This window comes from Nocardioides sp., from assembly GCF_035697785.1.
Taxonomy (GTDB): domain Bacteria; phylum Actinomycetota; class Actinomycetes; order Propionibacteriales; family Nocardioidaceae; genus Nocardioides_B.
Genome location: NZ_DASSCL010000106.1, coordinates 1 through 43,452, shown reverse-complemented (window position 1 = coordinate 43,452; position 43,452 = coordinate 1). Strand labels below are relative to the sequence as shown.

At 71.6% G+C, this 43,452-nt stretch carries 40 protein-coding genes; 29 read left to right on the top strand and 11 right to left on the bottom strand.

Annotated elements, in window-relative coordinates:
- Both VFH10_RS10815 and VFH10_RS10810 read right to left on the bottom strand, forming a co-directional pair.
- The coding region (locus tag VFH10_RS10815) for an NADPH-dependent 2,4-dienoyl-CoA reductase (protein WP_325128357.1) at nt 1-1,849 on the bottom strand (1,849 nt) is incomplete at its 3' end.
- Nucleotides 1,846-2,397, bottom strand: coding sequence for a PadR family transcriptional regulator (locus tag VFH10_RS10810; RefSeq protein ID WP_325128355.1), 552 nt, complete (start codon nt 2,395-2,397; stop codon nt 1,846-1,848). The genes VFH10_RS10815 and VFH10_RS10810, both read right to left, overlap by 4 nt.
- A 112-nt stretch (nt 2,398-2,509) precedes the next feature.
- Here VFH10_RS10810 and VFH10_RS10805 point away from each other — a divergent pair, with 112 nt between their 5' ends.
- From VFH10_RS10805 to VFH10_RS10785, 5 genes are all read left to right on the top strand, one after another.
- Nucleotides 2,510-3,394: an ABC transporter substrate-binding protein gene (locus tag VFH10_RS10805; RefSeq protein WP_325128352.1), complete on the top strand. Its 885-nt coding sequence runs from the start codon at nt 2,510-2,512 to the stop codon at nt 3,392-3,394.
- Nucleotides 3,391-4,251: an amino acid ABC transporter permease gene (locus tag VFH10_RS10800; protein WP_325128350.1), complete on the top strand. Its 861-nt coding sequence runs from the start codon at nt 3,391-3,393 to the stop codon at nt 4,249-4,251. The genes VFH10_RS10805 and VFH10_RS10800 overlap by 4 nt, the downstream gene beginning before the upstream one ends.
- Entirely contained in the window at nt 4,248-5,009 is a 762-nt protein-coding gene (locus VFH10_RS10795) for an amino acid ABC transporter ATP-binding protein (RefSeq protein ID WP_325128348.1), read from the top strand. The genes VFH10_RS10800 and VFH10_RS10795 overlap by 4 nt, the downstream gene beginning before the upstream one ends.
- A gap of 30 nt (nt 5,010-5,039) precedes the next feature.
- The gene (locus VFH10_RS10790) at nt 5,040-5,552 is read left to right on the top strand and encodes a DUF4396 domain-containing protein (protein ID WP_325128346.1); all 513 of its coding nucleotides are present in this window, start codon (nt 5,040-5,042) and stop codon (nt 5,550-5,552) included.
- Nucleotides 5,553-5,653: 101 nt separating this feature from the next.
- Nucleotides 5,654-7,543, top strand: a complete 1,890-nt coding sequence (locus VFH10_RS10785) for a multicopper oxidase family protein (protein ID WP_325128344.1) — start codon at nt 5,654-5,656, stop codon at nt 7,541-7,543.
- Between the two features lie 64 nt (nt 7,544-7,607).
- On the opposite strand, the gene VFH10_RS10780 is transcribed toward VFH10_RS10785, so the two are convergent.
- Together VFH10_RS10780 and VFH10_RS10775 are read right to left on the bottom strand one after the other, a co-directional pair.
- Entirely contained in the window at nt 7,608-8,771 is a 1,164-nt protein-coding gene (locus VFH10_RS10780; RefSeq protein ID WP_325128342.1) for a CaiB/BaiF CoA-transferase family protein, read from the bottom strand.
- Entirely contained in the window at nt 8,768-9,511 is a 744-nt protein-coding gene (locus VFH10_RS10775; RefSeq protein ID WP_325128340.1) for a MerR family transcriptional regulator, read from the bottom strand. Before VFH10_RS10775 ends, VFH10_RS10780 begins: the two co-directional genes overlap by 4 nt.
- A gap of 112 nt (nt 9,512-9,623) precedes the next feature.
- On the opposite strand from VFH10_RS10775, the gene VFH10_RS10770 reads away from it, so the two are divergent.
- From VFH10_RS10770 to VFH10_RS10755, 4 genes are all read left to right on the top strand, one after another.
- A complete protein-coding gene (locus tag VFH10_RS10770) occupies nt 9,624-10,844 on the top strand; it encodes an acetyl-CoA C-acetyltransferase (protein ID WP_325128338.1) in 1,221 nt (406 codons plus the stop codon).
- A gap of 74 nt (nt 10,845-10,918) precedes the next feature.
- Entirely contained in the window at nt 10,919-13,153 is a 2,235-nt protein-coding gene (locus tag VFH10_RS10765) for a 3-hydroxyacyl-CoA dehydrogenase NAD-binding domain-containing protein (protein ID WP_325128336.1), read from the top strand.
- A gap of 102 nt (nt 13,154-13,255) precedes the next feature.
- Nucleotides 13,256-13,966: an ABC transporter ATP-binding protein gene (locus tag VFH10_RS10760; protein ID WP_325128334.1), complete on the top strand. Its 711-nt coding sequence runs from the start codon at nt 13,256-13,258 to the stop codon at nt 13,964-13,966.
- On the top strand, nt 13,941-15,530 hold the full coding sequence (locus tag VFH10_RS10755; RefSeq protein ID WP_325128333.1) for a hypothetical protein: 1,590 nt from the start codon (nt 13,941-13,943) through the stop codon (nt 15,528-15,530). The genes VFH10_RS10760 and VFH10_RS10755 overlap by 26 nt, the downstream gene beginning before the upstream one ends.
- Before the next feature lie 15 nt (nt 15,531-15,545).
- Here the strand turns inward: VFH10_RS10755 and VFH10_RS10750 are convergent, their stop codons facing one another.
- Complete coding sequence (locus VFH10_RS10750) at nt 15,546-16,067, bottom strand: hypothetical protein (protein WP_325128332.1); 522 nt, start codon at nt 16,065-16,067, stop codon at nt 15,546-15,548.
- Nucleotides 16,068-16,112: 45 nt separating this feature from the next.
- Between VFH10_RS10750 and VFH10_RS10745 the strand changes: the two genes are divergently transcribed.
- From VFH10_RS10745 to VFH10_RS10720, 6 genes are read left to right on the top strand one after another with little or no spacing between them, the layout of a single operon-like run.
- Complete coding sequence (locus VFH10_RS10745; protein ID WP_325128330.1) at nt 16,113-17,372, top strand: acyl-CoA dehydrogenase family protein; 1,260 nt, start codon at nt 16,113-16,115, stop codon at nt 17,370-17,372.
- Complete coding sequence (locus tag VFH10_RS10740) at nt 17,369-18,187, top strand: SDR family NAD(P)-dependent oxidoreductase (protein WP_325128328.1); 819 nt, start codon at nt 17,369-17,371, stop codon at nt 18,185-18,187. The genes VFH10_RS10745 and VFH10_RS10740 overlap by 4 nt, the downstream gene beginning before the upstream one ends.
- Nucleotides 18,184-19,269, top strand: coding sequence for a phosphotransferase family protein (locus VFH10_RS10735; protein ID WP_325128326.1), 1,086 nt, complete (start codon nt 18,184-18,186; stop codon nt 19,267-19,269). Before VFH10_RS10740 ends, VFH10_RS10735 begins: the two co-directional genes overlap by 4 nt.
- Before the next feature lie 7 nt (nt 19,270-19,276).
- Nucleotides 19,277-19,936, top strand: coding sequence for a histidine phosphatase family protein (locus tag VFH10_RS10730; protein WP_325128325.1), 660 nt, complete (start codon nt 19,277-19,279; stop codon nt 19,934-19,936).
- A 12-nt stretch (nt 19,937-19,948) separates the two neighbouring features.
- On the top strand, nt 19,949-20,698 hold the full coding sequence (locus tag VFH10_RS10725) for an SDR family oxidoreductase (protein WP_325128323.1): 750 nt from the start codon (nt 19,949-19,951) through the stop codon (nt 20,696-20,698).
- Nucleotides 20,699-20,706: 8 nt separating this feature from the next.
- Nucleotides 20,707-21,081 (top strand): VOC family protein, encoded by a 375-nt coding sequence (locus VFH10_RS10720; RefSeq protein ID WP_325128321.1) that lies wholly within the window; start codon nt 20,707-20,709, stop codon nt 21,079-21,081.
- A 25-nt stretch (nt 21,082-21,106) separates the two neighbouring features.
- Here the strand turns inward: VFH10_RS10720 and VFH10_RS10715 are convergent, their stop codons facing one another.
- Nucleotides 21,107-21,772 (bottom strand): TetR family transcriptional regulator, encoded by a 666-nt coding sequence (locus tag VFH10_RS10715; protein WP_325128320.1) that lies wholly within the window; start codon nt 21,770-21,772, stop codon nt 21,107-21,109.
- Nucleotides 21,773-21,980: 208 nt separating this feature from the next.
- On the opposite strand from VFH10_RS10715, the gene VFH10_RS10710 reads away from it, so the two are divergent.
- A complete protein-coding gene (locus VFH10_RS10710) occupies nt 21,981-23,054 on the top strand; it encodes a ferredoxin reductase (protein ID WP_325128319.1) in 1,074 nt (357 codons plus the stop codon).
- A gap of 30 nt (nt 23,055-23,084) precedes the next feature.
- Complete coding sequence (locus VFH10_RS10705; RefSeq protein WP_325128317.1) at nt 23,085-24,212, top strand: acyl-CoA desaturase; 1,128 nt, start codon at nt 23,085-23,087, stop codon at nt 24,210-24,212.
- Nucleotides 24,213-24,318: 106 nt separating this feature from the next.
- Here VFH10_RS10705 and VFH10_RS10700 read toward each other — a convergent pair whose 3' ends face one another.
- A complete protein-coding gene (locus VFH10_RS10700; RefSeq protein WP_325128315.1) occupies nt 24,319-24,912 on the bottom strand; it encodes a hypothetical protein in 594 nt (197 codons plus the stop codon).
- Nucleotides 24,913-24,999: 87 nt separating this feature from the next.
- Between VFH10_RS10700 and VFH10_RS10695 the strand changes: the two genes are divergently transcribed.
- The gene (locus VFH10_RS10695; protein ID WP_325128313.1) at nt 25,000-26,427 is read left to right on the top strand and encodes a flavin-containing monooxygenase; all 1,428 of its coding nucleotides are present in this window, start codon (nt 25,000-25,002) and stop codon (nt 26,425-26,427) included.
- On the opposite strand, the gene VFH10_RS10690 is transcribed toward VFH10_RS10695, so the two are convergent.
- Together VFH10_RS10690 and VFH10_RS10685 are read right to left on the bottom strand one after the other, a co-directional pair.
- A complete protein-coding gene (locus VFH10_RS10690) occupies nt 26,363-27,805 on the bottom strand; it encodes an MFS transporter (protein ID WP_325128312.1) in 1,443 nt (480 codons plus the stop codon). The two genes, VFH10_RS10695 and VFH10_RS10690, sit on opposite strands and share 65 nt — an antisense overlap.
- Complete coding sequence (locus tag VFH10_RS10685; RefSeq protein WP_325128310.1) at nt 27,802-28,293, bottom strand: GNAT family N-acetyltransferase; 492 nt, start codon at nt 28,291-28,293, stop codon at nt 27,802-27,804. Before VFH10_RS10685 ends, VFH10_RS10690 begins: the two co-directional genes overlap by 4 nt.
- A 109-nt stretch (nt 28,294-28,402) precedes the next feature.
- Between VFH10_RS10685 and VFH10_RS10680 the strand changes: the two genes are divergently transcribed.
- Genes VFH10_RS10680 through VFH10_RS10645 form a run of 8 tightly spaced genes read left to right on the top strand, consistent with a single transcriptional unit; the run spans nt 28,403 to nt 38,419 of the window.
- A complete protein-coding gene (locus VFH10_RS10680) occupies nt 28,403-29,098 on the top strand; it encodes a TetR/AcrR family transcriptional regulator (RefSeq protein ID WP_325128308.1) in 696 nt (231 codons plus the stop codon).
- Complete coding sequence (locus VFH10_RS10675) at nt 29,095-29,895, top strand: TIGR03084 family metal-binding protein (protein WP_325128306.1); 801 nt, start codon at nt 29,095-29,097, stop codon at nt 29,893-29,895. Before VFH10_RS10680 ends, VFH10_RS10675 begins: the two co-directional genes overlap by 4 nt.
- Nucleotides 29,892-31,703, top strand: coding sequence for an acyclic terpene utilization AtuA family protein (locus tag VFH10_RS10670; protein WP_325128305.1), 1,812 nt, complete (start codon nt 29,892-29,894; stop codon nt 31,701-31,703). The genes VFH10_RS10675 and VFH10_RS10670 overlap by 4 nt, the downstream gene beginning before the upstream one ends.
- Nucleotides 31,700-32,920, top strand: coding sequence for an acyl-CoA dehydrogenase family protein (locus VFH10_RS10665; protein ID WP_325128302.1), 1,221 nt, complete (start codon nt 31,700-31,702; stop codon nt 32,918-32,920). Before VFH10_RS10670 ends, VFH10_RS10665 begins: the two co-directional genes overlap by 4 nt.
- Complete coding sequence (locus VFH10_RS10660) at nt 32,917-34,488, top strand: acyl-CoA carboxylase subunit beta (RefSeq protein ID WP_325128300.1); 1,572 nt, start codon at nt 32,917-32,919, stop codon at nt 34,486-34,488. The genes VFH10_RS10665 and VFH10_RS10660 overlap by 4 nt, the downstream gene beginning before the upstream one ends.
- A 43-nt stretch (nt 34,489-34,531) precedes the next feature.
- Nucleotides 34,532-36,475 (top strand): acetyl/propionyl/methylcrotonyl-CoA carboxylase subunit alpha, encoded by a 1,944-nt coding sequence (locus VFH10_RS10655; protein ID WP_325128298.1) that lies wholly within the window; start codon nt 34,532-34,534, stop codon nt 36,473-36,475.
- Entirely contained in the window at nt 36,472-37,647 is a 1,176-nt protein-coding gene (locus tag VFH10_RS10650; RefSeq protein WP_325128296.1) for an acyl-CoA dehydrogenase family protein, read from the top strand. Before VFH10_RS10655 ends, VFH10_RS10650 begins: the two co-directional genes overlap by 4 nt.
- Before the next feature lie 10 nt (nt 37,648-37,657).
- On the top strand, nt 37,658-38,419 hold the full coding sequence (locus VFH10_RS10645; protein WP_325128294.1) for an enoyl-CoA hydratase-related protein: 762 nt from the start codon (nt 37,658-37,660) through the stop codon (nt 38,417-38,419).
- 4 nt (nt 38,420-38,423) lie between these two features.
- Here VFH10_RS10645 and VFH10_RS10640 read toward each other — a convergent pair whose 3' ends face one another.
- Nucleotides 38,424-38,996, bottom strand: coding sequence for a hypothetical protein (locus VFH10_RS10640; RefSeq protein WP_325128292.1), 573 nt, complete (start codon nt 38,994-38,996; stop codon nt 38,424-38,426).
- An 83-nt stretch (nt 38,997-39,079) separates the two neighbouring features.
- Between VFH10_RS10640 and VFH10_RS10635 the strand changes: the two genes are divergently transcribed.
- Nucleotides 39,080-39,538 (top strand): DUF1801 domain-containing protein, encoded by a 459-nt coding sequence (locus VFH10_RS10635; RefSeq protein ID WP_325128290.1) that lies wholly within the window; start codon nt 39,080-39,082, stop codon nt 39,536-39,538.
- A 130-nt stretch (nt 39,539-39,668) separates the two neighbouring features.
- Here VFH10_RS10635 and VFH10_RS10630 read toward each other — a convergent pair whose 3' ends face one another.
- Complete coding sequence (locus tag VFH10_RS10630) at nt 39,669-39,923, bottom strand: hypothetical protein (RefSeq protein WP_325128288.1); 255 nt, start codon at nt 39,921-39,923, stop codon at nt 39,669-39,671.
- A 217-nt stretch (nt 39,924-40,140) separates the two neighbouring features.
- On the opposite strand from VFH10_RS10630, the gene VFH10_RS10625 reads away from it, so the two are divergent.
- Both VFH10_RS10625 and VFH10_RS10620 read left to right on the top strand, forming a co-directional pair.
- Nucleotides 40,141-42,309 carry a HelD family protein gene (locus VFH10_RS10625; protein WP_325128286.1) on the top strand — a complete coding sequence of 723 codons (2,169 nt, stop codon included), beginning with the start codon at nt 40,141-40,143 and terminating at the stop codon, nt 42,307-42,309.
- Nucleotides 42,310-42,353: 44 nt separating this feature from the next.
- Nucleotides 42,354-43,452: chorismate-binding protein (locus VFH10_RS10620; protein ID WP_325128284.1), on the top strand; the 1,099-nt coding region annotated here is incomplete at its 3' end.

The window sequence follows — 43,452 nt, the reverse complement described above, 5'->3', positions numbered from 1 at the left end:
CGAGCACCCGGGACTCGGCCTCGTCGCCCTCCCCGACCGTGACGTGCAGGCCGTCGTCGTCGATGCGGTGGTAGCGCACCCCCGGCACCAGGTGTACGCCGGAGTCGCGGAGCACGGCCCGGTGCGCCCAGCCGGAGGTCTTGCCCAGCCCCTTGCCGATCGACGAGGCCTTGCGCTGCAGGAGGTGCACCTCGCGCGGGGAGGTGCGCGGCTTCTTCTCCCTCAGCCCGCCACGGTCGACCGCGGGGTCCCCCACGCCCCAGTGCGCGAGCCAGTCGTCGTCGCCCTCACCCTCTGGATGGGTGAGCAGGTGGCTGACGTCGACGCCGATGCCGCCGGCGCCGACGACCGCGACCTTCGCGCCGACCGGCACCGCGCCGGTGATCGCGTCCGGGTAGGACACCACCTTCGCGTGGTCGATGCCGGGAAGGTCGGGGACCCGGGGCTCCACACCGGTCGCGACGACGACCGCGTCGTACTCCCGCAGCGACTCGACGTCGGCACGCGTGCCGAGGCGCACGTCGACACCGAGCACCTCCAGCCGGCGCGCGTAGTAGCGCAGCGTCTCGGCGAACTCCTCCTTGCCCGGGATCCGCATCGCCAGCCGGAACTGGCCGCCGATCTCCGGGGCCGCCTCGAACAAGGTCACCCGGTGTCCGCGCTCGGCGGCGGTGACCGCGCTCGCCAGCCCGGCGGGCCCGGCGCCGACGACCGCGACGCGACGAGTCGTGCGGGTCGGCGCGAGCACGAGCGTGGTCTCGCGTCCGGCCCGCGGATTGACCAGGCACGACGCCCGCTGGTTGGAGAAGGTGTGGTCCAGGCACGCCTGGTTGCAGCCGATGCAGGTGTTGATCTCGTCGGCGCGGCCCTCGGCCGCCTTGGCGACGAAGGCCGGGTCGGCCAGCAGCGGACGCGCCATCGACACCAGGTCGGCCTGCCCCTCGGCGAGGATCCGCTCGGCGACCTCGGGCGTGTTGATCCGGTTGGACGCGCACACCGGGATGCCGAGCTCGGGCCGCAGCCGCTCGGTGGTCCAGGCCCAGGCCGCCCGCGGCACCTGGGTGAGGATCGTCGGGACGCGCGCCTCATGCCAGCCGATGCCGGTGTTGATGACGGACGCGCCGGCCTCCTCGAGGGCCTTCGCCAGCGCGACGGTCTCGTCCCAGGTCTGCCCGTCGGGGATCAGGTCGAGCAGCGACATCCGGAACATCACCAGGAAGTCGTCGCCGAGTGCCTCGCGGGTACGCCGGACGATCTCGACCGGGAAGCGCATCCGCCGGTCCGCGCTCCCGCCCCAGCGGTCGGTGCGCCGGTTGGTGTGCGGGGCGAGGAACTGGTTGATCAGGTAGCCCTCGCTGCCCATGATCTCGATGCCGTCGTACCCGGCCCGCCGCGCCAACCGGGCCGCGTCGACGTAGTCCTCGATCGTCCGCTCGACGCCGCGGCCGCTCAGCGCGCCGGCCTTGAAGGGCGTGATCGGGCTGCTGGTCGCGGACGCGCTGACGTTGAGCGGGGTGTAGCCGTAGCGCCCGGCGTGCAGCACCTGCAGGGCGATCGCACCGCCCTCGGCGTGCACCGCGTCGGTCACCCAGCGGTGCCGGTCGGCGTGCCGGCCGCGGGTCATCATCGAGCCGAACGGGAGCAGCCAGCCACGCACGTTGGGGGAGTAGCCGCCGGTCACGATCAGGCCGACGCCGCCGCGGGCGCGCTCGGCGAAGTACGCCGCGAGCTCGGGGAGGTGCCGGGCGCGGTCCTCCATGCCGGTGTGCATCGACCCCATCACGACCCGGTTCCGCAGGGTCAGGCCGCCGACCTCCAGCGGTGCGAGGAGGTGCGGGTACGGCGTCATGCGGATGCTCCTTGGGTCGTGTGTGCCTGCAGGTACTCGGTCAGCCAGTCCACCCAGAACTGCTCCAGCCGGATGCCGCCGCGCAGCACCAGGTAGACGTCGAGCCGCTGAGGGGGCAGGCCCACGGCGCCGTCCGGGAAGTCGCGGGCGGCGAGCGTCTCGTAGTGCGCCAGCCTGGTGCGGTGGTCGGCGAGATGGTCGGCGACCTGGTCGAGCACAACCCGCCGGTCGCCGTACGACGCGGCGCGGAGCCGCACCGCGAGCTCGCTGCGGAAGGACTCGACCGGGCCGGGCTCGGCGAGCCAGCGGCGCAGCTCGTCGTGGCCGACGGGCGTCACGGCGTACACCTTCTTGTCCGGGCGGCCGGACTGCGCGACGTCCTCGCGGCTCACCCAGCCGGCGGCCTCCATCCGGGCGAGCACCCGGTAGATCTGCTGGTGGGTGGCGCTCCAGAAGAAGCCGATCGAGCGGTCGAACCGGCGGGTCAGCTCGAGTCCGGACGCGGGGCACTCGCTGAGCGAGACGAGGAGCGCGTGCTCGAGGGCCATGGGGATCACTGTGGCCGCTCGCACCGGAGTATGCAACTAGTTGCAGAGGTGACGTCGTTCACGCCGGTGAGAAACCCGAAACCATCGAGCCGAACGGTTCTAGCATCAAGCCATGCGCCTGCACGGAGTCCTCCCCGCTCTTGCCGCCTCGGTCCTCCTGCTCGCGGCCTGCGCGCCGGTCGAGGAGGACACCGAGCCGGCCGCCCCCGAGACGACGTCCGCCGAGGAGTCACCGTCGGACGACGCCTGCGCGACCGACACGCTCGCGCTGAAGAACGCCGGCCGACTCACGATCGGCACCGACAGCCCGGCCTTCGAGCCCTGGTTCTCCGACAACGACCCGAGCAACGGCGAGGGCTTCGAGTCCGCGGTCGCCTACGCCGTGGCCGAGGAGCTCGGTTTCGGCGACGACCAGGTCGACTGGGTGAAGGTGCCGTTCAACAACTCGTACGCACCGGGTGAGAAGAGCTTCGACTTCGACATCAACCAGATCTCGATCACCCCGGCGCGTGCCGAGGTCGTGGACTTCTCCGACGGCTACTACGAGGCGTCCCAGGCGCTGATCGCGCTGAAAGGCTCGCCGGCCGCCGGCGCCACCACCGTCGAGGAGCTGTCGGGTCTCAAGCTCGGCGCCCAGACCGGCACCACCTCACTCACCGTGATCCGCGACGTGATCCAGCCCGAGCAGCAGGAGGCCGTCTTCGACGACACCAACGCCGCGAAGCAGGCGCTCAACAACGGTCAGGTCGACGGCTTCCTCGCCGACCTACCGACGGCGTTCTTCATCACCGCGGTCGAGATCCCGAAGGCGACGATCGTCGGTCAGTTCCAGCCGGCCGGGGGCGAGAAGGAGGAGTTCGGCCTGCTGTTCGAGAAGGGCAGCGAGCTGGTCCCGTGCGTCAACGAGGCGCTCGCGTCGCTGCGCGACTCCGGCACCCTGGCCGACCTCGAGCAGCAGTGGCTGTCCGACGTGGTCGACGTGCCCGTGCTGCAGTGACCGCGGCCCGCCAGGGCTGGACCCCGAGCGAGCGGCAGCTGGAACGGCAGGCCGTCCGCCGTCGGCTGCGGCTGCGCTCCGCGCTGGTCGCCACGCTGGCCACCGTCGTGGTCGTCGGCCTGCTCGTCGTCGTCGTCACCTCGTCGCCCGGTTGGCCGACGTTCAAGGAGACCTTCCTGTCGTGGGACGACGCGCGTGCGGCGCTGCCCACCATCTGGGAGGGCTTCGGCAAGAACGTGCTGATGTTCCTCGTCGCCGAGCCGCTGATCCTTGTGCTCGGAGCGCTGGTGGCGATCGCCCGCAGCACGCACGCCCCGGCACTGTTCCCGGTCCGCGCGCTGGCGGTCGTCTACACCGACGTGTTCCGCGGCATCCCGACGATCCTGCTGGTGTTCGTGTTCTGCTTCGGCGTCCCCGCGCTGCAGCTGCAGGGCGTCACGAACAGCCTGATGTGGCTCGGAGTCACCGCCCTGGTGCTGTCCTACGGCGCGTACGTCGCCGAGGTGTTCCGCGCCGGCATCGAGTCCGTGCACCCGTCCCAGGTGGCGAGTGCCGACGCGCTCGGGCTGTCCTCCACGCAGAGCATGCGGTACGTCGTGCTGCCGCAGGCCGTGCGCCGCGTCGTACCCCCGCTGCTGAACGACTTCGTCTCGCTGCAGAAGGACACCGCGCTGATCGGCGCGGTCGGTGTGTTCGAGGCGCTGTTCGCCGCGCGCGACTACGCGAACTTCAACTTCAACTACACGCCGTACCTCGTCACCGCGGTGTTCTTCATCGTGCTCACGGTCCCGCTGGCGCGGTTCACCGACTGGCTCGGCCGCCGGTACGCGCGTCGCGAGCGGGCGGGCGCGCGGTGACGGCCACCCCGTCGCACGCGGCGCCGGGTCCCGCGCTGCTGCGGGTCACTGGCCTGCGCAAGGCCTACGGCCCCAAAGTGGTGCTGCACGACGTCGACCTGACCGTCGCGAGACATGATGTGGTCTGCCTGATCGGTGCGTCGGGCAGCGGCAAGTCCACGCTGCTGCGTTGCCTGAACCTCCTCGAGCCGGTCGACGACGGGGAGATCTGGTTCCAGGGCGACGAGGTCACCGACCCGCGCGTCGACGCTCGACGGGTGCGGGCCCGCATGGGGATGGTGTTCCAGTCGTTCAACCTGTTCCCGCACATGACCGTGCTCGACAACGTGACCCTCGCGCCGCGCAAGGTGCACGGCCTCGCCCGCGACGCCGCGGACCAGCGGGCGCGGGACCTGCTGGACCGGTTCGGCCTCGTCGGCAAGGCGGACGAGCACCCCGATCGGCTCTCCGGCGGCCAGCAGCAGCGGGTCGCGATGGTGCGCGCCCTCGCCACCGAGCCGGAGCTCGTGCTGCTCGACGAGGTCACGTCGGCGCTCGACCCCGAGCTGGTCGGCGAGGTGCTCGACATCATCCGCGACATGGCCGAGGCGGGTACGACGCTGGTGCTGGCGACGCACGAGATGGCGTTCGCCCGCGAGGTCGCCAGCACGGTCTGCTTCCTCGACGACGGGGTGATCCTCGAGCAGGGTCCGCCCGAACAGGTGCTGGTGGACCCGACCCAGGAACGGACCCGGCAGTTCCTGCGCAGGGTCTTGTGACTCATACCCCCATGGGGTATAACGTCAGGCATGGGACAGCACCATCACAGCGAGCACGCCGTCACCGACCAGGCGGCCCACGAGCACGGGCATGCGGCCCTCAAGGCGACCTGGGGGGTGGCGGCGAGCGCCACCCTGCACTGCCTCACCGGCTGTGCGATCGGTGAGGTGCTCGGCATGGTGCTCGCCACCTGGTGGGGTTGGTCGACCTGGCCGAGCGTGGCGCTCGCCGTGGTCCTGGCCTTCTTCTTCGGCTACCTGCTCACGATGCAGTCCGTGCTCCGGTCCGGGCTCGCGTTCGCGGCCGCGGTCCGGGTGGCGCTGGCCGCCGACACCGTCTCGATCCTGGTGATGGAGATCGTCGACAATGCGGTGCTCGTCGGAGTACCTGGCGCGATGGAGGCCGGGCTGGTGTCGATCCTGTTCTGGGGATCGCTGGCGTTCTCGCTGGCGGTCGCGTTCGTGGTCACCGTCCCGGTCAACAAGTGGATGATCGGCCGCGGGCTCGGCCACGCCGCGGTGCATCAGTACATGCATCGATAACACCTCGAAGGTGGATGAAACGAGACCCGGATCCGCTTTTGCGTTCTCTTCACGCCGCGTTGGCACTGTGACGCGAAATCGTGAACTGAGGGGGTCCGATTATGGAGGTGTCGCGTCGAGGCGTGCTCCAGCTCGGTGGACTGGGGGCGCTGGCCGTGGGGGGCCTGACGGTGCCGTGGAGCAGTGCGGTGGTGGCGAAGTCGGCCAGTGAGCTCGACGAGAGCCTGCTGCCCCGCCCCTACCGTCGCGGGTTCGTGCCACCGGCGGTGCTCGCGCCGAGCCAGACGGGAGAGGACGAGTTCGGCAGGTTCGCCACGTACGTCATCAACCAGCAGCCGGCCACCGCCCAGGTGCTGCCGTCCGGCCAGCTGATGCACGGGTTCGGCTACAACGGGAGCATCCCGGGTCCGACGATCCACGTCGAGCGAGGAACCCGGGTGGTGGCCAAGGTGCGCAACCTGCTGCCCGAGGTGCATCCGATGTTCGGGCACCGGTTCGTCACCTCGACGCACCTGCACGGCAACCCGTCGCTGCCGGAGTACGACGGCTACGCCAGCGACATCACACCGCCGGGAAGCAGCAAGGTCTACCAGTGGCCCACGGAGCTCACCAGCGCGCGCACACTCTGGTACCACGACCACGCGGTGCACCACACCGCGCAGAACGCGTACACCGGCCTGGCGGGCCAGTTCCACGTGCACGACGCGGCCGAGCGGGCGCTGCTCCCGACGGGGGGACGGTTCGACGTACCGCTGACGGTGACGGACGTGATGTTCGCCGCCGACGGCAGCCTCGCGTACGACGACCGTGCCACCTCCGGACTCTGGGGCGACGTCATCCTCGTCAACGGAGTGCCCTGGCCGGTGCTGCCGGTGCAGCGTCGCGTCTACCGGTTCCGGATGCTGAACGCTTCCATCTCCCGGTCCTACCGGCCCACCCTGTTCCCCGCCGGCTCCGTGCACATGGTGGCCACCGACGCCGGCATGATGCCGCGCTCTCGCGAGGTCGGGTCGTGGCGGCACGGCTCTGCGGAGCGCTACGAGTTCCTGATCGACTTCCGCGACTACGCGGCCGGTCAGCGCGTCGAGCTGCGCAACCTCAGCAACGAGAACAACCGGGACTTCGACAACACCGACAAGATCATGGCCTTCGACGTCACCGACGAGCCGGTGGACCCCTCCGACCCGACCTGGAACTTCATCCCGGACACCCTGGTCACCCACGAGGTCATGACGCTGACCCGTGACATGGCCAAGCGGCGGCGGCACCTCGAGTTCAAGAAGGACGGGCTCGACGACGAGTGGACGATCAACGGCCGCACCTGGGACGACGTGGTGGCCAGTGGCTTCCGCGAGGTGGTGGCCAACCCGGACCTCGGTGACATCGAGGTGTGGACCCTGGAGACCGGTGGCGGCGGGTGGTTCCACCCTGTGCACGCGCACCTGGTGGACCAGCAGATCCTCTCCCGTGACGGGCGTGCCCCGTTCGACTACGAGCTCGGCCCGAAGGACACCATCTACGTCGGCGAGAAGGAGGTCATCGACGTCATCATCAAGTTCGGTCCGCACCGTGGCCGCTACATGATCCACTGCCACAACCTGCCGCACGAGGACCACGACATGATGCTCCAGTACAGCATCGGTCTGGGTCCCGACGAGGTCGACCCGCACGACCCGATCGGCAGCGACCCGGCGAGTCGAGACGACGACGGCGACGTGGGCACCTCGCCGGACCCCTGGCCGCCGCGCGAGCCGCGGCGCCCACCGCGCGACGACGACGACGATGACGACGATGACGATGACGACCGGTCGGACCACGGCTCCGCCGAGGATCGCCCCAGCGCTCCGGCCGCCCCGGTCGCCCCGCCCCGGACCCGGAAGAAAAAGCCCAAGAAGAAGCCCAAGAAGAAGCCAAGGTCCAAGAAGGGCAAGGGCAAGGGTCCGAAGAAGGGCAAGGGCCCGAAGAAGCCGAGGAAGGTCAGGAGCCGCTAACTGAACCCGATTCGTCTGCGGTCCACCGACGTGAATCACCCCAAAGTCCGCAGACGAATCGTTGTCAGGCCTGGACGGCAGCGCCGGACTCGATCAGGCCGTCGACGTCGGGAACCCCCCAGGCGGTGAGCGCAGCACGGGTCTGGCCACCGGGCACGCTCGGGCCCGTTCCCAGCGTCGCCTCGGTGCGGGAGAAGCGCGGGGCCGGCGCCGGCTGGAGCAGCCCGTCGCGGTCGACGTACGTGCCTCGGGCTGCCAGGTGCGGGTGCGCAGCCGCTTCGGTGAGCGGCAGCACCGGAGCGACGCAAGCGTCGGTGCCGTCGAAGACCTCGGTCCACTCCGCCTGCGTGCGCTCCCTGAACCGGGCCGCGAGCCGCTCGCGCAGCTCCGGCCAGCGGTCGACCTCGAGCCGACCGGGGGCGTCCTCGAGCTCCAGCAGCCGGACCAGCTCGGCGAAGAACTGCGGCTCGAGGGCGCCGACCGACATGTGCCGACCGTCGGCGGTCTCGTAGAGGTCGTAGAACGGCGCGCCCCCGTCGAGCAGTCCCGAAGCGCGCGCTTCGTGGGCGGCGCCGCCGGCCAGCAGGCTCGCGAACATCGCCGTCAGGTGCGCGGTCCCGTCGACGATCGCGGCGTCGACGACCTGACCCGCACCGCTGGAACGCGCCTCGAGCAGGGCGGCGAGCACCCCGACGACGAGGTACGTCGAGCCGCCCCCGAAGTCGCCGAGCAGGTTGCTCGGGAACTGCGGCCGGTCGGCCGTCTGGCCCAGGCCGTGCAGGGCGCCGGCCAGCCCGATGTAGTTCAGGTCGTGCCCGGCCGCCTGCGCCAGCGGGCCGTCCTGCCCCCACCCGGTCATCCGCCCGTAGACGAGCCGCGGGTTGCGGGCGAGCGCGACATCGGGACCGATGCCGAGACGCTCGGCCGCCCCCGGGCGCATCCCCTCCAGCAGCACGTCGGCCCGCGCCGCGAGCGTGAGCACGGTCTCGACCGCGCGCGGGTGCTTGAGGTCGAGCGCGACGCTGGGGCGTCCGCGGGTCAGGAGGTCGGTCTCGCGGGGCCCCGCGCTGAGCGCGCCGCCGGGTCGCTCCACGCGGACCACGTCAGCGCCCAGGTCCGCGAGCAGGGTGGCCGCGTGCGGCCCCGGCCCGATCCCGGCGATCTCGACGACGCGGACACCGCGCAGCGGCCCGGTGCCGCGCCCGAGACCGGCGCCGTCCGGGCTCACCGGACCCGGCGCGCGACGGTTTCGCGCTTTGCCTCGTCGACGGCCGACTCGTAGGCCGTCACGAGCGCGGCAACGGTGACGGGCTTGAACTTCTCCACGACCTCGCGGATCTGCTCGGGCGTCGCGCCGCCTTCGACGTAGGCCGGCCACACCTTGGTGCGGAACAGCTCGGTCAGCTCGTCGGCGATCGCCCGGCCGTGCGCCTGGAAGATGTCCTGCGCGGCCAGGGCCGCGTCGAACGGCATCCCGAGGTCGAGCAGGCTCACGCCGACGGACAGGTGCGCCAACGCGACCTGGTACTTCCCCTGTTTGGTGGGGAACACGATGCCGAGCGCGTTGAGGGTGTCGAGGTCGTCGTCGGTGAGGTCCCGCCCGGCGCGTCGGCCCAGCTCCTTGCGGGACAGGGTCTCGGGCAGCTCGGCCATCCACGGCGCGAGCAGGCTGCGGTGCAGGGCGATCGTCTCGGGCGTCGCGTCGGCGGGGATGCGGGCGACGTACTTCTCGATCGCGGCCAGCGTGAACCCGTGCGCCTGCAGCTCTCGCACCAGCTCGAGCCGGGCCAGGTGGTCGGCGTTGTAGTAGCCCGACCGGCCCCGCCGGATCGGCGCCGGCACCAGGCCACGGCTCGTGTAGAACCGGATGTTGCGCACGCTCAGACCGCTGCGACGCGTGAGCTCGTCGAGCGTCAGCAGCCCGGCCGGGTCGTCGCCGGGGCCGCTGGTGGGGTCGGGAGCCGACAAGGAAGGTGCTCCTTCGCGGGGAGATGCCGATCACATCGGTTGACGACGCTAACAGTAGGAGTGTCACAATCGAAGTGCACTCCCACCCCCCGACCAGATGAGGATGGGCGACATGGCGCATGAGCCCCAGGCCTTCGTGTACGACGCGATCCGAACCCCGCGCGGCAAGGGCAAGAAGAACGGATCCCTGCACGAGGTGAAGCCCGTCGACCTCGTGGTCGGGCTGCTCGACGAGGTGCGGACCCGCAACCCCGGTCTCGACCCGGCGCGCGTCGACGACGTCGTGCTCGGCGTGGTCTCCCCGCTCGGCGACCAGGGCGGCGACATCGCCAAGACCGCGGCGCTCGCCGCCGGCTACCCGGAGACGGTCGCGGGCGTGCAGCTCAACCGGTTCTGCGCCTCCGGCCTCGAGGCGGTCAACCAGGCGGCGGCCCGGGTCCGGTCCGGCTTCGAGGACCTGATCCTCGCCGGCGGTGTCGAGTCGATGTCGCGGGTGCCGATGGGCTCCGACGGCGGGGCCTGGGCGATGGACCCGGCGACCGCGCTCACCACGTCGTTCGTGCCCCAGGGCATCGGCGCCGACCTGATCGCCACCCTGGAGGGCTGGACCCGCGAGGACGTCGACGCCTACGCCGCCGAGTCGCAGGCGCGTGCCGCCAAGGCCCAGGCCAACGGCTACTTCGACGGCTCGGTGATCCCGGTGCGCGACCGCAACGGGCTGACCGTGCTCGACAAGGACGAGTTCATCCGGCCGGGCACGACCGTCGAGACCCTCGCCGGGCTGCCGCCGTCGTTCGCGGCGATCGGCGACCAGGGCGGCTTCGACTCGGTTGCGCTGGAGAAGTACCACTGGGTCGAGCGGATCGACCACGTCCACCACGCCGGCAACTCCTCCGGCATCGTCGACGGTGCGTCGCTGGTGGCCATCGGCACCGAGCAGGTGGGCTCCGACCTCGGCCTGACCCCGCGCGCCCGGATCCTCGCCGCGGCGGTGTCCGGCGCCGACCCGACGATCATGCTCACCGGGCCGGCGCCCGCGTCGCGCAAGGCGCTCGCCAAGGCCGGCCTCACGGTCGACGACATCGACCTGTGGGAGATGAACGAGGCGTTCGCCGCGGTGGCGATGCGGTTCATGAAGGACATGGGGATCTCCCACGAGGTCGTCAACGTCAACGGCGGCGCCATCGCGATGGGCCACCCGTTAGGTGCGACCGGCGCGATGATCCTCGGCACGCTCGTCGACGAGCTCGAGCGCCGAGACCTCCGCTACGGCCTGGCCACGCTCTGCGTCGGCGGCGGCATGGGCATCGCCACCGTCGTCGAGCGGATCTGACCCGACACCGGTTGGTCGAGCTCGTCGAGACCACCTCACACCCTCCACGCACGCACTCCGACTACGGGAGCACCATGACTGACATCCAGACCGAGTTCTCGACGGGCTCGACCACCGCCGGCACCGCGGTGCGCTACGACAAGGACGCCGACGGCATCGTCGTGCTCACCATCGACGACCCCACGTCGAGCGCGAACATGATGAACCGGCGCTACAAGGAGTCGATGGGCGCGGCACTCGACCGGCTCGCCGCCGAGATCGCCGCGGGCGACGAGATCGCGGGCGTGGTGGTCACCAGCGGGAAGAAGACGTTCTTCGCCGGCGGCGACCTGAAGACGATGGTTCAGGCCGGTCCCGACGACGCCGCGACCATCTTCGCGGAGGTCGAGGAGATCAAGGCCCAGCTGCGCCGGCTCGAGACGATCGGCCGGCCGGTGGTCGCCGCGATCAACGGCACCGCGCTCGGCGGCGGCCTGGAGATCGCGCTCGCCTGCCACCACCGGATCGTGGTCGACGCCCCCGGCGTACAGCTCGGCCTGCCGGAGGTGACCCTCGGACTGCTGCCCGGCGGGGGCGGGGTCACCCGCACCGTGCGGATGCTCGGCCTGTCCAGCGCGCTGATGGACGTGCTGCTGCTCGGCCCGCGCCTGAAGCCGGTCGCGGCCAAGGAGAAGGGTCTCGTCGACGCCCTCGTGCAGGAGCCCGAGGAGCTGCTGCCCGCGGCCAAGGGCTGGATCAACGCGCACCGCGACGACCAGGAGGCGGCCACCCAGCCGTGGGACCGGCCCGGCTACAAGATGCCCGGCGGTACGCCGTCGTCGCCGAAGCTCGCGGCGTTCCTCCCCGCGTTCCCGGCCAACCTGCGCAAGCAGCTCAAGGGTGCCGACTACCCCGCGCCGCGGGCGATCCTGTCCGCCGCCGTCGAGGGTGCCCAGGTCGACTTCGAGACCGCCAGCCGCATCGAGTCCCGCTACCTGACCGGTCTGGTCACAGGGCAGAACTCCAAGGACATGATCCAAGCCTTCTTCTTCGACCTGCAGGCGATCAACGCCGGGTCGCTGCGTCCGCAGGGCTTCGAGAGGTTCGAGCCCACCAAGGTCGGCGTGCTCGGAGCCGGGATGATGGGCGCCGGCATCGCGTACTCGTGCGCCCGCAGCGGCATCGAGGTCGTCCTCAAGGACGTCTCGGTGGAGAACGCCGAGAAGGGCAAGGCCTACTCGCAGAAGCTGCTCGACAAGCAGGTGCAGCGCGGCAGGCTCAGCGAGGAGAAGGCGGCGGAGGTGCTCGGCCGGATCACCCCGACCGGAGACCCCGCCGACCTCGCCGGCTGCGACCTCGTCATCGAGGCGGTCTTCGAGGACCCGAAGCTCAAGGCGCAGGTGTACGCCGAGGTGCAGGACGTCGTGAACGCCGACGCGCTGCTGTGCTCCAACACCAGCACGCTGCCGATCACCGAGCTCGCGGGCGCCGTCAACCGGCCGGCGGACTTCATCGGCCTGCACTTCTTCTCCCCGGTCGACAAGATGCCGCTCGTCGAGATCATCCGCGGCGAGCAGACGTCGGACGAGACGGTGGCCCGCGCGGTCGACGTGGTGCAGAAGATCAAGAAGACGCCGATCGTGGTCAACGACAGTCGCGGCTTCTACACCTCGCGGGTGATCGGTACTTTCGTCAACGAGGGCCTGGCGATGCTCGCCGAGGGCTTCCACCCGATCAGCGTGGAGCGCGCCGCGACCCAGGCGGGTTACCCGGTCGGCACCCTGCAGCTCTCCGACGAGCTGAACATGGAGCTGATGGCCAAGATCCGGAAGGCCACCGTCGACGCGCTGGAGGCGGCCGGCCAGGAGGTGCCGGCGCACGCCGCGGACCGGGTCGTCACGACGATGATCGAGGCGGGCCGTCCCGGCCGCCTGCGCGGGGCGGGCTTCTACGACTACGACGAGTCCGGCAAGCGGCTAGGGCTCTGGAAGGGCCTCGCCGACACGTTCCCGATCAGCGACCGCGCGCCTCAGTTCGACGACCTGGTCGATCTGAAGGACCGGATGCTGTTCATCGAGGCGATCGAGACGGCGCGCTGCTTCGAGGAGGGCGTCATCGAGTCCGCGGCCGCCGCGAACATCGGCTCGATCATGGGCATCGGCTACCCCGCCAACACCGGTGGCGCCGTGCAGTTCATGCAGGGCTACGAGGGCGGGCTCGCCGGCTTCGTCGCCCGGGCCCGGGAGCTCGCCGCGACCTACGGCGACCGCTTCGCGCCCCCGGCGTACCTCGTCGACCTCGCCGAGAACGGCGGCCACTTCCCCGCCTGACAACGATTCGTCTGCGGTCTTTGGGGTGAATCACGGAGGCCGAGGACAGACGAATCCGTCGTTTCCGGGCACCCCAGCGCGCCTGCGGGGGAGAATGGGCCGGTGAACGCACCGCTCGTCCAGGTCAACGCCCTGTGGGTCCGGTTCGGTCCGGTCGACGCCGTGCGCGGGATCGACCTGTCCGTCCCGGCCGGCACCGCGACCGCACTGCTCGGCCGCAACGGCGCAGGCAAGTCGACGACGATGCGCGTGCTGGCCGGCGTCATCCCGCCCACCGGCGGCGTGGTCACGGTGGACGGCAAGGACATCCGCGACGACACCCTGGGTGTGAAGCGGGTCATCGGCTACTGCCCCGACGTCGGCGGCCTGGTCCCGCGGGCCACCCCGTGGGAGCATCTCCAGCTCGCCGCCCGGCTGCGCCGCCTCGACCACGGCTGGGAGGAGCGCGCCCGGGAGATGCTGGAGCGCTTCGACCTGGGCGCCGCCACGCACCGGGTGACGTCGGGCTTCAGCCACGGCATGGGCCGTCGGATGTCGGTCATCCTGGCGGCGTTCCACCGGCCGCGGGTGCTGCTCCTCGACGAGCCGTTCGACGGCGTCGACCCGCTCGGCGTCGAGGCCACCATGGAGGTCATCGCCGACGCGCGCGCCGAGGGCAGCGCGGTCCTGGTGTCCACCCACCTGCGGGAGCTCGCGGTCGAGGCCTGCCAGGACGCCATCGTGCTGCGCGGCGGACAGGCAGTGGCGGCCCTGCCCGCCCACGAGATGGCCGGGGAGGCGGGTGCCGGTGCCTACCGCGCTCTCCTCGACTGACACGACACCCGGCCCCGCGCGCCCCGGCATCGGTGACGTCCTGCGCGGCTGGCGTGCCGAGACCCGCCGCGCGGTCGGCGACGTCGGTCCGCTGCTGCGGTTCCGCTCGTCCGGCGTGCGCGGACGCTCCCGCACCACGCTGATCCTCGCGCTGGCGTTCCTGCTCGCGTTCACGGTGATCGCCTGCTGGCTGCCGGCGTACCTGCCCGAGGGCGACGAGCGGCGCTCCGACGTGCTCCTGCTGCTGCCCTCGGCGTACATCGGGGTGCTGGTGATCTCGATGATCTCGGCCGCGGCCTCCGGCGGCGGGCGCGAGCTGCTGCCGCGCGACCAGGGCGTGGCCTACCCGGTGAGTCCGACCACCGACCACCTCGGCGCCCTGCTGATGGCGCCGCTCAACATCGCCTGGATCGTGCAGTCCTGGACGCTGCTGGGGGCGAGCGCCTACGTCGTCGGCCCGCGCTGGACGCTGCCGCTGGCGCTGCTGCCGGTGTTCCTCTGGCTGTTCGCGGCGACGGCGATCGCGCAGGCGCTGGCCTGGTTCGTCGAGTGGGTACGCCGCGGCGCCTTCGGCGTGCTGACCGTGCGGCTGCTGACGATCTTCATGGGTCTCGTGCTGGCGATCCTCATCGTCACCGACGAGCTGGTGCCGCTGCTCGACGAGAGCCCCACCCTCACCGTCGCGCTCGGCCTGCTCTACGGGTCCGAGGCGCAGATGCTGCCGTGGCTCCGGGTGGTCCTGGGCATCGCCGCGGTGGGACTCGTGGCCGTCGTCGGGGGCGCGCTGACCGCGGGTGCCGTCGTACGCCGGCCGCCCCGAGACGAGCTGCGTGAGGAGACCTCGTCACGCCCCCCGCGCGCCAACCCCGCCTCCGACCTGGTCGCGCTGCTGCGCACCGACCGCGCCGCGATCTGGCGCTCGGTGCCGTTGCGTCGCGGCCTCGCCGTGCTCGCGCTGCTGCCCGGCCTGGTCGCGCTGGCCGGCGGCCTCGACTGGGTGATGCTCAGCATCCTGCCCGGGCTGGTGGCCTCGGGCGGCGCGCTGCTGTTCGGGGTGAACTCCTGGTGCCTCGACGGGCGGGGTGCGCTCTGGCGCGACAGCCTTCCCGTGAACCCGCGCCTGGCCTTCACCTCCCGCGTGATGGTGCTGACGGAGGTGCTGCTCGTGGTCACCGCGCTGACCCTCCTGATGGGGGCGCTGCGGGCCGGTCCGCCCACGACCTCGCGTGTGGTCGCGGTCGTCACCTGCGCCGTCGTCGTCACGGTCCAGGTGGTCGCCACCTCGCTGCGGTGGTCGGTGCGCTCGCCGTACGCCGTCGACATGCGCAGCGCCCGGGCGACGCCGGCGCCCCCGGTCGTGATGGTCGGCTACTCGGCACGGCTCGCCCTGTCGACGACCCTGACCGGGATGGTCTTCGGCGGTGCGACGTTCGCCCCGTGGCAGTGGTCGGTGATGGTCGCGATCCCGTTCCTGCTGTTCTCGTCGTACAAGCTGGTCGGCACCGCCGGCGCCTGGGCGCTGCCGGCGGTCCGCTCGCGGGTCGTCGCCGTCGTCGCGAGCTGAGCGTCCCGGACCGCGTCACTGCGTCGGCGCGGCGCACTCCATCAGCGGGCGGACGACCTCCTCGTTGGCCTGGTCCTGCTTGCCGCTGAACATCAGCGTGAACATCGTCCTCAGCTTCTCCTCGGTGAGCACCTCTTCCAGGCACTCCCGGGTCTTCTCGTCGACCTGCTGACCGGCGGCCAACGCCTCCGACATCAGCTCGGTCACGTCGGCGCAGTCGAAGAGCACTCCGGTCGCCGCCTCGGCGTCGGCGGTCTCCATCGTCACGCTGGTCATCGGCTCGGCCTTCAGGTCCTCGGTGATGAAGCCATATTCCTGGAGCTGTTCCACGCCGATCTCCTCGACGAACCCGTCGCCGATGCAGTCGGCCTCCGAGCGCTCCATGGCGAACACATCGGCCGTCCCACCCTCCTGCTCGCTCATGATCGAGTCGGAGATCGCCTTCGCGGCGGTCTCGTCGTCCTCCGAGCCGCCGCCGCAGCCGGTCAGCGTGAGGGTCAGGGCCGCGATCGCGGTGACAGCGAGAGTCCTTCTCATGACCGAAGCGTAGAGCCTGTCCGGGAACCCTCTAGGGTCGACCGCATGGACTTCAGCCCCTCGCCCCGGGCCGCCGATCTCGCCGCGCGCGTCCGTACCTTCGTCGACACCGAGGTCGAGCCGATCGAGGCCGGCTACCAGGCGGAGATCACCCGGCTGCGCGAGTCCGGGGGCGACCCGTGGACCCCGCTGCCGATCGTCGAGGAGCTCAAGGCCAAGGCGCGCGCCCAGGGCCTGTGGAACCTCTTCCTCCCCGCCGGGCACGAGGGCGAGTACGCCGAGCGGTTCGGCACCGACGGGGGCCGCGGGCTGACCAACCTCGACTACGCGCCGGTCGCGGAGCAGACCGGCCGCTCGTTCCTCGCGCCGCTGGTGCTCAACTGCAACGCGCCCGACACCGGCAACATGGAGGTGCTGCTCAAGTACGGCACCGACGAGCAGAGGCGGCAGTGGCTCGAGCCGCTGCTCGACGGGCGGATCCGCTCCGCGTTCACGATGACCGAGCCCGACGTCGCCTCCTCCGACGCCACCAACATGGCGGCGACCGCGGTCGTCGACGGCGACCAGGTCGTCATCAACGGACGGAAGTGGTGGTCAACCGGGGCCGGCAACCCGGAGTGCAAGATCTTCGTGTTCATGGGGCTCTCCGACCCCGCCCACGACTCAGGGGACCGGCACGCCCGGCACACGATGGTGCTCGTGCCGCGCGACGCCCCTGGGGTCACCGTCGTACGCAAGCTGACCGCGATGGCGATGTACGACGAGCCGCTCGGGCACGCCGAGGTGCAGTTCGACGACGTCCGGGTGCCGCTCGCCAACCTCCTGCTCGGCCCCGGCCGCGCCTTCGAGATCGCGCAAGGACGGCTCGGTCCGGGACGCGTGCACCACTGCATGCGCCTGGTGGGGCTGGCCGAGAAGGCGCTCGAGCTTGCCTGTCGGCGAGCGACCACGCGCGTCGCCTTCGGCCGCCCGCTCGCGAAGCTCGGCGGCAACGCGGAGCGGATCGCGGACGCCCGGATCGCGATCGACCAGGCCCGGCTGCTGGTGCTGCACGCGGCCTGGAAGCTCGACACCGCCGGCCCGCAGGGTGCGCTGGCCGAGGTGAGCCAGATCAAGGTGGCCGTGCCCAACATGGCGCAACGGGTCATCGACATGGCGATCCAGCTGCACGGCGGCGGCGGCATGTCCGACGACTTCCCGCTGGCGGCGGCCTGGACCAGCGCCCGTTCACTGCGGCTGGCCGACGGCCCCGACGAGGTGCACCGCGGCGTGATCGCCAAGCTCGAGCTCAAGAAGTACTCATGAGCCACCCCACCCCGCCACTCGCTTCGCTCGTGCCCGCGGCGGGGACCCCGGTGACCCGTCGGGTCCTGGTCACCGGCGCGGCCTCCGGTCTCGGCGCCGCGCTCACGGCTGCGCTCCGGGCCCGCGGCGACGAGGTGCTCGCCACCGACCGCACCGCGCCCGCCGGCGGCCTCGCGCTCGACGTCACCGACGACGACGCCTGGGCCGAGGCGGTCGCCTGGGTCGAGCAGCAGTGGGGCGGCCTCGACGTGCTGGTCAACAACGCCGGCATCGCCGGCGGCGGCCGCGTCGACGTCTGCACGATCGAGGAGTGGCAGCGCCTCCTCGACGTGAACCTCCTCGGCGTGGTCCGCGGCAGCCGCGCCTTCGCGCCGCTGCTCAAGCGCCAGGGCGGCGGCCGCATCGTCAACATCGCTTCGCTGGCCGGGCTCGTGCACCCGCCCGGCATGGGCTCCTACAACGCCGTGAAGGCGGCGGTCGTCGCGTTCTCCGAGACGCTGTCGCACGAGCTGGCGCCGTACGGCGTCGGCTGCACGGTGGTCTGCCCGTCGTACTTCCGCACCAACCTGATGCAGTCCCTGAGCGGTGCCGACACCGACGTCGCGGCGAAGGTGAGCGCGCTGGTCGAACAGTCGCCGCTCACCGCCGACCAGATCGCCGAGGCGGTGCTGGCCGGCATCGACGAGGGAGCCGACCTGGTCGTGCCGGACGAACCCGCGCGGGCGGCGTACCACCTGAAGCGCACCGAACGGGCGGCCTACGACGCGGAGATGCGCAGGACGGCCGCGCGTCTCAAGGACAGGAGCGACGGGTGAACGAGCACAACCCGGCTGGCGCCGTCCGCGAGGAGGACGCGTTCGACGTCGCCGCGGTGGCGGCCTGGCTGCGCGAGCACGCCGGCGACCCGACCGGGCTGGACGGCACGCCCGAGGTCCGGCAGTTCCCCGGCGGCGCCTCCAACCTGACCTTCCAGCTCAGCTATCCCGGACGCGAGCTGATCCTGCGCCGGCCTCCCGGGGGCACGAAGGCGCCGGGGGCCCACGACATGGGCCGCGAGTTCACCATCCAGTCGCGCCTCGCGCCGGTGTTCGACTACGTGCCTGCGATGGTCGCTTTCTGCCAGGACGAGTCCTTGATCGGATCGGACTTCTACGTGATGGAGATGCTGCCCGGCACGATCCTGCGCGCCGACCTGCCCGACGACATGTCCCTCACCGAGCACGACGCGCGCGCCCTGTGCGGCCGCTTCCTCGACGTGCTCGTCGAGCTGCACTCCGTCGACGTCGACGCCGCCGGTCTGTCCGACATCGGGAAGGGCACGGGCTACGTCGCTCGCCAGGTCGGCGGCTGGTCCGGGCGCTACCGCAGGGCCCGCACCGACAACGTCGGCGACCTCGAGACCGTGATGGCCTGGCTCGACGCGCACCAGCCCGACGACGTCGCGAACTGTGTGATCCACAACGACTTCCGGCTCGACAACGTGGTGCTCGACTGGCAGCACCCGGGGGACCCGCTCCGGATCCGCGGCGTGCTCGACTGGGAGATGGCCACGCTCGGCGACCCGCTGATGGACCTCGGCGGCGCGCTGGCGTACTGGATCCAGGCCGACGACGACGCCGTGTTCCGGCGGCTGAGGCGGCAGCCGTCCGACCTGCCCGGGATGCTGACCCGCGAGGAGATGGTGCGGGCGTACGCCGAGCGAAGCGGACGGAGCGTCAGCCCCGAGCAGTGGCGGTTCTACGAGGTGTTCGGACTGTTCCGGCTGGCCGTGATCGCCCAGCAGATCTACTACCGGTTCCACCTCGGGCAGACCAGCAACCCGGCCTACGCGGAGTTCCTGCCGATGGTCCGCTATCTCGACGAGCGCTGCACCCGGCTGGTCATGGAAGCGTCGTGACGGCTCCATGAGCGTGCTTCTGCTGGTCCGGCACGGCCAGGCCTCGTGGGGTGCCGAGGACTACGACAAGCTCTCCGAGCTCGGGGAGCAACAGGCGACCGTGCTGGGCCGGGCACTACGGGCCCGCGGGGGCCGACCCGACGTGCTCGTGCACGGCCGGATGACGCGGCAACGCGAGACCGCCCGCCTGCTCGGTGACGCAGCCGGGTGGCCCGGGTGGCAGGAGGACGAGGCCTGGGACGAGATGAACCACGAGGAGGTGCTGCAGCGCCAGCATCACACGTTCGCCGGCGACAGCCCGACGCGCGAAGAGTTCCAGGCCTGGTTCGAGGCCGCGACCGACCGGTGGACTGCCGGCCGGCACGACCACGAGTACACCGAGTCCTTCTCCGCCTTCGGCGACAGGGTGCTCGGCGCGCTCGACGACCTGGCGAGCCGGCTCGACCCGAGTGCCACAGCGGTGGTGGTCACGTCCGGTGGACCGATCGCCCGGATCACCGCCGAGCTGCTCGGTGGCGGCGCGGACCTGCACCGGCGGATCGCCCCCGTTGTCGTGAACGCCTCCGTCACGAAGGTCGTGGTCGGACAGCGTGGCACCACGCTCGTCTCCTTCAACGACCACAGCCACCTCGAGCTGCCGTCCGGGCAGCTCACGACCTACAGGTAGGACCTCGACCCCATGGCCAAGACGATCCTGATCACCGGTGCCAGCTCGGGCCTGGGCGCGGAGATGGCGCGCCAGTTCGCCGCGCGCGGGCACGACCTCGCGCTGTGCGCCCGTCGTACCGACCGGCTCGAGTCGCTGCGGACTGAGATCATCACGGCTCACCCCGACGTCCGGGTCGAGGTGCGGGCGCTCGACGTCAACGACCACGACGCCGTGTTCGCCGTCTTCCGTGCGTTCCACGCCGACTTCGGGCGCCTCGACCGGGTGGTGGTCAACGCCGGGCTGGGCAGGGGCGCGCCGCTCGGCACCGGCGGTTTCGAGACCAACCGGGACACGGCGCTGACCAACTTCGTCGGCGCGCTGGCCCAGACGGAGGCGGCGGTCGAGGTCTTCCGCGACCAGGGCTCCGGGCACCTGGTGATGATCTCGTCGGTCTCCGCGGTGCGCGGGATGCCGAAGGGGGTCACGACGTACGCCGCGACCAAGGCGGGGGTCGCGCACCTCGCCGAGGGGGTCCGGGCCGACCTCTACGGCACGCCGATCAAGGTCTCGGTGATCTACCCCGGCTACATCCGCTCGGAGATGAACGAGTCGGGCAGGAACATCCCCTTCATCGTCGCGACCGAGAAGGGGGTGGCGGCGATCGTGGAGGCGGTCGAGAAGGAGAAGACGCGGGCCTACGTGCCGCCGTGGCCGTGGGTGCCGGTCGGGTTCGCGCTGCGCCATCTGCCGCTTCCGCTGGCCCGCAGGCTGATGGGATAGTCACCTTCATGAGCGGACGCGTGGTGCACTTCGAGATCCCCTTCGACGACGGCAAACGGGCCCGGGCCTTCTACAGCGAGGCCTTCGGTTGGGACGTCTCCGAGATGCCGGAGATGGACTACACGATGGTCTCGACCGGTCCGACGGCGGATGCGGGGCCGACCGAGCCCGGCTTCGTCAACGGTGGCATGGCTCAGCGCGGAGACTCGTTCGTCGCCCCGACCGTGGTGGTCGACGTCGAGGACATCGACGAGGCGCTGAAGAAGATCGAGAGCCTCGGCGGGGCCACGCTGCTGACCAAGACCCCCGTCGGCGACATGGGCTTCTCGGCATACTTCCGCGACCCCGAGGGCAACGCCGTCGGTCTCTGGCAGAACGCCTGACCGAGCGCCTCGGGACCGCCCCCGGTCAGTCGCGGGAGCGCCAGTTGGCGGCGCCGACGACGATCATCCGCAGCTGCAGCTCCGCCGTGCGGACGATCTCGCGCTCTGCCTCCGGGCGCCCGACGGGTGCGTCCAGCACCGACTCCGCGGTGGAGACCATCACGGTGACGATCAGGTCGGCCATCACCCGCAGGTCCTCGGAGGACCATGACGCCGAGCGGGGCAGGCGGGCCAGGTCGGTCGCCAGCTCGCGCTCGAACAGCTCGAGCCCGTGCCGGATGGCTACCCGCACCTCGGGTGGCCCGCTCACCCGCTCGCGGGCGATGAACCGGAAGTGCGCCTGCTGCCGGTGCGCGTGCTCGACGAGGATCGCCACCGAGCCGCGGATCACGTCGGAGAGGTCCGGACTACCGCGTCGTACGTCGCGGAGCATCTGACGCAACGACGCGAACGACTCGTCGACCAGGGTGAGCCCCACCTCGTCGAGCGAGGAGAAGTGCCGGTAGAAGCCGGTCGGGACGATCCCCGCCTCCCGGGCGACCCGGCGCAACGACACCGTGGACAGGCTGCCCTCACCCGCCGCGGCCAGGGTGGCGTCGAGGATCGCGCGCCGGGTGCGGTCCTTGCGGGCGCTGCGCGTCTCTCCCGGCGCCTGTCGCACCTGCTGCCCTCGCACCTGCTGCTCGGCCACGTCGCCAGCCTAGCTCCGGTGCACACCCGTTCTGCTCATCCGTCGAGTCTCAGGTCAGGGTCGCCTCGACACGCACCGTCGGGGTCGGCCGACTCCCTGTACCTGAGTGGAAACGGGGGCCAGGGGGTGGTGTGGGACACGTTGACATACCGACGGTACGGATGTCACCGTTTGAGTGCACGGTTGTTCACTGAAAGGAATGACCTGGATGAGCATCACCCAGACCCTTCTCCGGTCGCCGGTGCTGGCCGCGCTCACGTCGCCGCACGGGGTGGACCGCTACCTCGAGCAGGTGAACCCGATGTGGGCCGCCCACGACGTGCGCGCCCGGATCGTCGACGTGCACCGCGAGGTCGACGTGCCCGGCCACCCGCCCGTGGTCACGCTCACGCTCCAGCCGACCCGGACCTGGCGCGGGCACACCGCCGGCCAGCACGTGCGGCTCGGCGTCGAGGTGCCCGGCGGCCGTCGCTGCACTCGCGTGTTCACCTTCTCCAGCCCGGACTCCGGCCCGGGCGACCGCTTCACGATCACCATGCGGGCCAACCCCGACGGTGTCGTCACCCGCTTCCTGGCCGCCGCGCCGCCGGGGCAGGTCGTGCACCTGTCGCAGGCCGAGGGCGACTTCGTCCTGCCGTATCGCGTGCCCGACCACCTGCTGATGATCTCCGGCGGCTCCGGGATCACCCCGGTCATGTCGATGCTGCGCAGCCTGCAGCGGCGCACGCACCGGGGCCGGGTCACGTTCCTGCACTACGCGCGCGGCCCGGAGCAGCAGATCTTCGCCCAGGAGCTCGAGACAGTCCGGCGCTCGGGGTACGGCGTGGACGTGCACGTGCTGCACACCCGCGCCGGCGACCCTTACCTCAGCCCGGCGTACCTGGAGCGGCTCGTCCCGGGCTACCGCGACGTGCTCACCTACGCCTGTGGCCCGGCTCGGCTCATGGAGGCCGTCCGGGCGGCGTACGACGGCTCCGACCGGCTCCGCCTCGAGTACTTCAAGACGCCGACTGTCGCGACCGGTGACGCGGAGGGCGACGTGTCGTTCTCGCGCAGCGGGACCGTCGCCGCGAACACCGGCGCGACCCTGCTCGAGCAGGCCGAGGCGGCCGGGCTGACGCCGGACTACGGCTGCCGGATGGGCATCTGCTTCACCTGCACCGCCCGCAAGACCGAGGGCACGGTGCGCAACGTCGTGACCGGCGCCGAGTCAGCACTGCCCGACGAGGACATCCAGGTCTGCGTCAACCAGCCCGTCGGCAGCTGCGCCGTCGAGCTCTGACCTTCCCGCACTCCGACAGGAGGACCCACCATGCCCACCACACGGACCACCACACGGACCACCACACCGTCCACGCACGTCACCCTGACCCCCGGGCAGGTCGAGGAGTTCGGCGCCGAGCTGGACGCCCTGCGCACCCGCCTCGTCGAGAGCCTCGGCGAGGAGGACGCGGCGTACATCCGCAAGGTCGTCAAAGCCCAGCGCGCCTTCGAGGTCGCCGGCCGGGCGCTGTTCTACCTGCCGCCGGCCTGGCCGCTCGCCGTCGCCGCGCTGAGCATCAGCAAGATCCTCGACAACATGGAGATCGGCCACAACGTCATGCACGGCCAGTACGACTGGATGGGTGACCCGGCGCTGAACTCCAGGATGTATGAGTGGGACACGATGTGCCCGAGCGAGCAGTGGAAGTACTCGCACAACTACATCCACCACACCTACACGAACATCCTCGGCAAGGACCGCGACATCGGCTACGGCGTGCTGCGGATGGACGAGGACCAGGAGTGGCGCTCGTACTACCTCGGCAACCCGCTCTACGCCACGCTGCTGATGCTGTTCTTCGAGTGGGGTGTGCTGCTGCACGACCTGGAAATCGAGGAGATCGCGGCCGGCCGGCGCACCTGGGCGGACACCCGGCACCTGCATCGCGGGATGATCCGCAAGGTCCGCAACCAGACGCTGAAGGACTACGTGCTCTTCCCCGCGCTGACCGGGCCGTTCTTCCTGACGACGCTGGTCGGCAACGCGACGGCCAACCTGGTCCGCAACGTGTGGGCGTTCGGGATCATCTTCTGCGGCCACTTCCCGGCCGGGGTGGCGACCTTCACCGAGGAGGAGACCGAGGACGAGACCCGTGGGCGCTGGTACGTCCGGCAGCTGCTCGGCTCCGCCAACATCACCGGCGGCAGGCTGTTCCACGTGCTCACCGGCAACCTGTCGCACCAGATCGAGCACCACCTGTTCCCCGACGTCCCCGCGCGGCGCTACCCGATGATCGCGCCCGAGGTGAAGGCGATCTGCGAGAAGTACGGCCTCGCCTACAACACCGGCCCGCTCTCCCGTCAGCTCGGCAGCGTGGCGCGGAAGATCTGTCGCCTGGCGCTGCCGGGGCGTCGTCGTACGCCGGACACCGTCGCACGCCTCGGCGCTGCTGCCTGACCCGCGACCCGGATCCCCATGGAAAGCGGAGTTGTGGCTACTTGACGTGGTGCCGGCGGGCCGCGGTGTCCCCATAACTCCGCTTTGCATGCGGGGGGCGGGCCGGTCAGCCGAACCGGAGCCGTACGTCGGACAGCCGGAACGAGACGACCGGCCGGCGCCCGTGCAGGTACCCCAGCGGCCCGTCGGCGGCGAAGTCCCAGGAGCCCAGCGCGGGCAGCGTCCTCGCGCTGCCACGGATCGGCGTGACGACCTCGTCGCCCGACTCGCGGAGCTGGGACGTGGTGGCACCGAACGGCGTGCGCAGCAAGGCGGCCCCCGGCGCGGCGGCGAACTGGCCGGACGCCACCTCGGCGTCGTCGACGCGCGCCGCGAACGACGTGTGCGACGTCGGCCCGACCCGGGTCTCCTCCAGGTCGAGGTCGGCGAGGTCCTTGGGGATCGCCCACAGCACCCGGCCGCCGTCGCGCGACGTCGCGGAGTCCACCCAGATGTCGGTGATCCGCATCCTCCGGCGCCGCGCGTCGAGCAGCCGCGCGACCACGAGCTCCCGGTAGGTCAGCGGCCCCGGCTCCTCGTACGAGACGAACGCCGCGCCGTACACACCCGGCGGTCGGTCGGGACGACCGGTCTCGCCGACGCGGAACACCGAGAGCCACATCTGTGCGGACAGCTGCCAGGGCGGGGAGGGGAACGGCACGCACGAAGGATACGGCCGGACCTGTCGCACTAGAACCAGTTCTGGCACCCTTGGGACTCGTCCGTCCACGCACCCAGGGGAGCACGCATGTCCGAGCCGGTCTGCATCATCGGAGCCGGCTCGTCGGGCATCACCGCCGCCCAGGTCCTCACCGCCCGCGGCGTCGACGTCGACGTCTACGAGATGGGCAGCGGCGTCGGCGGCAACTGGCGCTACGGCAACGACAACGGCCTGTCCTCGGCGTACCGCTCGCTGCACATCAACACCTCACGGCAGCTCATGGAGTACGCCGCCTACCCGATGCCCGCGGACCTTCCGGACTACCCGAGCCACTGGCAGATCGCAAGGTACTTCGACGACTTCGTGGACCACTTCGGCCTGCGCGACCGGATCCGGTTCCGCACCGAGGTCGTGAAGGTGGAGCCGGTCGCCGAGTTCGCGTACGACGTCACGGTCCGGTCGCGCAACGAGCACGGCGAGTCGTCCGAGCCGGAGACCCGCAGGTACTCGCACGTGGTCGTCGCCAACGGCCACCACTGGGACCCGCGTTGGCCGGAGCCGTCCTTCCCCGGCGCGGAGGACTTCCCCGGCACACAGATCCACGCGCACTACTACAAGACACCGGAGGTCTTCGAGGGCAAACGCGTGCTGGTGCTCGGGATCGGCAACTCCGCCACCGACATCGCGGTCGAGGCGTCGCTGGTCGCGGAGCGCACCTACCTCGCGATGCGGCGTGGGGCGCACATCGTGCCGAAGTTCGTCTTCGGGGTGCCGACCGACCACCTGACCGACGGCCCGATCGCCCGGATGCCGACCGTGGTGCAGCAGACCACGATGGCCGCGCTGCTGCGGGTGACCCAGGGCAGGATCACCGACTACGGGCTGCCGCGTCCCGACCACCGGGTGCTGCACGCACACCCCACCGTCAGCGACGACCTGCTCACCCGGCTCGGCCACGGCGACCTCACGGTGCTGCCCAACATCGACCGCTTCGAGGGCTCGAAGGTGTTCTTCGTCGACGGGTCCGCCCACGAGGTCGACGTCGTCGTCTACTGCACCGGCTACAAGGTGAGCTTCCCGTTCCTCGACGAACGCGTGGTGCGCGCGGCCGACAACCACGTGGACCTCTACCGCCGCGTCGTGGACCCCGACCACCACGGGTTGTACTTCGTCGGGCTGATCCAGCCGATCGGCGCGATCATGCCGCTCGCCGAGGCGCAGTCGCACTGGGTGGCCGACCTCGTCACCGGCGCGGCGGCGCTGCCGTCGTACGACGAGATGCGACGTCAGATCCGGCAGTACGACGAGGCGATCCGCGCGCGGTTCGTGGCATCGAAGCGGCACACCATCGAGGTGGACTTCGCCAAGTACCGCTCGGAGATCACCCGGGAGCGCCGCGCCGGGCGGGCCCGCGTCACGGCGCGGACTACGGGGCGGACTACGGGGCGGACTACGGGGCAGCCGGCGACGGTTGCCGGGCGACTCCGGTCGTTCGGCCGAGCCCGACGAAGGTGATCAGGCCGCCGGCCACGAGCAGCCCCGCCGAGATGAGCATCGCGCTCCGGTAGCCGGCCTGGAACACCTCGGGCTGGGCGTAGTCGGCGCCGGCGAGCCCGACCAGCGCGGGCAGCGCCGCGACGGCCAGCAGCGAGCCGGTGCGGGCGACAGCGTTGTTGATGCCGCTGGCGACTCCGGCGAACCGGTCCGGCGCGGCCGCCAGCACGCTTGTCGTCAGCGGTGCCACGAGCGCGACGAGCCCCAGCGAGAACACGGACATGCCCGGCAGCACGTCGAGCCAGTAGTTCGCGTCGGCGCCGAGGGGCACCAGCATCAGCGCGCCGACGCCGCAGACGATCGGCCCTAGGGACATCTGCAGCCGCGGGCCGATCCGCGCCGCGAGCTCGCCCGACTTTGAGGAACCGAAAAGCATGAACAGGGTGATCGGCAGCGTGGCGAAGCCGGCCTGCCACGGCGTGTAGCCGGAGACGACCTGCAGCTGCAGCACCAGGAAGAACGTCATCGCGCCGAGCGCCCCATAGACGAGCAGCGTCATTGCGTTGGCCACGCTGAACATCCGGGACCGGAACAGGTGCAACGGCATCAGTGGGTGCGGGCTGCGCGACTCCACGAGCAGGAACGCCGCGAGCGCGAGGGTGCCACCGACTCCGAAGAGCAGTGCGTAGGGAGACGAGACCTCGATCAGGGCGAAGGTCACACCGCCCAGGCCGAGCACCCCGAGCGCCGAGCCGGTGAGGTCGTAGCCGTGGGGGGCGTCGGGGTCGAGGCTCTCCGGGACGTGCCGGACCCCGACGTACACGATGAGCGCCGCGATCGGCACGTTGACGAGGAAGATCCAGCGCCAGGTGGAGACCTCCACCACCCAGCCGCCGAGCACCGGACCGACGGCGGCGGCGACGCCGCCCAGGCCGGCCCACTGGCCGATCACCTTGCCGCGGTCCTGCGGGGCGAACGAGGCCTGGATGATCGCCAGGCTTCCCGGCGTGAGCAGCGCCCCGCCGACGCCCTGGGCGAGCCGGGCCAGCACCAGCTGGTCGGCGGTCTGCGCGACGGCGCAGAGCAGCGACGCCGCGCCGAACCAGGCGATGCCGATCAGGAACACCCGGCGCCGTCCCCACCGGTCGCCGAGCCCGCCGCCGACGAGGATCAGCGAGGCGAGCGTGAGCAGGTAGGCGTTGACCACCCACTGCAGCTGTGCCATCTCCGCACCGAGGTCGGCGCCGATCGCGGGCAGCGCCACGTTGACGACCGAGCCGTCGAGGATCGCGATGCCCGAGCCGAGGATGGCGGCGAGCAGGACCCACCGGCCGGCGGGCGTGCCGGAGCGGATGAACGGCTCGCCGGTGCCCTGGCAGCCCCCGGTGGTCACGGTCATGTCGAGGGTCCGACCGCGCGGGTGTAGCGCATCTCGGTCGGGTGCGGCGGCCACGGCGCCTCGCGGCGTTCGGGCGCGGGGCGCCAGCCGAGGTGCTCGTAGAGCCGGCGCGCCCGGTGGTTCTCCTCCAGGCACCACAACGACGCGGTCGTGCAGCCGCGCAGCTCCAGCGCCCGCAGCACGGCCTCGATCGCCGTCGAGGCGAGGCCGTTGCCCCAGTGGGCGGGGTGCACCGCGAGGTGCCGCAGCGTGGTGTCGTCGTACGCCGCGAGCACGATCAGGGTGCCGTGCTCCGGCGCCGGAGCGACGAGCACCGACACCGACGGGTCGTCGAGCACCAGGCTCCACCGCGCGAGCACGGCGTCGTCGGGGAACGGGTACCGCTCGGGCGGGAAGACGTGACCGAGTGCGGCCAGGCTGGCCTCGCGCTCGAGGTCGCGGAGCGCGGCCAGGTCGTCCGGGGTCGCCTCCCGGAATGCCGTCGACACCCGGTCATCGTGACACCCGGCACTGACAACGGTCGAGCCGGTTGGACGGCAGCCAAGACAATTAACAGTCAGGCTTGACTGTTTGTTTCGCAGGTCCCAGGATGGCCCGGTGACCACCGCCCAGGCCAACGGCCGCGTCCCGCAGGGCGAGCGCACCCGGGCCATGCGCCAGCGGCTCCTCGACGCGACCGTCGAGTGCCTGGTGGAGCGCGGCTGGAGCGGTACGTCGACCACGCTGGTGTCGCAGCGAGCCGGGGTGAGCCGCGGCGCGCAGCTGCACCACTTCCCGAGCAAGAACGCGCTGGTGCTGGCGGCGGTCGAGCACCTCTCGGAGGTCCGCGGGGTGGAGCTGCGCGCCGCCGCCGACGGCCTGCCCTCGGGCCGGCGTCGCACCCGTGCGGTGCTCGGCGTGCTGGCCGACCACTTCACCAGCCCGGTGTTCACCGCGGCCCTCGAGCTGTGGGTCGCCGGCCGCACCGATCCCGCGCTGCACGAGGCCGTCGGCCCGCTCGAGCAGCGCATCGGCCGCGAGACCCATCGCTACACCGTGGAGCTCCTCGGAGTCGACGAGTCGCAACCGGGCATGCGCGAGCTGGTGCAGGCCACCCTCGACCTGGTTCGCGGGCTCGGGCTGGCCAACACGATCACCGACGACACCGCTCGTCGTGGCCGGATCCTCGACGAGTGGGCGCGGGTGCTCGACGCCCGACTGTCCGGTGGTCGAGCCCGTCGAGACTCGTCTGCGACGGCGCTCCGTGAATCACCCCATAAGTCGCAGACGAATCGTTCGAGGAGCCGTGGATGAGCAAGCTGGACGAGGTGCTCGCGGACCTGCGGGCCGAGGGTGACCAGCTAGACGACCTGGTGGCCGGGCTCGACGGCAGCGACACTGGCGGCTGGCGTACGCCGACCCCGGCGGCCGGCTGGGATATCGCCCACCAGATCGCGCACCTGGCCTGGACCGACGAGACCGCGGTCAAGGCGGCCACCGACAAGGACGCGTGGGACGCCAGCGTGCTGGCCGCGCTCGCCGACCCCGACGGGTTCGTGGACGTCGAGGCGGCCCGCGGCGCGGCCGCCCCGCACGACGAGCTGCTGCACCGCTGGCGCACTGCCCGGGCCGAGCTGGAGAAGGCGCTGCGTGACTACCCGAGCGGCGAGAAGCTGCCCTGGTACGGCCCGCCGATGAGCCCGACCTCGATGGCGACCGCCCGGTTCATGGAGACCTGGGCGCACGCCCGCGACGTCGCCGACGCGCTCGGCGTCGAGCTGCCCCGCGCGGACCGGGTGCGCCACGTGGTGCACCTCGGGATCCGCACTCGAGGCTTCGCGTTCGCCGGCCGCGGTCTCGAGGTGCCGAGCGAGCCGATCCACGTCTCCCTGGTCCTGCCCGGCGGCGGGGTGCACGAGGACGGTCCCGCCGACGCGGCGCAGTCGGTGCGCGGTTCGGCGTACGACTTCGCCCTGCTCGTCACCCAGCGCGTGCACCGAGCCGACACCGACCTCGTCGCCGTAGGTCCGGACGCCGACCGGTGGCTCGACATCGCCCAGGCGTTCGCCGGACCCACCGGCGAGGGCCGGCCGCCCCGGGACGCCCGATGACGCTCCGGGTCGGGAACTGCAGTGGCTTCTACGGGGACCGCCTCTCCGCCATGCGGGAGATGCTGGAGCCGCCTGCGGGGCCGGCGCTCGACGTGCTCACCGGCGACTACCTCGCCGAGCTCACGATGCTGATCCTCGGCAAGGACCAGCTCAAGGACCCCACGCTCGGCTACGCCCGCACGTTCGTGCGCCAGGTCGAGGACTGCCTCGGGCTCGCGCTCGAGAGCGGTGTCCGGATCGTCTCCAACGCCGGCGGCCTCAACCCACGCGGCCTCGCGGAGCGGGTGGCCGAGGTGGCGAAGGGGCTCGGGCTGTCGCCGGCGATCGCGTACGTGCACGGCGACGACCTGCGGCCCCGGATCGACGACCTGGGATTGGTCGACGACCGGTTCGGCCGGCCGCTGACGGCCAACGCCTACCTGGGCGCCAGTGCGATCGCGGAGGCGCTCGTCGCGGGAGCGGACGTCGTGGTCACCGGCCGGGTCACCGACGCGTCCGTCGTCGTGGGGCCGGCGATCGCGCACTTCGGCTGGGAGATGACGGAGTACGACGCGCTGGCCGGCGCCACCGTCGCGGGGCACGTCGTCGAGTGCGGCACCCAGGCGACGGGCGGGAACTTCTCCGGCTTCCGCGACCTGGTCGCCTCCGGGGGGACCGAGCCGCTCGGCTTCCCGGTTGCCGAGATCGAGGCCGACGGCTCGTGCGTCATCACCAAGCACGCCGGCACCGGGGGCGCGGTCACGGTCGACACGGTGACGGCCCAGCTGATGTACGAGGTGCAGGGTCCGACCTACGTCGGCCCCGACGTCAGCACGCACCTCGACAGCATCCGGCTCGACGACGACGGCCCCGACCGCGTCCGGGTCACCGGGGTGCGCGGGTCCGCGCCGCCCCAGGCGCTCAAGGTGTGCCTGAACTTCCTCGGCGGCTACCGCAACAGCGCCGAGCTGGTGCTCACCGGGCTCGACATCGACGCCAAGGCGGAGTGGGCCAAGGCACAGGTCGAGACCGCGCTGGCGGGGCGCCGGCCCGCCGACCTGGAGTGGTCGCTCGCCCGCACCGAGCACGCCGACGCCGACACCGAGGAGGCCGCCTCCTGCCTGCTCCGGGTGACCGTCCGCGACGCCGACCAGGCCCTCGTCGGCAAGGGCTTCACGGCCCCGCTCGTTGAGCTCGCCCTCGGTTCCTACCCCGGCTTCACCCTCACCGCGCCCCCCGCACCCGCGACCCCCTATGCCGTCTACCGCCCCGGCTACGTCCCCCGCGACGCCGTCGCCCCGAGCGCCACCTTCGTCACCGGCCCCACCGGCGAGGAGTCAGGTACTCAGGCCCCTCACCGGCGTGTCGCTGCACCGGTGACCCCTCGCGCGGCCGTGGGACAGGCACCGACCTCCGACGTCCCGGACGGGCCGACGAGACGGGCGCCGCTGGGGCTGGTCGCGCACGCCCGCTCCGGCGACAAGGGCGGCGACGCGAACGTCGGCCTGTGGGCGATCGACGCCGCCCGCCGCCCGGACCGGGTGGCCTGGTTGCTCGCGACCCTCACCCCGGACGTCGTACGACGGCTGGTGCCGGAGGCCGCGGAGCTCGACGTCGAGGTGCACCCCCTGGCCAACCTGGGCGGCGTCAACGTGGTGCTGCACGGCCTGCTGGCTGACGGGGTGGCGGCTTCGAGCCGGTTCGACCCGCAGGCCAAGGCGTTGGGCGAGTGGCTGCGGTCCCGGCACCTCGACATCCCGGAGGGGGTTCTTCGCGAGGAAGGCGAGCGAGGTACGAGCAAGCGACCGAGCGGAGGCAGGTCACAGTGAGCGGGTTCTGGACCGACGAGCAGAAGGCGCTGCGCGAGTCGGCGCGGGCGTTCGTGCGCACCGAGGTCGCGCCGCACCTGCAGGCGTGGGAGGACGCCGGCGAGGTCCCGCGCGACCTGCACCTGAAGGCCGCGAAGCTCGGGCTGCTCGGGCTCGGAGTCCCGGAGGAGTACGGCGGCAGTGGCGGCACGTTCCTCGACGCGCTCGCGGTGTCCGAGGCGTTCACCGACGCCGGCGCGTCGAGCGGGCTGCTGGCCGCACTGTTCACCGGCGGCATCGCGCTGCCACACATCATCGCGTCCGGCAACGCCGACCTGATCGACCGGTTCGTGCGGCCGACCCTGGCCGGCGAGGCGATCGGCGCGCTCGCGATCACCGAGCCGGGCGGCGGCTCCGACGTCGCCGCCCTGCGCACCACCGCACGACGCGAGCGCGACGCCTACGTCGTCGACGGTGCGAAGACGTTCATCACCTCGGGCGTGCGCGCCGACTTCGTGACGACGGCTGTGCGCACCGGTGGCCCCGGTTATGGCGGGATCAGCCTGCTGGTGATCGAGAAGGGGCTGCCCGGCTTCGAGGTGACCCGGGCCTTGGCGAAGATGGGCTGGCACTGCTCCGACACCGCCGAGCTGTCGTTCACCGACGTGCGGGTGCCGGCGGTCAACCTCGTGGGCGAGGAGAACGGCGGGTTCGCGCAGATCGCGCAGGCGTTCGTGGTCGAGCGGCTCGCGCTCGCCGCGCACGGGTACGGGATCGCCCAGCGCGCGCTCGACCTCGCCGCGTCGTACTGCCGCGAACGGGAGACGTTCGGCCGCCCGCTGCTCGCCAACCAGGTGGTGCGGCACCGGCTCGTCGAGATGCACCGCCGGGTCGACGTGGCGCGCACCTACACGCGTCAGGTCGCGCGCCGTTTCGTCGACGGGGAGGACCCGCTGGCGGAGGCCCTGCACGCCAAGGCGACCGCCGTCGAGTGCGCCGAGTGGGTGGTCAGCCAGGCCGTCCAGCTGTTCGGTGGCAGCGGCTACATGCACGGGACCGAGGTCGAGCGGCACTACCGCGACGCCCGGATCCTCGGAATCGGAGGAGGAGCCACCGAGGTGCTGACCGACCTGAACGCCAAGCTCCTGGGGTATGCCGTTTGGTCCCCAACGACAGGCCCCGACCCCCAAGACCTGCCGTTGGGGACCAAACCGCAAGCATCGGGGGCCGCGTCATGAGCAACAGGGCCGCGATGCTCGAGAAGCTGGCCGCCCTCGACGCCGAACACGCCAAGGCGGTCGCCGGAGGCGGTGAGAAGTACGTCGAGCGGCACCGCAGTCGCGGCAAGCTCACCGCCCGAGAGCGCATCGAGCTGCTCGTCGACGAAGGGTCGGCGTTCCTCGAGCTATCCCCGCTCGCGGGCTGGGGGTCCGACTTCGCGGTCGGCGCATCGGTGGTGACCGGCATCGGCGTCGTGGAGGGCGTCGAGTGCATGGTGATCGCCAACGACCCGACCGTGCGTGGCGGCGCGAGCAACCCGTGGACGTTGAAGAAGGTGCAGCGCGCGGCTCAGATCGCCCGCGAGAACCGTCTGCCGAGCATCAACCTCGTCGAGTCCGGGGGCGCGGACCTGCCCACCCAGAAGGAGATCTTCATCCCGGGCGGGGCCCTGTTCCGCGGGCTGACCCAGGCGTCCGCGGCCAGGACGCCGACGATCGCGCTGGTGTTCGGCAACTCCACCGCGGGCGGCGCCTACGTGCCGGGCATGAGCGACTACGTCGTGATGGTGAAGGAGCAGGCGAAGGTGTTCCTCGGCGGCCCGCCGCTGGTGAAGATGGCGACCGGTGAGGAGTCCGACGACGAGTCGCTCGGCGGTGCCGAGATGCACGCGCGCACGTCCGGCCTCGCCGACTACCTCGCGGTCGACGAGCCCGACGCGATCCGGCTCGGCAGGCGGATCGTGGCGCGGCTCAACTGGCGCAAGGCCGTCGCCGCGCCGGCCGCGGCGTACGCCGAACCCGATCACGATCCCGACGAGCTGCTCGACCTGATCCCCGAGGACCTGAAGGAGCCGTTCGACCCGCGCGAGGTGATCGCAAGGCTCTGCGACGGGGTCGGGTCCGGCAACGAGATCGCGTTCGACGAGTTCAAGCCGCTCTACGGGCCGTCGCTCGTGACCGGCTGGGCCAAGGTGCACGGCCGGCAGATCGGCATCCTGGCGAACGCCCAGGGCGTGCTGTTCAGCGAGGAGTCGCAGAAGGCGGCCCAGTTCATCCAGCTCGCCAACCAGATCGACGTACCCCTGCTCTTCCTGCACAACACCACCGGCTACATGGTCGGCAAGGAGTACGAGCAGGGCGGCATCATCAAGCACGGCGCGATGATGATCAACGCGGTCAGCAACTCCACCGTGCCGCACCTCTCGATCATGATGGGCGCGTCGTACGGCGCCGGCAACTACGGCATGTGCGGCCGCGCCTACGACCCGCGGTTCCTCTTCACCTGGCCGTCGGCGAAGTCCGCCGTGATGGGGCCGGCCCAGCTCGCCGGCGTGCTGTCGATCGTCGCGCGTCAGGCGGCCGAGGCGAAGGGCCAGCCCTACGACGACGAGGGCGACGCGCAGATGCGGGCCTTCGTCGAGCAGTCGGTCGAGGAGCAGAGCCTGCCGTTCTTCCTGTCCGGGATGGTGTACGACGACGGCGTGATCGACCCGCGCGACACCCGCACCGTGCTCGGCATCTGCCTGTCAGTCATCGAGAACGCACCGATCGAGGGCACCGACCGCTTCGGTGTCTTCCGGATGTAACGCGGTGGTCGAGCCCGTCGAGACCTGCCAGGAGAGGGAGATCGTGACCATCCAGAGACTGCTCGTCGCCAACCGCGGCGAGATCGCCTCGCGTGTGTTCGCCAGCTGCCGCCGGCTCGGCATCGGCACGGTGGCCGTGCACGCCGACGCCGACGCCGGCCTGCCGTACGTCGCCGAGGCCGACCTCGCCGTACGCCTTCCCGGCGACAGCCCCGCGGACACCTACCTGCGCCCCGACCTGCTCGTCGAAGCCGCGCTCGCGGCCGGGGCCGACGCGGTGCACCCCGGCTACGGCTTCCTGTCGGAGAACGCCGCCTTCGCACGGAAGGTCATCGACGCCGGTCTCGCCTGGGTCGGCCCGGACCCGGAGTCGATCGAGCTGATGGGCTCGAAGGTCGAGGCCAAGAAGCGGATGGCCGACGCCGGCGTACCCCTGCTCGCCGACCTCGACCCGGCGGCCGTCTCCGACGCCGACCTGCCGGTGCTCGTCAAGGCCTCCGCCGGGGGTGGCGGGCGCGGCATGCGGGTCGTGCGCGACCTCGGCGACCTGCCCGGCGCCGTCGAGGCGGCATCCGCCGAGGCGCTCTCCGCGTTCGGCGACGGGACGGTCTTCGTCGAGCGCTTCGTCGAGCACGGCCGGCACGTCGAGGTGCAGGTCGTGGGGGACGCCGAGGGCGTCGTCGTCTTCGGCGACCGGGACTGTTCGGTGCAGCGCCGCCACCAGAAGGTCGTCGAGGAGGCACCTGCGCCGGGGCTCACCGACACGACCCGGCGCGCGCTGCACGCCGCCGCCCGCGCCGCTGCCGAGGCGATCGGCTACCGCGGGGCCGGCACCGTCGAGTTCCTGCTCGACCCGGCCGACGAGCAGTTCTGGTTCTTGGAGATGAACACCCGGTTGCAGGTCGAGCACCCGGTCACCGAGCTGGTGCACGGCGTCGACCTGGTCGAGCAGCAGCTCCGCGTGGCCGAGGGGTCACTCGTGCAGCGCCACGCCGGTGAGGTGCCTGAAGTTCTGACTCCTCGCGGGCATGCGATGGAGGCGCGGCTCTACGCCGAGGACCCGTCGCGCGACTGGCAGCCGCAGAGCGGTGTGCTGACCGCGTTCGATTTCCCGGTGCTGCCGGGCGTGCGTGTGGATGCCGGGTACGCCGAGGGCAGCACCGTCACGACGCACTACGACGCGATGCTGGCCAAGGTGGTCGCGCACGCGCCGACCCGGGACGAGGCGGTCCGGCTGCTCGCGAGCGTGCTGGCCGGCGCCCGGATCCACGGCGTGGCCACCAACCGCGACCTGTTGCTCCGGGTGCTGCGGGCCGAGGCGTTCCGCGCCGGCGACGTGAGCACCGACCTCCTCGACCGGCACGGGCTGCTGCTGGGCCAGGAGCCCGAGCGCGACCACGTCGCCCTCAGCGCCTTCGCGGCGGCCGTCGCGCTGGCCGAGCACGGTGCCGCCACGCGCGTGGTGCAGCGCGGCATCCCCGTCGGTTGGCGCAACGTGGTGTCCTCGCCGCACACGACGCTGTTCGGGCACCGCGGCGGCGAGGTCGTCGTGGCGTGGCTCGGCGGAGCAGGCTACGCATCGGCCGACGGCACCATGACCGTCGTCGAAGCGTCCCCGACGACCGTGGTGGTCGGGCGCCACGGCGTGCGGCACCGCTGTGCGGTCGCCGTGACCGAGCGCTCCGTCGACGTCGACTCCGCACTCGGGCACATCGCGCTTCGTCGTACCCCGCGCTTCGTCGACCCAGCCGACCAGGTCGCGTCGGGCTCGCTGCTCGCCCCGATGCCCGGGTCGGTCGTCAGCGTCTCGGTCACACCGGGCGCCGAGGTCGGCGCCGGGCAGCCGGTGCTCGTGCTCGAGGCGATGAAGATGCAGCACACCGTCACCGCGCCGCACGCCGGCGTCGTGTCCGAGATCAACGTCTCCGTCGGCGACCAGGTCGCCGCCGGGGACGTCCTGGCCGTCGTAGAGGAAGAGGACCGATGACCGATACAGTGCAGCCCGCGTTCAGCGAGAGCGAGGAGCGGCGAGCGCTTCGACAGGCGGTGGCGAAGCTGGCCAGCGGCTACGGCCGGGACTACTTCGTGCAGCAGGCGCGCAGCGGCGGGAAGACCACTGACCTGTGGTTGGAGATCGGCAAGCACGGCTACCTCGGGATCAACATCCCCGAGGAGTACGGCGGGGGTGGCGGCGGCATCGGCGACGTGGCGGCTGTCTGCGAGGAGCTCGCGGCGCAGGGCTGCCCGCTGCTGATGATGGTGGTCTCGCCCGCGATCTGCGGCACGGTCATCAGCCGCTTCGGCACCGACGAGCAGAAGCGGCGGTGGCTGCCCGGGATCGCCGACGGGACCGCCACCATGGCGTTCGCGATCACCGAGCCCGACGCCGGCACCAACTCCCACAACATCACCACCACCGCGCGCCGTACCGAGGCGGGCTGGGTGCTCGACGGCCGCAAGATCTACATCTCAGGCGTCGACGAGGCCGACAACGTGCTCGTGGTCGCCCGCACCGAGGACGCGCGCAGCGGCAGGCTCAAGCCCTGCCTGTTCGTCGTGCCCACCGACGCTCCCGGCTTCGAGTACCAGCCGATCGCGATGGAGATCGTCAGCCCCGAGCAGCAGTTCACCGTCTTCATCGACGACGTGAGACTGCCGGCCGACGCACTGGTCGGCGACGAGGATGCGGGCCTGGTCCAGCTGTTCGCGGGCCTCAACCCGGAGCGGATCATGGCGGCGTCGTTCTCCACCGGTCTGGCCCGTTACGCCCTCGACAAGGCGGTCGCCTACGTGAAGCAGCGCGAGGTCTTCGGTGCCCCGATCGGCACCCACCAGGGACTCGCGCACCCGCTGGCGCAGTCGAAGATCGAGATCGAGCTGGCCCGGCTGATGACCCAGAAGGCGGCCGCGCTGCACGACGCGGGCGACGACGTGGGTTCGGGGGAGGCGGCGAACATGGCGAAGTACGCCGCCGCGGAGGCGGCCTGCGACGCCGCCGACCGGGCCGTCCAGGCACACGGCGGCAACGGGATCACCCAGGAGTACGGTGTGGCCGGTTTGCTGGTCGCCGCCCGGGCCGGCCGGATCGCCCCGGTCACGCGGGAGATGATCCTGAACTACGTGGGCATGCACTCGCTGGGCCTGCCGAAGTCCTACTGAGGGAGAACACGTGAGCGACGAGTACGACGAGCTGGTCCACTACCGCGTCGACGACCACGTCGCGAGCCTGGTGCTGGACAGCCAGCACAACCGCAACGCGCTGTCGAAGCAGCTCGTCGGGGAGCTGCTCGCGGGGCTCGAGCGTGCCGAGGCCGATGACGACGTGAAGGTCGTGCTGATCCGGGCCGACGGCCGCACGTTCTGCTCCGGCGCGGACCTCTCCGAGGCCAGCGGGGAGGGCATGGAGAAGGCCGCTGGGGTGCTGGTCGACCTGCAGCGCCGGATCGCCACCCTCGCCAAGCCGGTGGTCGCTCGGGTGCACGGCAGCGTCCGGGCCGGCGGCATCGGCATCGTGGCCGCGGCCGACATCGCGGTCAGCGCGACCGACGCGACGTACGCCTTCACCGAGGTCCGTCTCGGCCTCACGCCCGCAGCGATCTCGCTGTCGGTGCTGCCGCGGATGACCGACCGTGGAGCGGCGCTGACGTTCCTGACCGGCGAGGTGTTCGACGGCCGCGCCGCGGAGAGGCACGGCCTGGTCACGCTGGCCGTGCACGAGGACGAGCTCAACAGCGAGGTGGACGAGATCTGCGCCTCGCTCGCCAAGGGCAACCCGCAGGGACTGCGTGAGACCAAGGCCCTGGTCGGCCGGCCGCTCGTCGAGCGGATCGACCGTCACGGTGCCGACCTGGCCGCCCTGTCGGCGCGGCTGTTCGGTTCCGACGAGGCGAAGGCCGCGATGCTCGCGTTCCTGAACCGGAAGAAGGGCTGAGGCCTCAGCCGGCACGCAGCCGCGGGGTCCACGGGTGCGGCGAGCGGTTGCCGAACCGCGGCGCCCCGGAGTTGTCGATGATCTCGTCGCCGTCGCGCTGCATCACCGACGCGCCGAACCGGAGCTGCACCCAGTCCGGGTCGCCGAGGCACGATCGCGGGACGGCCACCCGCAGGTGGTCGGCGGCGTAGTCGATCCGGATGCCGACCGGGCAGGCGTGCTTCCTCTCCTGGAACAGGAAGCCGGCGCGGTCCCGCCCGGTCGCCATGACCGTGAACGTCTCCCGGCCGCTCGGCGTACGCGTCTCGACGCCGGCGAACAACGTCCCGGCCCGCGCCAGCTCGACGAACGACGCCCGGACCACGACCCGGTCGTCGCGGTGGTCGAACCGGGTGCGGACGACGTCGGCGTACCGGCGTCCCGGGGCCGGAACGGAGACGTCGGAGTCCCACAGGACCCGCGACAGGTCGTCGCGACGGTCGGGCTGCACGTGCTCCTGCGCGGCTGCCGGCCCTGCCGGGACGAGGATGCACGCCGCTGCGGTGCCGGCAGCGGCGAGACGGATGGAGTTGCGCACGATTTCCCCCTTGGTCAGTCGGCGCCCACCTCCGGGCGCCCTCAGGGGATGAGGTTGGTGGCTGTCCGCGTGATACTTGGCGCATGAGAAGCGATGCCTCCCTGGTCGAGGAGTACCTCGACGAGCTGCCCGCCGAGCGCCGTGAGGCGATCAGCGCCGTCCGCGACGTGGTCAACGAGCACCTCCCGGAGGGGTACGACGAGGTGATCGCCTCCGGGATGATCAGCTGGGTCATCCCGCTCGAGGACTACCCCGACACCTACAACGGGCAACCGCTCGGGGTGGCCGCGCTCGCGTCCCAGAAGAACTACATGTCGCTCTACCTGCTGGGCGTCTACGCCGACGAGGGACTCGAGGAGTGGTTCCGGCAGCAGTACGACGAGCGGGGGCTCAAGCTCGACATGGGCAAGTCGTGCGTGCGCTTCAAGCGGCTCGACCAGGTGCCGCTCGACGTGATCGGAGAGGTGATCCGAAGGGTGCCGCCCGACGCCTACATCGCCCGGTACGAAGCCTCCCGCGCGGCGACCGCCAAGGGCCGCTGACCGTCGTACCCCCACCGATGTCGGTAGCTCGACCGTGATCTGGGGACCACCCCCGAGCTACCGATATCGGTAGCCGAACCGTGACGTGGGGACCACGCGACGCATACCGACATCGGAGGGCAGAGGACGGTCAGGGGCCGAGCTCCTTCTTCTCGTAGGCCCGGATCTCGTCGATCACGATCGTGGAGAGCGGCGAGTCCAGCTCCCGGTGGTCCCAGGCGGTGTCCTTGATCCGGGACACCAGCTCTCGCAGCGCCGCGGTCTCGTGGCGCATCCGGTCGAGCGAGGCCGCGTCGACCGCGGACTGGCCGGCGGCGTTGCGACCCATCGAGAAACCGGCGACGCCGGCGACGACCACGAGGAGGAGCAGGATCATCGGTGTCATGGCGGGCTCCCTGCGACACAGCACCCGGACGGTGTACTTGCAGATTAGGCCACGCCGGAAAACCCCGGGGCCCGCTGCGCGACGGCCGAGGGTTCACCGGCATGACCTTCCGGGCCCCGGTCACCCGCACCGTGTCGGGAAACCCGCCGAGGGCGCTCGGTCACGGTTGTAGGATTACCGACTTGCCTGATTCGCACACCCGCAGCACCCAGGAACGGTGAACGACTTGTCCGTCGATGTCGCACGCGACGACGTAGCCCTGCAGGAGATCGCCTCCGAGCAGGAGTTCGTCGACCGCGTCTACCGGCAGCTCGAGCTGTCGACCCAGCAGGCCCAGGCGCTCGCCAAGGAGGGCTACGGCCGCGGCAGCCTCGGCCACGAGGGCGGTCTCGTCGAGCGGGACGCGATGGTGTTCCAGGCGGCCAAGCGGATCGCCACCCTCAACGCCGCCCACGAGGGGCTGGTGTTCGGGCGGCTCGACCTCGACGACTCCATCAGCCAGGGCGACGGTCCCCGCTACGTCGGCCGGATCGGCCTGCGTGACGAGAACCGCGACTCGATGCTGGTCGACTGGCGCGCACCGGCCGCGGCCGTCTTCTACCAGGCTACGGCGGCGGACCCCCAGGGCGTCGTACGACGGCGCGTCCTGCGGTGCGCGGGCGCCAGGGTGACCGCCGTGGAGGACGACCTCCTCGACCCCGACCACCCGGCCGCAGACGCCCTGCCGGTGGTCGGCGAGGGCGCCCTGATGGCGCAGCTGTCCCGGGCGCGCGACCGCACCATGCACTCCATCGTGGCCACCATCCAGGCCGAGCAGGACCTGGCGATCCGGGCGCCCAGCAAGGGCGTCGTCACCATCACCGGGGGTCCCGGCACCGGCAAGACCGTGGTCGCGCTGCACCGTGCGGCGTACCTGCTCTACTCCGACCGCCGCCGCTACGAGACCGGCGGCGTGCTGGTCGTGGGTCCGTCGGGCGTCTTCATGCGCTACATCGAGCGGGTGCTGCCGTCGCTCGGCGAGACCGCGGTGGCGCTGCGGTCGCTGGGCGAGGTGGTCGACGGCGTGAAGGGCACCCGCCACGACGCCCCGGCCGTCGCCGACGTCAAGGGCGCCGCCCGGATGGCCGAGCTGATGCGCCGGGCCGCACGGCAGGCCGTCCCCGGAGCGCCGCGCGAGTTCCGGGTCTTCTACCGCGACGACACCCTGGTGCTGTCCGGTCGGGACCTCAACCGGCTCCGCCGGCAGCTGCTCTCGCAGGGCAAGCGCAACCGGCAGATCCCGCGGGTCGCCGCAACACTGCTCGACGCGCTCTGGCGGCAGGTCCGCGGCGAGCGTGGCCGCGAGCGCGGCAAGGAGGAGTTCGTCGACACGATGCTGGGCGACTCGGCATTCGTCGAGTTCGCGCTGTCCTGGTGGCCGGCCCTCGACGCGACCGACGTGCTCGGCTGGTTGCGCGACCCCGAGCTGCTCGGCCGGGTCGGCGAGGGGGTGCTGAGCCACGACGAGCTGGCGCTGCTCAGCAAGTCGTGGAAGGACCGCGACGGGGGCGACTGGTCGGTCGAGGACGTCGCGCTCCTCGACGAGGTGCGCTACCTGCTCGGCGACGCCCCGGAGCACCCCCACGAGGACGACCCGCTGGCGCACCTGGTCGACGAGAACATGCCCGAGCTGACCACGATCACCGACCGGGAGTTCTCCCGCGGCCGTGCGATGACACGCACGGAGGACGACGGCTACGCGCACGTGCTGGTCGACGAGGCGCAGGACCTCACCCCGATGCAATGGCGGATGGTCGGCCGGCGCGGGCGCGCCGCGACCTGGACCATCGTCGGCGACCCGGCGCAGTCCTCCTGGCCGGTGCCGGCCGAGGCCGCCGCGGCGCGGGAGGAGGCGCTCGGCGACAAGGCCCGTCACGACTTCCACCTGTCGACCAACTACCGCAACAGCAAGGAGATCTACGACTTCGCCGCGGCGTACGCCGGGCGCGTGGGTCTCGACGCCGACCTGCCCAACGCGGTGCGGTCGACCGGGATAGCCCCGGAGGAGCGCCGCGTGGACGACCTCCACGGCGGGGTGCGCGCGGCGGTCACCGAGCTCGCCGGGGGAGTCGAGGGCACGATCGCGGTCGTGGTCCCCGTCGACCGGCGCGCCGAGGTCACCGGCTGGCTCGAGTCCTGGCCCGAGTTCGCGGGCGCCATCCGCGGCGAGGGTCGCAACGACGCCCGGATCGTCGTGCTCACCGGACTCGACACCAAGGGCCTCGAGTTCGACGGCATCGTCGTCGTGCAGCCCGACGAGATCGAGCGGGAGTCGGCCACCGGTCGGTCCACCCTGTACGTCGTGCTGACCCGGGCCACCCAGCGGATGGTCACCGTCAGCGCCTGATACGCCGGGCCGGTGCGGCGCCGTGGCGTCGTAGGCTTCCGGCCATGGCCGATGCCGCGACGACGCCCCGGGCCGCGCTCGACGCGGTGATGGGACACGAGGCGTGGGCCCTGATCCGCCGGTCGACCCGGGTCGGGGACCGCGACACCATCGGGCTGGTCGGCGGCCGGCCCTGGGTGGCGGAGTCGATCCTCGACATCCCTCTGGAGGAGGGTCCGCCGGAGCTCGGCCGCCGGTGCGACCGCCTGGTCGCGGTGCCGTTCCGCCAGGTCACCGAGCGCGGCTTCGAGGCCCATGACGACGGCACCCCGCTGGTGGTCGTCGACGTCGAGGACGAGTGGGAGATCTCGGTCGCCGAGGCTCTCGAGCTGCTCCCCGACGTACCTGTCGAGTTCACCGACCGTGGTGGTTTCGACGTCGACGACGACAAGTACGCCAAGACCGTCGAGGCGATCATCGACGACGAGATCGGCTGCGGCGAGGGCGCCAACCTGGTGGTCGGGCGGCACTACCGCGCCGTCCTCGCCGACTGGACGCCGGACGTCGCGCTGACCGTGTACCGGCGGCTGCTGGAGCGTGAGCGCGGCGCCTACTGGACCTTCCTGTTCTTCACCGGCGACCGCTACCTCGTCGGCGCCAGCCCCGAGCGGCACGTCAGCGTGCACGGCGGCCCCGACGGCGGGGACGTCCGGATGAACCCGATCAGCGGCACCTTCCGGCTGCCGGCCAGCCCGGTCACCAGCCCGGACGGGGAGCCGGCCGCGGACCTCAGGCGTGACCTGCTGGCGTTCCTGCGCGACGAGAAGGAGATCTACGAGCTCTTCATGGTCGTCGACGAGGAGCTGAAGATGATGTGCGACATCTGCCACGAGGGTGGCCAGGTGCTCGGACCCTTCCTCAAGCCGATGACCCACCTGATCCACACCGAGTACCTCCTCGCCGGCCGCAGCGACCGCGACCCCCGCGAGATCCTGCGCGACACGATGTACGCCGCCACGGTGACCGGCTCGCCGGTGGAGAACGCGTGCCGGCTGATCAAGCAGTACGAGCCGGAGGGCCGCGGCTACTACGGCGCCGCGCTCGCGGTGATCGGCCGGGACGAAGACGGGCTGCCGATCATCGACAGCCCGATCGTGATCCGCA

Coding starts and splice junctions, on each gene's coding strand:
- VFH10_RS10710 (WP_325128319.1), top strand. CDS start 21,981: ATGAGCATCACCCAGACCCTTCTCCGGTCGCCGGTGCTGGCCGCGCTC.
- VFH10_RS10705 (WP_325128317.1), top strand. CDS start 23,085: ATGCCCACCACACGGACCACCACACGGACCACCACACCGTCCACGCAC.
- VFH10_RS10730 (WP_325128325.1), top strand. CDS start 19,277: ATGAGCGTGCTTCTGCTGGTCCGGCACGGCCAGGCCTCGTGGGGTGCC.
- VFH10_RS10770 (WP_325128338.1), top strand. CDS start 9,624: ATGGCGCATGAGCCCCAGGCCTTCGTGTACGACGCGATCCGAACCCCG.
- VFH10_RS10690 (WP_325128312.1), bottom strand. CDS start 27,805: ATGACCGTGACCACCGGGGGCTGCCAGGGCACCGGCGAGCCGTTCATC.
- VFH10_RS10695 (WP_325128313.1), top strand. CDS start 25,000: ATGTCCGAGCCGGTCTGCATCATCGGAGCCGGCTCGTCGGGCATCACC.
- VFH10_RS10650 (WP_325128296.1), top strand. CDS start 36,472: ATGACCGATACAGTGCAGCCCGCGTTCAGCGAGAGCGAGGAGCGGCGA.
- VFH10_RS10720 (WP_325128321.1), top strand. CDS start 20,707: ATGAGCGGACGCGTGGTGCACTTCGAGATCCCCTTCGACGACGGCAAA.
- VFH10_RS10750 (WP_325128332.1), bottom strand. CDS start 16,067: ATGAGAAGGACTCTCGCTGTCACCGCGATCGCGGCCCTGACCCTCACG.
- VFH10_RS10740 (WP_325128328.1), top strand. CDS start 17,369: ATGAGCCACCCCACCCCGCCACTCGCTTCGCTCGTGCCCGCGGCGGGG.
- VFH10_RS10675 (WP_325128306.1), top strand. CDS start 29,095: ATGAGCAAGCTGGACGAGGTGCTCGCGGACCTGCGGGCCGAGGGTGAC.
- VFH10_RS10745 (WP_325128330.1), top strand. CDS start 16,113: ATGGACTTCAGCCCCTCGCCCCGGGCCGCCGATCTCGCCGCGCGCGTC.
- VFH10_RS10805 (WP_325128352.1), top strand. CDS start 2,510: ATGCGCCTGCACGGAGTCCTCCCCGCTCTTGCCGCCTCGGTCCTCCTG.
- VFH10_RS10630 (WP_325128288.1), bottom strand. CDS start 39,923: ATGACACCGATGATCCTGCTCCTCCTCGTGGTCGTCGCCGGCGTCGCC.
- VFH10_RS10725 (WP_325128323.1), top strand. CDS start 19,949: ATGGCCAAGACGATCCTGATCACCGGTGCCAGCTCGGGCCTGGGCGCG.
- VFH10_RS10785 (WP_325128344.1), top strand. CDS start 5,654: ATGGAGGTGTCGCGTCGAGGCGTGCTCCAGCTCGGTGGACTGGGGGCG.
- VFH10_RS10635 (WP_325128290.1), top strand. CDS start 39,080: ATGAGAAGCGATGCCTCCCTGGTCGAGGAGTACCTCGACGAGCTGCCC.
- VFH10_RS10660 (WP_325128300.1), top strand. CDS start 32,917: ATGAGCAACAGGGCCGCGATGCTCGAGAAGCTGGCCGCCCTCGACGCC.
- VFH10_RS10670 (WP_325128305.1), top strand. CDS start 29,892: ATGACGCTCCGGGTCGGGAACTGCAGTGGCTTCTACGGGGACCGCCTC.
- VFH10_RS10765 (WP_325128336.1), top strand. CDS start 10,919: ATGACTGACATCCAGACCGAGTTCTCGACGGGCTCGACCACCGCCGGC.
- VFH10_RS10810 (WP_325128355.1), bottom strand. CDS start 2,397: ATGGCCCTCGAGCACGCGCTCCTCGTCTCGCTCAGCGAGTGCCCCGCG.
- VFH10_RS10790 (WP_325128346.1), top strand. CDS start 5,040: ATGGGACAGCACCATCACAGCGAGCACGCCGTCACCGACCAGGCGGCC.